54 protein-coding genes (1 of these 54 running past the window's edge) are annotated in these 56,690 nt (G+C 64.1%); 29 read left to right on the forward strand and 25 right to left on the reverse strand.

All coding sequences use genetic code 11. The annotated features are described in order from the left end of the window. Positions 1-151 precede the first annotated feature (151 nt). Genes AWB76_RS32500 through AWB76_RS32545 form a run of 10 tightly spaced genes read left to right on the forward strand, consistent with a single transcriptional unit; the run spans position 152 to position 9,342 of the window. Complete coding sequence (locus AWB76_RS32500) at positions 152-1,414, forward strand: molybdopterin-binding domain-containing protein (RefSeq protein ID WP_061164215.1); 1,263 nt, start codon at positions 152-154, stop codon at positions 1,412-1,414. Beyond that, the gene (locus tag AWB76_RS32505) at positions 1,411-3,105 is read left to right on the forward strand and encodes a formylmethanofuran dehydrogenase subunit A (RefSeq protein ID WP_061164216.1); all 1,695 of its coding nucleotides are present in this window, start codon (positions 1,411-1,413) and stop codon (positions 3,103-3,105) included. The genes AWB76_RS32500 and AWB76_RS32505 overlap by 4 nt, the downstream gene beginning before the upstream one ends. A 3-nt stretch (positions 3,106-3,108) precedes the next feature. Further along, positions 3,109-4,050 (forward strand): formylmethanofuran--tetrahydromethanopterin N-formyltransferase, encoded by a 942-nt coding sequence (fhcD, locus tag AWB76_RS32510; protein WP_061164217.1) that lies wholly within the window; start codon positions 3,109-3,111, stop codon positions 4,048-4,050. Continuing rightward, positions 4,047-4,868, forward strand: coding sequence for a formylmethanofuran dehydrogenase subunit C (locus AWB76_RS32515; RefSeq protein ID WP_061164218.1), 822 nt, complete (start codon positions 4,047-4,049; stop codon positions 4,866-4,868). The genes fhcD and AWB76_RS32515 overlap by 4 nt, the downstream gene beginning before the upstream one ends. Before the next feature lie 46 nt (positions 4,869-4,914). Beyond that, entirely contained in the window at positions 4,915-5,487 is a 573-nt protein-coding gene (locus AWB76_RS32520) for a cytochrome b (RefSeq protein WP_061164267.1), read from the forward strand. After that, positions 5,484-6,404, forward strand: a complete 921-nt coding sequence (pqqB, locus tag AWB76_RS32525; protein WP_061164219.1) for a pyrroloquinoline quinone biosynthesis protein PqqB — start codon at positions 5,484-5,486, stop codon at positions 6,402-6,404. Before AWB76_RS32520 ends, pqqB begins: the two co-directional genes overlap by 4 nt. Before the next feature lie 14 nt (positions 6,405-6,418). Next, complete coding sequence (pqqC, locus tag AWB76_RS32530) at positions 6,419-7,165, forward strand: pyrroloquinoline-quinone synthase PqqC (protein WP_061164268.1); 747 nt, start codon at positions 6,419-6,421, stop codon at positions 7,163-7,165. 5 nt (positions 7,166-7,170) lie between these two features. Beyond that, on the forward strand, positions 7,171-7,470 hold the full coding sequence (gene pqqD, locus AWB76_RS32535) for a pyrroloquinoline quinone biosynthesis peptide chaperone PqqD (RefSeq protein ID WP_061164269.1): 300 nt from the start codon (positions 7,171-7,173) through the stop codon (positions 7,468-7,470). A 4-nt stretch (positions 7,471-7,474) separates the two neighbouring features. Then, on the forward strand, positions 7,475-8,671 hold the full coding sequence (gene pqqE, locus AWB76_RS32540) for a pyrroloquinoline quinone biosynthesis protein PqqE (protein ID WP_061164271.1): 1,197 nt from the start codon (positions 7,475-7,477) through the stop codon (positions 8,669-8,671). Further along, positions 8,668-9,342, forward strand: a complete 675-nt coding sequence (locus AWB76_RS32545) for a response regulator (RefSeq protein WP_061164220.1) — start codon at positions 8,668-8,670, stop codon at positions 9,340-9,342. The genes pqqE and AWB76_RS32545 overlap by 4 nt, the downstream gene beginning before the upstream one ends. On the opposite strand, the gene AWB76_RS32550 is transcribed toward AWB76_RS32545, so the two are convergent. Then, positions 9,288-10,292: an ATP-binding protein gene (locus tag AWB76_RS32550; RefSeq protein WP_061164270.1), complete on the reverse strand. Its 1,005-nt coding sequence runs from the start codon at positions 10,290-10,292 to the stop codon at positions 9,288-9,290. The two genes, AWB76_RS32545 and AWB76_RS32550, sit on opposite strands and share 55 nt — an antisense overlap. Before the next feature lie 172 nt (positions 10,293-10,464). On the opposite strand from AWB76_RS32550, the gene AWB76_RS32555 reads away from it, so the two are divergent. Further along, a complete protein-coding gene (locus tag AWB76_RS32555) occupies positions 10,465-12,810 on the forward strand; it encodes a TonB-dependent receptor (RefSeq protein ID WP_374729963.1) in 2,346 nt (781 codons plus the stop codon). Positions 12,811-12,838: 28 nt separating this feature from the next. Here the strand turns inward: AWB76_RS32555 and AWB76_RS32560 are convergent, their stop codons facing one another. The 4 genes from AWB76_RS32560 to AWB76_RS32575 all read right to left on the reverse strand — a co-directional run bounded on the left by AWB76_RS32560 (position 12,839) and on the right by AWB76_RS32575 (position 18,049). Beyond that, a complete protein-coding gene (locus AWB76_RS32560) occupies positions 12,839-13,840 on the reverse strand; it encodes a glycosyltransferase family 2 protein (RefSeq protein WP_061164221.1) in 1,002 nt (333 codons plus the stop codon). Positions 13,841-14,028: 188 nt separating this feature from the next. Further along, a complete protein-coding gene (locus AWB76_RS32565; protein ID WP_061164222.1) occupies positions 14,029-15,099 on the reverse strand; it encodes a beta-propeller fold lactonase family protein in 1,071 nt (356 codons plus the stop codon). A 173-nt stretch (positions 15,100-15,272) separates the two neighbouring features. After that, entirely contained in the window at positions 15,273-15,800 is a 528-nt protein-coding gene (locus AWB76_RS32570; protein WP_244173540.1) for a DUF3280 domain-containing protein, read from the reverse strand. A 53-nt stretch (positions 15,801-15,853) separates the two neighbouring features. Continuing rightward, positions 15,854-18,049: a SulP family inorganic anion transporter gene (locus AWB76_RS32575; protein WP_096031384.1), complete on the reverse strand. Its 2,196-nt coding sequence runs from the start codon at positions 18,047-18,049 to the stop codon at positions 15,854-15,856. A 247-nt stretch (positions 18,050-18,296) separates the two neighbouring features. Here AWB76_RS32575 and AWB76_RS32580 point away from each other — a divergent pair, with 247 nt between their 5' ends. The 3 genes from AWB76_RS32580 (at position 18,297) to AWB76_RS32590 (ending at position 19,594) form a co-directional block, all read left to right on the forward strand. Next, on the forward strand, positions 18,297-18,620 hold the full coding sequence (locus AWB76_RS32580) for a hypothetical protein (RefSeq protein WP_061164224.1): 324 nt from the start codon (positions 18,297-18,299) through the stop codon (positions 18,618-18,620). Between the two features lie 11 nt (positions 18,621-18,631). Further along, positions 18,632-19,003: a VOC family protein gene (locus AWB76_RS32585; RefSeq protein WP_374729964.1), complete on the forward strand. Its 372-nt coding sequence runs from the start codon at positions 18,632-18,634 to the stop codon at positions 19,001-19,003. A 342-nt stretch (positions 19,004-19,345) separates the two neighbouring features. Further along, the gene (locus AWB76_RS32590; RefSeq protein ID WP_061164226.1) at positions 19,346-19,594 is read left to right on the forward strand and encodes a hypothetical protein; all 249 of its coding nucleotides are present in this window, start codon (positions 19,346-19,348) and stop codon (positions 19,592-19,594) included. A gap of 31 nt (positions 19,595-19,625) precedes the next feature. On the opposite strand, the gene AWB76_RS32595 is transcribed toward AWB76_RS32590, so the two are convergent. Continuing rightward, entirely contained in the window at positions 19,626-20,225 is a 600-nt protein-coding gene (locus AWB76_RS32595) for a J domain-containing protein (protein WP_061164227.1), read from the reverse strand. An 86-nt stretch (positions 20,226-20,311) separates the two neighbouring features. Further along, complete coding sequence (locus AWB76_RS32600; protein WP_061164228.1) at positions 20,312-20,632, reverse strand: hypothetical protein; 321 nt, start codon at positions 20,630-20,632, stop codon at positions 20,312-20,314. A gap of 84 nt (positions 20,633-20,716) precedes the next feature. Between AWB76_RS32600 and AWB76_RS32605 the strand changes: the two genes are divergently transcribed. The 3 genes from AWB76_RS32605 (at position 20,717) to AWB76_RS32615 (ending at position 23,499) form a co-directional block, all read left to right on the forward strand. After that, the gene (locus AWB76_RS32605) at positions 20,717-21,265 is read left to right on the forward strand and encodes a phosphonate degradation HD-domain oxygenase (RefSeq protein ID WP_061164229.1); all 549 of its coding nucleotides are present in this window, start codon (positions 20,717-20,719) and stop codon (positions 21,263-21,265) included. Between the two features lie 120 nt (positions 21,266-21,385). Next, positions 21,386-22,795, forward strand: a complete 1,410-nt coding sequence (locus tag AWB76_RS32610) for a DHA2 family efflux MFS transporter permease subunit (RefSeq protein ID WP_061164230.1) — start codon at positions 21,386-21,388, stop codon at positions 22,793-22,795. A 128-nt stretch (positions 22,796-22,923) separates the two neighbouring features. Continuing rightward, positions 22,924-23,499, forward strand: a complete 576-nt coding sequence (locus tag AWB76_RS32615) for a transglycosylase SLT domain-containing protein (RefSeq protein WP_061164231.1) — start codon at positions 22,924-22,926, stop codon at positions 23,497-23,499. 137 nt (positions 23,500-23,636) lie between these two features. On the opposite strand, the gene AWB76_RS32620 is transcribed toward AWB76_RS32615, so the two are convergent. Both AWB76_RS32620 and AWB76_RS32625 read right to left on the reverse strand, forming a co-directional pair. Continuing rightward, the gene (locus AWB76_RS32620) at positions 23,637-24,029 is read right to left on the reverse strand and encodes a hypothetical protein (protein ID WP_061164232.1); all 393 of its coding nucleotides are present in this window, start codon (positions 24,027-24,029) and stop codon (positions 23,637-23,639) included. 104 nt (positions 24,030-24,133) lie between these two features. Then, positions 24,134-24,463 (reverse strand): hypothetical protein, encoded by a 330-nt coding sequence (locus AWB76_RS32625; RefSeq protein ID WP_061164274.1) that lies wholly within the window; start codon positions 24,461-24,463, stop codon positions 24,134-24,136. Positions 24,464-24,642: 179 nt separating this feature from the next. Here AWB76_RS32625 and AWB76_RS32630 point away from each other — a divergent pair, with 179 nt between their 5' ends. Further along, positions 24,643-25,344: a hypothetical protein gene (locus tag AWB76_RS32630; RefSeq protein WP_244173542.1), complete on the forward strand. Its 702-nt coding sequence runs from the start codon at positions 24,643-24,645 to the stop codon at positions 25,342-25,344. Between the two features lie 209 nt (positions 25,345-25,553). Continuing rightward, the gene (locus AWB76_RS32635; protein WP_061164275.1) at positions 25,554-26,057 is read left to right on the forward strand and encodes an Mpo1 family 2-hydroxy fatty acid dioxygenase; all 504 of its coding nucleotides are present in this window, start codon (positions 25,554-25,556) and stop codon (positions 26,055-26,057) included. Here AWB76_RS32635 and rarD read toward each other — a convergent pair whose 3' ends face one another. Next, a complete protein-coding gene (rarD, locus tag AWB76_RS32640; protein WP_061164234.1) occupies positions 26,058-27,035 on the reverse strand; it encodes an EamA family transporter RarD in 978 nt (325 codons plus the stop codon). A 389-nt stretch (positions 27,036-27,424) separates the two neighbouring features. Here rarD and egtD point away from each other — a divergent pair, with 389 nt between their 5' ends. Then, entirely contained in the window at positions 27,425-28,393 is a 969-nt protein-coding gene (gene egtD, locus AWB76_RS32645) for an L-histidine N(alpha)-methyltransferase (RefSeq protein ID WP_061164235.1), read from the forward strand. On the opposite strand, the gene AWB76_RS32650 is transcribed toward egtD, so the two are convergent. From AWB76_RS32650 to AWB76_RS32670, 5 genes are read right to left on the reverse strand one after another with little or no spacing between them, the layout of a single operon-like run. After that, positions 28,390-28,686, reverse strand: a complete 297-nt coding sequence (locus AWB76_RS32650; RefSeq protein WP_061164276.1) for an acylphosphatase — start codon at positions 28,684-28,686, stop codon at positions 28,390-28,392. The genes egtD and AWB76_RS32650 overlap by 4 nt on opposite strands. Before the next feature lie 47 nt (positions 28,687-28,733). Next, positions 28,734-29,873 (reverse strand): hybrid sensor histidine kinase/response regulator, encoded by a 1,140-nt coding sequence (locus AWB76_RS32655; RefSeq protein ID WP_061164236.1) that lies wholly within the window; start codon positions 29,871-29,873, stop codon positions 28,734-28,736. A 22-nt stretch (positions 29,874-29,895) separates the two neighbouring features. Beyond that, on the reverse strand, positions 29,896-30,492 hold the full coding sequence (locus AWB76_RS32660; RefSeq protein ID WP_061164237.1) for a chemotaxis protein CheB: 597 nt from the start codon (positions 30,490-30,492) through the stop codon (positions 29,896-29,898). A 2-nt stretch (positions 30,493-30,494) separates the two neighbouring features. Further along, on the reverse strand, positions 30,495-31,331 hold the full coding sequence (locus AWB76_RS32665) for a CheR family methyltransferase (RefSeq protein WP_061164277.1): 837 nt from the start codon (positions 31,329-31,331) through the stop codon (positions 30,495-30,497). Positions 31,332-31,348: 17 nt separating this feature from the next. Then, entirely contained in the window at positions 31,349-34,477 is a 3,129-nt protein-coding gene (locus tag AWB76_RS32670) for a hybrid sensor histidine kinase/response regulator (RefSeq protein ID WP_061164238.1), read from the reverse strand. Positions 34,478-34,638: 161 nt separating this feature from the next. On the opposite strand from AWB76_RS32670, the gene hpnA reads away from it, so the two are divergent. From hpnA to AWB76_RS32685, 3 genes are all read left to right on the forward strand, one after another. Next, positions 34,639-35,649 carry a hopanoid-associated sugar epimerase gene (gene hpnA / locus AWB76_RS32675; protein ID WP_061164239.1) on the forward strand — a complete coding sequence of 337 codons (1,011 nt, stop codon included), beginning with the start codon at positions 34,639-34,641 and terminating at the stop codon, positions 35,647-35,649. Between the two features lie 244 nt (positions 35,650-35,893). Continuing rightward, positions 35,894-38,140, forward strand: a complete 2,247-nt coding sequence (locus AWB76_RS32680) for an NADP-dependent isocitrate dehydrogenase (RefSeq protein ID WP_061164278.1) — start codon at positions 35,894-35,896, stop codon at positions 38,138-38,140. Positions 38,141-38,338: 198 nt separating this feature from the next. Beyond that, positions 38,339-38,884 carry a hypothetical protein gene (locus AWB76_RS32685; protein WP_061164240.1) on the forward strand — a complete coding sequence of 182 codons (546 nt, stop codon included), beginning with the start codon at positions 38,339-38,341 and terminating at the stop codon, positions 38,882-38,884. A gap of 14 nt (positions 38,885-38,898) precedes the next feature. Here AWB76_RS32685 and AWB76_RS32690 read toward each other — a convergent pair whose 3' ends face one another. Further along, complete coding sequence (locus tag AWB76_RS32690) at positions 38,899-40,101, reverse strand: glycosyltransferase (protein WP_061164241.1); 1,203 nt, start codon at positions 40,099-40,101, stop codon at positions 38,899-38,901. A 434-nt stretch (positions 40,102-40,535) separates the two neighbouring features. Here AWB76_RS32690 and ispH point away from each other — a divergent pair, with 434 nt between their 5' ends. Together ispH and hpnH are read left to right on the forward strand one after the other, a co-directional pair. Beyond that, on the forward strand, positions 40,536-41,498 hold the full coding sequence (ispH, locus tag AWB76_RS32695; RefSeq protein WP_061164242.1) for a 4-hydroxy-3-methylbut-2-enyl diphosphate reductase: 963 nt from the start codon (positions 40,536-40,538) through the stop codon (positions 41,496-41,498). 13 nt (positions 41,499-41,511) lie between these two features. Beyond that, positions 41,512-42,666: an adenosyl-hopene transferase HpnH gene (hpnH, locus tag AWB76_RS32700; RefSeq protein WP_061164243.1), complete on the forward strand. Its 1,155-nt coding sequence runs from the start codon at positions 41,512-41,514 to the stop codon at positions 42,664-42,666. 68 nt (positions 42,667-42,734) lie between these two features. Here the strand turns inward: hpnH and AWB76_RS32705 are convergent, their stop codons facing one another. From AWB76_RS32705 to AWB76_RS32720, 4 genes are all read right to left on the reverse strand, one after another. Further along, on the reverse strand, positions 42,735-43,130 hold the full coding sequence (locus AWB76_RS32705; RefSeq protein ID WP_061164244.1) for a type II toxin-antitoxin system VapC family toxin: 396 nt from the start codon (positions 43,128-43,130) through the stop codon (positions 42,735-42,737). Further along, positions 43,127-43,366, reverse strand: coding sequence for a type II toxin-antitoxin system Phd/YefM family antitoxin (locus AWB76_RS32710; RefSeq protein WP_374729966.1), 240 nt, complete (start codon positions 43,364-43,366; stop codon positions 43,127-43,129). The genes AWB76_RS32705 and AWB76_RS32710 overlap by 4 nt, the downstream gene beginning before the upstream one ends. 142 nt (positions 43,367-43,508) lie before the next feature. Further along, complete coding sequence (locus AWB76_RS32715) at positions 43,509-43,703, reverse strand: YbdD/YjiX family protein (protein WP_061164245.1); 195 nt, start codon at positions 43,701-43,703, stop codon at positions 43,509-43,511. Positions 43,704-43,714: 11 nt separating this feature from the next. Continuing rightward, on the reverse strand, positions 43,715-45,799 hold the full coding sequence (locus AWB76_RS32720; RefSeq protein ID WP_061164246.1) for a carbon starvation CstA family protein: 2,085 nt from the start codon (positions 45,797-45,799) through the stop codon (positions 43,715-43,717). A gap of 157 nt (positions 45,800-45,956) precedes the next feature. Between AWB76_RS32720 and AWB76_RS32725 the strand changes: the two genes are divergently transcribed. Continuing rightward, positions 45,957-47,384 carry a cache domain-containing protein gene (locus AWB76_RS32725; protein ID WP_061164247.1) on the forward strand — a complete coding sequence of 476 codons (1,428 nt, stop codon included), beginning with the start codon at positions 45,957-45,959 and terminating at the stop codon, positions 47,382-47,384. Then, positions 47,374-48,012, forward strand: a complete 639-nt coding sequence (locus AWB76_RS32730; protein ID WP_061164248.1) for a response regulator — start codon at positions 47,374-47,376, stop codon at positions 48,010-48,012. The genes AWB76_RS32725 and AWB76_RS32730 overlap by 11 nt, the downstream gene beginning before the upstream one ends. A 30-nt stretch (positions 48,013-48,042) precedes the next feature. Here the strand turns inward: AWB76_RS32730 and AWB76_RS32735 are convergent, their stop codons facing one another. Further along, positions 48,043-48,660, reverse strand: coding sequence for an MlaC/ttg2D family ABC transporter substrate-binding protein (locus AWB76_RS32735; RefSeq protein ID WP_061164249.1), 618 nt, complete (start codon positions 48,658-48,660; stop codon positions 48,043-48,045). A gap of 268 nt (positions 48,661-48,928) precedes the next feature. Here AWB76_RS32735 and hpnN point away from each other — a divergent pair, with 268 nt between their 5' ends. Both hpnN and AWB76_RS32745 read left to right on the forward strand, forming a co-directional pair. After that, positions 48,929-51,589, forward strand: coding sequence for a hopanoid transporter HpnN (gene hpnN / locus AWB76_RS32740; protein WP_061164250.1), 2,661 nt, complete (start codon positions 48,929-48,931; stop codon positions 51,587-51,589). Further along, complete coding sequence (locus tag AWB76_RS32745) at positions 51,586-52,563, forward strand: MlaA family lipoprotein (RefSeq protein ID WP_061164251.1); 978 nt, start codon at positions 51,586-51,588, stop codon at positions 52,561-52,563. The genes hpnN and AWB76_RS32745 overlap by 4 nt, the downstream gene beginning before the upstream one ends. Before the next feature lie 51 nt (positions 52,564-52,614). On the opposite strand, the gene AWB76_RS32750 is transcribed toward AWB76_RS32745, so the two are convergent. The 4 genes from AWB76_RS32750 to hpnE all read right to left on the reverse strand — a co-directional run. After that, positions 52,615-53,088: an acyl-CoA thioesterase gene (locus AWB76_RS32750; protein WP_061164280.1), complete on the reverse strand. Its 474-nt coding sequence runs from the start codon at positions 53,086-53,088 to the stop codon at positions 52,615-52,617. A 126-nt stretch (positions 53,089-53,214) separates the two neighbouring features. Next, entirely contained in the window at positions 53,215-53,901 is a 687-nt protein-coding gene (locus tag AWB76_RS32755) for a phosphorylase (protein WP_061164252.1), read from the reverse strand. Continuing rightward, positions 53,898-55,877: a squalene--hopene cyclase gene (shc, locus tag AWB76_RS32760; RefSeq protein ID WP_061164253.1), complete on the reverse strand. Its 1,980-nt coding sequence runs from the start codon at positions 55,875-55,877 to the stop codon at positions 53,898-53,900. Before shc ends, AWB76_RS32755 begins: the two co-directional genes overlap by 4 nt. Beyond that, positions 55,877-56,690, reverse strand: partial view of a hydroxysqualene dehydroxylase HpnE gene (hpnE, locus tag AWB76_RS32765; protein ID WP_061164254.1) — the 3' portion only. Its footprint extends 461 nt past the window's final position; only the last 814 of its 1,275 coding nucleotides appear in the window; its start codon lies beyond the right edge, outside the window — the gene reads right to left on this strand; it ends in the stop codon at positions 55,877-55,879. The genes shc and hpnE overlap by 1 nt, the downstream gene beginning before the upstream one ends.

Below are 56,690 nucleotides of genomic sequence, written 5' to 3' on the forward strand. Positions count from 1 at the left end.
TGCTTTCTTTGGTTACTTTCTTTGCAGCAGCAAAGAAAGTGACTGCCGCCCCGCACAGGGGCAGTGCTTATAGACCAATACGAAACCGGGACCCAGCGACACAAAACCAGACCAAAGAAAACCGGCATAGACCTTGCTCCAAACGTCGACCATGCCCGCCCCTCCTACAAAAATCCCCCCCCAGGCCGCGCCACGAACGCCCTGGACCTGCCCCTTCTGCCCAATGCTATGCGACGACATCGCCCTCGCCCCGAGCGCCGATCAGCGCCTCGCAGCACCCCGCACCGCGTGCCCACGTCTGGAGCAGTCCCTTGCCCACTTCGGTCCGAACGATGCAAACCAGAAGCCCGCAATCGACGGGCAAATCACCGACGCAGACTCGGCGCTCTCGCAAGCCGCGGCCATCCTGTCGAACGCACGTCGGCCGCTCTTCGGGGGACTCGCGACCGACGTAGCCGGCGCACGCGCGCTCTATGAACTCGCCGCCCAGTGCGGGGCAATCCTCGATCACCTGCACGGCGACACACTCGCCGACAGCAACCGCGCGCTGCAAGATCGCGGCTCCTTCTTCACGACGCTCTCGGAAGTCCGCTCGCGCGCCGATCTCATCGTCGTGTTCGCGTGCGAGCCGTCGCGGCGTTATCCGCGCTTCTTCGAACGCATCGAAAGCGCAGGCCGCGACGCAAGCGTCCTATTCGTCGGATGTGACATCGACAAAGCGGCCAACACTCGCGCCGAAGCGATCCTGCCCAACGCCGATCCCTTCGATACCCTCGCGCTCTGGTCCGCGCTCGTCGAAGGCGGCCGGCCGATTCCGGCAGCCGAACTCGTCGCGCTCACAGAGCGCATCAAGGCCGCGAAATACACCGCGTTCATCTACGAACCCTCGACACTGCCGACGCAACACGCCGCACTCGCGATCGAAGCGCTGCAACGCATCGTCAAGGCGATCAACCGCACCGCGCGCGCAGGCACGCTCGCCCTGACCGGCGACGACGGCGCCGCGACCGTCAATCAGACCGTCACGTGGCTATCCGGCTTTCCGCTGCGCACGCGCGTCGCGTATGGCATGCCGCTCGATCACGATGCGCATCGCTATCGCACGGAAACGCTGCTGCGACGCGGCGAAATCGATGCGCTCCTCTGGGTGTCGAGCTTCGCGCCCGAACCGCTGCCCGCATCGCTTGATGAAAATGTGCCCGCAATCATCCTCGCCCATCCGGCGATGACCGTGGCCGCGCGCAAAGGCCCGACCGTGTTCATTCCGGTTGCGACGCCGGGCATCGACAGCGGCGGGCATCTGTTTCGCGTCGATACATCGGTGGTCGCGCAGCTCATCGCCGCGCGCGATTATGCGTTGCCCACGGTTGCATCGATCGCATCGCGGCTCGCGCAGGCGCGGAGGCCGTCATGAGTCTCACGCGCCTCAAAGGCGGCACGCTCTTCGATCCGGCGAACGGCGTCGACGGCGAGAAGCGCGACATCTATATCCGCGATGGCCGCATCGTCGCGGATGCTTCGAACGAAAGCATCGATCGAGACTTCGATGCGAACGGCATGATCGTGATGGCGGGCGGCATCGATCTGCATTCGCACATCGGCGGCGGCAAGACGAATCTGTCGCGGCTGCTGTTGCCCGAAGATCATCGCGACGATCCGCGCGCCGTGCCCGATCGTCCGGATGAAGGCCGCTACATGCGCCTGCCGTCGTGCGGCGTATGCGCGCCGGGCACGCTCGCGGCCGGCTATCGCTATGCGGAAATGGGCTACACGGCCGCGTTCGAGCCGGCGATGATCGCATCGAACGCACGCCACGCGCATCTGGAAATGGGTGACACGCCGATCATCGATCACGGCGCCTACGTGATGATGGGTAACGACGAGCTCTTCCTGCAGATGCTCGCCGCGAACGAGGACTTCGAACGTCTGCGCGATTACGTCGGCTGGACCATCGATTCGAGCAAGGCGCTCGGCGTGAAAGTCGTGAATCCGGGCGGCATCTCGGCGTTCAAGTTCAATCAGCGCTCGCTCGATGTCGATGAAAAACACGCGCACTACGGCATCACGCCGCGCGATGTATTGAAGACACTCACGCGCGCACTCACCGATCTGCGCGTGCCGCATCCGCTGCATGTCCACGCGAGCAATCTCGGCGTGCCGGGCAACATCGAATCGACGATCAGGACGATGGACACCGCCGAAGGCCTGCCCATTCATCTGACGCATATCCAGTTCCATAGCTACGGCACCGAAGGCCCGCGCAAGTTCTCGTCGGGCGCGCGCGCGATCGCCGAAGCGGTCAACGCGCGGCCCAACGTGACGATCGATGTCGGTCAGATCATCTTCGGCCAGACCGTCACCGCATCGGGCGACACGATGATGCAGTTCAGGAACGCACCGATGGCGCGGCCGCGCAAATGGGTGCTCGGCGATATCGAATGCGATGCGGGCTGCGGCGTCGTGCCGTTCAAGTATCGCGAAGAGAGCTTCGTGAATGCGCTGCAATGGATCATCGGGCTGGAAATCTTCTTGCTCGTCGACGATCCCTGGCGCGTGTCGATGACCACCGATCATCCGAACGGCGCGCCCTTCACGAGTTATCCGCATCTGATCCGCCTGCTGATGGACAAGTCCTTTCGCGACGAACAACTCGACAAGCTTCACGCCGATGCAAAAACCGCGAGCGCCCTCGGCGAGATCACGCGCGAGTTCTCGCTATACGACATCGCGATCATCACGCGCGCCGGTCCCGCGAAGCTGCTCGGTTTGAAGGATCGCGGCCATCTCGGCGCGGGCGCGGCGGCGGATATCGCCGCCTATCGCGACGATGCCGATCGCGAGCGCATGTTCACATCGCCTGCCTATGTGTTCAAGGACGGCGAGCTGATCGCGCGCGACGGCACGCTGCTCGCAACGCCCACTGGCGGCATTCATTACGTGCGCCCCGAGTACGACCGCGCGATCGAAAAGCGCGTGCGCGAATACACGCAGCAGCATCTCGCGACGCGCTTCGAGAACATCGCGATCGGCGACGACGAAATCTGCGCATGCTGCAACGGCGGACGGCTCCTGCCCGTCGCGTGCTTCGCGGCGAGCGGAGGTTGACGCATGCGCATCAACGACACGCAGATCGACGACACCTTCGCCGAAGCCTTCCCGATGAAGGCGACGCGCCTCGTCATAACCGCGCATTCATCGACGTGGGCGCGGCATGCGGCCAATTCGCTGACGGGCTTCGCGACGTCCGTCATCGATTGCGGCTGCGAGGCGGGCATCGAACGCGATCTGTCCGGCGATGAAACGCCTGACGGCAGACCCGGCGTCGCGGTGCTGATCTTCGCGATATCGTCGAAGGAACTCGCGAAGCAGATCGCGCGGCGCGTCGGCCAATGCGCGCTGACGTGCCCGACGACGGCAGTCTACGGCGGCATCGACCCCGCGAACACGCGCGCGCCGCTTTCCGACAATGCGCCGCTCGGTGCGGGTTTGCGCTTCTTCGGCGATGGCTATCAGATATCGAAAGTGCTCGACGGCACGCGTTACTGGCGCGTGCCCGTGATGGACGGCGAGTTCGTCTGCGAGGAATTCACGGCGACGGTGAAAGCGGTCGGCGGCGGCAATCTGCTCTTTCTCGCGCGCGATATCGACAGCGCGTTGCATGCCGCCGAATCCGCCGTCGCCGCGATGCACGCGTTGCCGAACGTCATCACGCCGTTTCCGGGCGGCGTCGTGCGCTCGGGATCGAAGATCGGATCGAAGTATGCGGGCGCGACGGCATCGACGAACGATGCCTTCTGCCCGACGCTCGTTGGCTTGTCGAAGAAGAGCGAGCTGACGCCGGATATTGCGTGCGTGCTGGAAATCGTGATCGACGGCTTGACCGATGCCGATGTCGGCGCCGCCATGACCGCGGGCATCGCCGCCGCGACGAAGATCGGCCGCGCGGGCGGCGTGCTGCGCATTTCCGCGGGCAATTACGGCGGCAAGCTCGGGCCGTATCACTTCAAGCTGCACGCATTGTCGAAGGACATCGACGGGAGCCGCGCATGAACGCGATCACGTTGCGCGTAAAAAATGCGCCGGGCTTTCGCATCGATGGGTCGAATTTACTGCCCGCCACGCTCGCCGCCGCGTCGCGCGCGGAATTGCCGCGCATCGTGCTGCAAGGCGCGGGCGAAACGTGCGCGCTCGGCGATCTCTTCGATATCGCGCTGGAGCAGACCGACATGCCCGCACTCACGATCGAGGGCGACGCGCCGTGGCTCGACCGCATCGGCGCGAACATGACCGAAGGCGCGCTCACGGTGCACGGCCACGCGGGCGATTACGCGGGCATAAAAATGTCGGGCGGCGAGTTGCACATACAAGGCGATGCAGGTGCTTTCGCCGCATGCGAGATGCAGGGCGGACGTCTCTCGATTCACGGCAATGCGGGCGATTTCGCCGCGGGCGCGCTGCCCGGCGACATGGAAGGCATGACAGGCGGCATGCTCGTGATTCACGGCAATGCGGGCGCGCGCCTCGCGGATCGCATGCGGCGCGGCACCGTGCTCGTCGCGGGCGATGCGGGCGATTTCGCCGCGTCGCGGCTCGTTGCGGGCTCGGTCTGCATCGGCGGGAAAGTGGGCGCACACTTGGGATACGGCATGCGGCGCGGCACGGTGTTGCTGATGAACGCGCCCGCGCGCCTGCCGCCGACTTTCACGGAAGGCGGTCACGGCTTCGACACGTTCTGGCTGCTCTTCACGCGCATGCTCGCGCGCGAGATCGCGCCCTTCTCGCAGTTGACGGGCGCGATGTTGCCGCGACGCTACGCCGGAGACCTCGCCGTGGACGGACGGGGGGAATTGCTGATCGCCAATTCGTAGCGGGGAGATGAACAATGGACCGTTTGCACTTCACGGGAGACACATGATGAGCACCGCGCGGACCTCCGCGACGTCACGCGACGGCCGTATCGATGCCGGGAGCGCGCGCTATGCCGGCCCGGTGATCGCGTTGCACTGGCTCATTGCGGTCGCGATCATCGCGATGCTGTGCATCGGCTTCTATATGGTCGGCCTGCCGCGCGGGCTGCCGTTCAAGTCGGACCTCGTCAATTTTCACAAGTCGCTTGGAATCACCGTTTTCCTGCTGGTGCTGCTCCGCATCCTGGCACGCCTGGCCTATGGCCGGCCGCCTTTGCCGCCGATGCGAACGTGGCAACGCGCCGCCGCGAGCATTACGCAGGCTCTTTTATACGTTGGCATGATCGGGATGCCGCTCACCGGTTATCTCGGTTCGTCGTTCAACAAGTTCGGCACGAAGTTCTGGGGCATCGCGCTGCCGCAATGGGGCTCGGACGACAAGCACCTGCGGCAGATCTTCTTCGGCATTCACGAGTATCTCGCGTGGATCATGGCCGCGCTGGTCATCCTGCATTTTCTCGGCGCGATGAAGCATCAACTGATCGATCGCGACGGTCTTCTGCGGAGGATGCTGCCTTGAAAATTCGTGTGCTCGGTTCATCGGCGGGCGGTGGCTTTCCGCAATGGAACTGCAACTGCCGCAATTGCGACGGCGTGCGGCGCGGCACGATTTCAGCGCGTGCGCGCACGCAATCGTCCATTGCTGTTACCGATAACGGCGAGGACTGGCTCCTCGTCAACGCATCGCCGGACATTCTTGCGCAGATCGCGGCGAATCCGGAATTGCAGCCCGCGCGCCGCGTGCGCGACACCGGCATCGCGGCTGTCGTGACGATGGATGCGCAGATCGATCACGTCACCGGGCTTCTGATGCTGCGCGAACGCGGCACGCCCTTGCCGCTCTATACCACCGACGCCGTGTGGCAGGACCTCTCGACGGGCTTTCCCCTCACGTCGATTCTTTCGCATTACTGTGGTGTCGAGCACAGGCGCATCGCGCTCGATGGCGCATCGTTTGCCGTGCCCGAGTTGCCGCGCGTGACGATCGACGCACTGCCGCTGTCGAGCAAGGCGCCGCCCTATTCGCCGCATCGCGATGCGCCGGAAACGGGCGATAACATCGGCCTCATGTTCACGAATGGCGCAACGGGCAAGCGCGCTTTCTATGCGCCAGGTCTGGGCGCGCTCGAACCGCATGTGCTCGATGCGATGCGCGAAGCGGACCTGTTGCTCGTCGACGGCACCGTATGGACCGACGATGAAATGATTCGCTTGGGCCTCACGAAGAAGACCGGCCGCGATATGGGCCATCTTGCGCAAAGCGGCGCGGGCGGCATGATCGACGTGCTCGATTCGATCGACCGCGCGGGCGTGCAAAAGGTGCTGATCCATATCAACAACACGAACCCGATCCTCATCGAGGATGGACCCGAAAGACGCATTCTGTCGGAGCACGGCATCGAAGTCGCGCACGACGGCATGACCTTCGAACTATGACCGGAGACCGTTCGATGTTCGATCCGATGCTCAACCCGACCACAGGCCCGATCTTCACGAAGGTGCAAGACGATGGCCCCGCGTGGACGCGCGATGAATTCGAAGCGCAGTTGCGCGCGAAGGGCACGGCGTATCACATCCATCATCCGTTCAACGTGAAGATGAACAGCGGCGGATGTTCGAAGGAACAGATACGCGGCTGGGTCGCGAACCGCTTCTACTATCAGATCAACATTCCGCTGAAAGATGCGGCGGTGATGTCGAATTGTCCGGATCGCGACACGCGCCGCCGCTGGGTGCTGCGCATTCTCGATCACGATGGTTATGGCGATCAACCGGGCGGCATCGAAGCATGGGCGCGTCTCGGCGATGCAGTCGGCCTCTCGCGCGACGAACTATGGTCGCTCGAACTCGTGACGCCGGGCGTGCGCTTCGCCGTCGATGCTTACGTGAACTTCGCGCGTCGTGCGCCGTGGCAGGAATCGGTGTGTTCGTCGCTGACGGAGATGTTCGCGCCGCAAATTCACAAGGACCGGCTCGCGACGTGGCCGGAGCACTACACGTGGATCGAACCTGAAGGGCTGTCCTATTTCCGCTCGCGCGTTTCGCTTGCACAGCGCGATGTCGAGCACGGGCTCGAAGTGACGCTCGCGCATTTCACGACGCGCAAGGAGCAGCAGCGCGCGCTCGATATTCTGCAATTCAAGCTCGATATCCTCTGGACGATGCTCGATTCCATCGAAAAGGCCTTTCCGCAATGAGCGATATGAATCCGACTCAACGCAAGCAGGAAGCCGTCGTTGCACCGGACGATTCCCTGCATCCGAAGCTGAAGCGCCTCTTTCGCCTGCAATGGGAACCGGCGCAGAACGCGCACGTGCTGCTCTATCCCGAGGGCATGGTGAAGCTCAATCAAAGCGCCGCGGAGATTCTTCTGCGCTGCGACGGCTCGCGCGATATCCCGGCGCTCGTCACCGATCTGGAGCAGGCGTTCAACGCGACCGGCCTCGGCGACGACGTGCGCGCGTTCGTCGCCGGTGCGCGTGCGCGAGGCTGGCTGGAATAGCGATATGACCGACTTGTCCGAACCGATCGCAAAGCCCGAGCACGAAGACGCACCAATTGCGCCGCCGTTGTGGCTGCTCGCGGAGCTGACGTATCGCTGTCCGCTGCATTGCGTGTTCTGCTACAACCCGGTGAACTACGCCGATCACACGCGCGAACTCGACACCGCTCAATGGATCGATGTACTGCGTCAGGCACGCGCGCTCGGCGCGGCGCAACTCGGCTTCTCCGGCGGCGAGCCGCTGCTGCGCGACGATCTCGAAACGCTCGTCGGCGAGGCGCGCAAGCTCGGCTTCTATACGAACCTCATCACGTCGGGCATCGGTCTGACGGAGAAGCGCATCAGCGCATTGCAGGACGCCGGGCTCGATCACATCCAGCTATCGTTTCAGGACTCGTCGCAGGAATTGAACGACTTTCTTTCCAGCACGAAGACGTTCGACTACAAGAAGCGCGTCGCGAGTCTCATCAAGGCGCATGGCTTTCCGATGGTGCTCAACTGCGTGCTGCATCGCTATAACCTGCCGCATATCGGACGCATCATCGATATGGCGCTCGCGATGGGCGCCGAGTATCTCGAACTCGCCAACACGCAGTACTACGGCTGGGCGCACACGAATCGCGCGCAACTCATGCCGACCAAGGAACAACTCGATGAAGCGGAAGCGGTCGTCGAGCGTTATCGCAACGAGATCGGCGACCGGTGCAAGATCTTCTTCGTCGTGCCGGATTACTACGAACGCAGACCGAAGCGCTGCATGAACGGCTGGGGCTCGGTGTTTCTCGGCATCGCGCCCGATGGCGCCGCGTTGCCGTGTCATACCGCGCGCTCGCTGCCGGGCCTCACGTTTCCGAACGTGACCGAGATGCCGCTCAGGGACATCTGGTACGAAAGCGATGCGTTCAATCGCTTTCGCGGCTTCGGCTGGATGAAGGAGCCGTGCCGCAGTTGCGACGAGAAAGCCATCGACATGGGCGGCTGCCGCTGCCAGGCGTATCTGTTGACGCAAGATCCCGCGAATGCCGATCCGGTGTGCGACAAGTCTCCGCATCACGAGCGCGTGATCGAAGTGGTGCGCGCGGCATCGGCGAGGCAGGAACCGCAGGAGCAACCCATCGTCTTTCGCAACGATGCGAACTCGAAACGCATCGCGGCAGAGGCTTCCGGTAGGGGTTCAAAAGAAGGGGAAGACACGCCATGACTGCCGACATCTCCGTGCTGCTCGTCGACGATCACGCCGTCGTGCGTGAAGGTTACAAGCGTCTGCTCGAACTGAGTCCCGACGTGAACGTCGCGGGCGAAGCGGCGAATGCGGCCGAGGCTTATCAGAAGTTTTGCGCGTTGCAGCCCGATGTCGTCGTGATGGATCTCGCGCTGCCGGGCGCAAGCGGCATCGAGGCGATGCGGCGCATGCTGGCGCGCGAGCCGCATGCGCACGTGCTGATCTTCAGCGTGCATGAAGAGGCGATCTTCGTGCGGCGCGCGCTCGATGCCGGCGCACGCGGCTACGTGACGAAGGCGAGCGCACCCGATGTGCTCGTCGAAGCGGTGCGTTCGGTCGCGCGGCGCGTGTCGTATCTGAGTCCGGACGTGTCGCAGGCGCTTGCGTTGCGTGCGAGCATTCAGGAAGGCCGCCAGTTATCCGCGCGCGAATTCGAAGTGCTGCGCCTGCTGGTGCAAGGCTATACGCTGCCGAGCATCGCGGAGAAACTGGGCCTGAGTCAGAAGACGGTCGCGAATCATCAATCGGTGATCCGGCAGAAGTTCGGCGCGGACAATGGCGTGCAGCTCGCGCAGATTGCGAACCGGCTGGGCCTTCACTTCGCGGATTTCGCTTCGTCGGCGGTCGCGGGCAACGGCAGCCCCGCCTGAGCCGGCACGCGCGCGCAGAACAGAAAGCCCGCGCCCGGCTCGCTCGCGATCTGAAACGCCCCGCCGAGCGCTTCGACGCGCTCGCGCATGCCGATCAAACCAAGCCCCTTGCGCGGCTTCGTGAGATCGACGCCCGGTCCGTCGTCGGCCATCGTCACGACGATTTCCTCCGGCGCACGCGCGAGAAAAATCTCCACGCGTGAATTGCGTGCGAACTTCGACACGTTCGTCAGCCCTTCCTGCACGAGCCGATAAAGCGTGATGTTGAGCGCATCGCTCAACGCATCGAAATCGCCGTCGACGGCGAGCGTGAACGTCGCATCGGGCAAGCGCTCGCGCCAGCCGTCGACGCAATGTTCGAGCGCGGTCGGCAAACCGAATTCATCGAGCCCGATGGGCCGCAGCTTGCGGATCATCCCGCCGATCTCGCGATACACATGCGTCGCGCTTTGCATTAGCGCAAGCGACAGCCGATGAATCTCCGCCTCGCGTTGCGCCGACAGATCGCGGATTCGCCCCGCATCGAGCGACATCGCGTTGAGGTATTGCCCGAGCTCGTCGTGCAGTTCGCGCGCGAGATGACGCCGCTCGGTTTCCTGCGCGGCGAGCGCCTGATTCGCGAGACGCCGGTTCTCCGCGAGCAGATGCTCGGCCTCTTCCTCCAGCGCGCGCCGCCTGCGCACTTCCGATTGCGCCTCGCGATAACGCCGCCACGCGAACCACGCGAAGCCGATCGCGAGCACGACGAGCGTCGGCGGCAGTTCATCGAGCTGAAAGCGCTCGGCGCTGCGCGTCAGGCGATACGCGTACTCGCTGAAATCGAAGCGCGCGAACAGCGCACCGGCGATCACCGTGATCGCGAACACGCAGGCGAGATCGCGCCACACCGGCGAGCGCGGGGTGCGACGGTCGGCGTCTTTCTCGCGAGAGGGCAAGGAGTCGGATGGCATCACGGAATGCATTCTACGCACGGCTTCATCGTCCGGTGCGCCGGGTGGAACGCGATTGGGAACGCTTCCCTGCGCGATCGGGAAAAGCTCCCGGTCCACGCGCTCATTCTTATGCGACGCTTTCATTGAAAGAAACATTCTCGACGCGTGGATCGAAAGATAAGAGGAGACGATGATGAAGAGCATGCCGCGCCTGCCCGCGCCCGCGCATCCGTTCAAACCCCGAGCAGGGATGCGGCTCGTCTTCGGCAGCGCATGCGCGAGCATCACCGTGGCGGCATGGGCGCAGACGCCGCCGGCGACGGACGCCGCGCAAGCGCCCGCGGCAGTCGCGCAGGCGAACACGCCGCCGAATGCGGAGCTGCCTTCGATCATCGTCGTCGGGACCACGCCGCTCGTCGGCGTCGGCACGCCGCTGGAGAAAGTGCCCGCGAACGTGCAGACGATCAAGGGCAGCGAGATCGAGGCGCAGCATTCGCCAACGGTCACGAACTACCTCGAGAAGAACGTCGTCAGCGTCGATACCAACGACGCGCAGGGCAACCCGTGGCAGACCGACATCAACTATCGCGGCTTCACGGCTTCGCCGCTGCTCGGCACGCCGCAGGGCTTGTCGGTGTTCATGGACGGCGTGCGCATCAACGAACCGTTCGGCGATGTCGTCAACTGGGATCTGATTCCGCAGTCCGCGATCCAGACGATGCAGATCATTCCCGGATCGAACCCGACGTTCGGCCTGAATACGCTCGGCGGCGCCGTCGCGGTGACGACGAAGAACGGCCGCAGCAATCCGGGCGGCAATGTCGATGTCGCCTTCGGCTCGTTCGGGCGCAAGTATGCGCAGATCGAGCAAGGCGGCGTGATCGGCGATCATCTCGACTATTACTTCACCGCGAACATCACGAACGACAACGGCTGGGCCGATCACAATTCGAGCCGCATCCGCCAGGCGTTCGGCAAGATCCGCTATACCGACGCCGACACGACGATCTCCGTTTCGATGGGCGGCGCGGACAACACGCTGAACGGCTCGCAGACGATTCCGCGCTCGTTCATGGACAACTTCCGGCAGGCCTACACGTTCCCGGACACGAACGAAAATCAGGTCGGCTATCTGACGATCAACGCCGAGCACTACATCACGCCGAACATCCAGTTGAGCGGCAACGTGTACTACCGCCACTATCGCAACAAGAACGTGAGTTCGAACGTCAACGACGATTTCGACCCGAACGGCGACGACGCCGACGAACTCACGCAAGCGTTCAACGATCAGTCGGTGATCGTGACGGACAGCTATGGCGCGAGTCTGCAACTCACGCTGCTCAACCGGCTTTTCGATCACGACAACCAGTTGATCATCGGCGCGGCGGGCGACTTCGCGAATTCGCACTTCACGCAGGCCGAGCAGCCGGCGGAATTCGAAGCGAATCGCGCGACCATCGGCACCGGGCCGTTCGCACCGACGACCGACGCGAAGACGCACAACTCGAATCTGGGCATCTACTTCGAGAACACGTTCTCGTTCAACGAGCAATGGTCGATGACACTCGCCGGCCGATACAACTGGGCGAAGGCGACCATCGGCGATGAGAGCGGCGTGCAGCCGCTGCTCGACGGGAATCACGCGTTTTCGCGCTTCAATCCGGCGGTAGGCTTCAACTGGAATCCGACGCCTTACTTCACCGCTTACGCGACGTACAACGAAGGCATGCGTTCACCGACGGCCATCGAGCTGGCTTGCGCGGACCCGAACGCGCCGTGCTCGCTGCCGAACGACTTCATCGCGGACCCGGATCTGAAGCCGGTGATCTCGAAGACGTTCGAAGTCGGCGCGCGCGGGCGTGTCGGCAGTCATACGCAGTGGAGCGCCGCCGCTTACAGCACGACGCTCGACAACGACATCCAGTTCGTCAGCGCGCAAGGCGCGGGCAGCACGCTCGGCTATTTCCAGAACGTCGGCAAGACGCGCCGGCAAGGCTTCGAACTCGCGGGCCGCACTCAATGGGGCCCGGTGGGCGTCGCGGCGAGCTACAGCTATGTGAACGCGACGTATCGATCGGCGTGGACGGAAAGCAGCGCAAGCAATTCGAGCGCCGACGCCGATGGCAACATCACCGTGCATTCGGGCGATCGCATTCCCGGCATTCCGGCGAACACGGTGAAGATGCGCATCGACTACAACCCGATCGCGAGCTGGAATATCGGCACGAATCTCACGTATCGCAGCAACATCTTCGCGCGGGGCGACGAGAACAATCAGGATGTGAACGGCAGCGTCGCGGGCTATTTCCTGATCGATCTCGACACGACCTACAACGTGACCAAGCAGTTGCAGGTCTACGCGACGGTGAAGAATCTGCTCAACAAGCGCTACGCGAATTTCGCGATTCTCGGCGAGAATTTCTTCGACGGGCCGAATCACACGTTCAACAACGGCGCGACCGTGAACGAGCAGTTCCTCGGCGTGGGCGCGCCACGCGGCGTGTGGGTGGGGATGCGGTATGCGTGGAAGTGAGGCGTGAGGCAGCGCGCAGCATGCGTGATCAACTCTGATACGACTTCCAGGGAATGCCGCGCGCGTTGATGCCGTCCCAGAGTGCGACGTTGCACAGATGGCGCTCTTCCTCGCTGCGCGCATGCTGCTTGTCCCTCAAGCCCATTCGATGACCTGTCAGACCAACGATCCCGCCTTCGAGCATCGCCGGGCTGGCGCCCCAGCGCAGATCGATGTCCGAGATGGCCACGCCCGCCGAGCGATACAGGGCGAGCACGTCGTCCATGCTCATGTTGGTATCGAACGGAACAGCGTGCAGCTTGCACAGGTTGACGACATCGTGTCCCGTCAGGCGCGGGTAGAACGCAGGAAGCATGCGCGTATAGAGCCGAACCTTCGCCTCATAAAGCTTCACGACCTTCAGATTCAACGACGTCATGCCCTGATGAATGCGATAGTGCGTAAGCACTTCCGGCAGATTCGCAAAGCGCGCGCCATGCAGCATGCAATCGAACCAGAATCCGAGATCATCGACGATGTCGAGATTCGGGTCATAGCGAATGCCATGCCGCTGCACGAAGTCGCGGCGGAACATCGTGCTCGGATTGGCGAGGTAGGCACTGCCGAGCACGAAGCGCGCCTTGATGTTCGCGTCGTCGAGCGGGAACGCGCTCGTGCTGGTGTCCTCGCCGAAATGCCTGATCTGCGTGCCGACGACCGTGATCTCCGGGTTCGCATCGAGAAACTCGCTCTGCTTGCGCAACCGGCCCGGTTCGGCGATATCGTCGTGGTCGATGCGCGCGATATATTCGCCGCTGCACAGATCGAACGCGCGGTTCGCGTTGCTCGCGCGCCCCTGATTGTGCTCGAGCGCGAAGATGCGAATTCGCGGGTCGTTCAGGCTGCGGACGAGTTCGAGCGTATTGTCGGTGCTGGCGTCGTCGAGAACGAGGATCTCGAACTCCGCGTCCTGGCGCAGCACCGAGTTCAACGTCTCGACAATGTACTGCTGCACGTTATAAGTCGGGATGACGACGGAGATCTTCGGCATGGCGTGGCGAGGAGGAGTTCGGACGCGCATTATCCGTGTGTCGGCGGCGCGACTTGTCAAACAAGGTACTCGCGCCGATCGTAGCAGCCATCCCCGCCGTGCCGCGTTGCGCCAGGTGCAATAACGCGGCGCGGAAAACGAAATGGCCGCGCGAGGCGGCCATGTCATGCATCGGCGTCACGCGTCTCTCAACGCCCGACGATCGACCCCGCGCTCGGCGGATACGTGACGATGCCCCACGCCAGCGGCAGATCGCCGATCTGCTTGACCTCCTTGTAGTCCGAGCCATCGAGCACGTAGACCGCGTTCGAGCGTCCGCAGGCGAGCAGCAGCTTCGAGCCGTCCGGCGTGAAGCTGAAGTGCCAGCAGCGCTGTCCGACGGGCACGTCCTGCATGTGCTCGTAGGTCGAGCCGTCGAACACCTGCAAGGTCTTGTCGCGCGATGCCGCGATCAGCAGGCGCTTGCCCGACGGATCGAACGAAACGCCGTACGGGCCCGTCTTCGTATCGACGGTCTTCACGGTCTTCATGCTGTTGCCATCGAGCACGACGAACTTGTTCGCGTTCTCCAGCGTGACGACGTATTGCTTACCATCGGGCGACGCCTTGATGCCGCGCGGACGCGAGCCCTTGTCGAGCTTCACGGTGCGCACCGGCTTGCCCGTGCCGACGCGATACACCGATACCGTGTCGTCGCCTTCATTGGTCACGAGGATCAGCTTGCCGTCCGGCGAAAATTCGACGCCCTCGGTCTCGTGCCCGCTCTTGACCGAATGCGTGACCTTCATCGTTTTCAGATCGACGATGGCGATCTCGGCGGGCGGCGAATTGGCGTCGTCGTCATCTTTCTCGGGCTGGCCCGGCTTCGGCGGACCGCCGCTTTCGCCCGGCTCGTAGGTCACATACGCATAGCCGCCGAACACGCGCACGAACTCCGGATTCTTGCCGATCTTCACGCGGCGCGTGACCTTGCCCGTCGACGTATCGATTTCCGAGAGATCGCTCGTCGCCTTGTTCGCCACGTAAAGACGCGTGCCGTCCTTGTTCAGCGACAGCCCGCGCGGGCCGTCCTTGCCGACATCCCAGGTCTTCGCGAGCGAGAGATTGTCGAGATCGATCACGCCGACGCCGGCGTTCTCGGTCGTCACATAGGCGGTCGGCGCGGCGGCATGCGCGACATTCGCCGTCAATGCAAAGGCGAGCGACGGCGCGATCACCGACGCGCAGGCAATGCGCGCCGCCTTGAATCTGACTTGCATGGTCGTCTCCAGCGGTTCCGATACCGATTATTCGAGTTCGTGGGCGCACGCGCGCGGCGCATCGCACGGCGCGCGTGCCTGCAGCCCCAACTTAGCCCAATCGGCGCGGCCGTGGCAACGGCATCGGCCGGGAGAAATTCCCGAATTCCGCTGATATTTCGCGTGACGCAACGCTAGCGTGTCGCGGACGCATCGCTCGCGAGCAGATCGACGAGCGCCTTTGCACCGCGCGTCCAGGAAAGATCGGTGTTGCCGCGTATGTCGACCGAACGTTGAAAGAGCATCGCGCCGCTGTTCGCGTCTTCCACGCGCAGGTTCATGTTGAGAATCAGATTGCTGATCTTCTGCACCCAGCACACGCCGACGCGCGACGCACCGAGCTCCTTCGCCACGCGCCGCTCGCAGCCGTTGCACGCGTTCATGTCCTGCGTGCTTTTCAGCGTCGCGATGAGATCGGCGGCCTGCGTGTTGTCCGCGACACGAAAGAGCGCGCGATTGCGCAGGTCGTCGCGCAATGCGCCGCTCACCATCGCGAGCCGCGCGGTCTGAATGCGGTCGATGTCGGCGTCGTTGTAGGCGGCGTTATCGTCGATGAGCGTGCAGTCGAGCATCGCAATCGACTGCGGCGCGCTCTGCGCGAGCACGTTCGCCATGCCGATCGCAAGCGCGAACGCGAGCATCGCGCGGACAATGTGTGTCATGTTGACGGCCTCGATGATGATCTTCCCCGCAAAAGCAGATCGCATGCCTGTTATCACGACGCCGCGCGCAACGCTTCATCGGCAATGGCGAGCCGCGAGGCCATCATCTTCACGACAAAGCGATGCCATTCCTGCGCGGTCAGCGGATCATCCAGCTCCAGCTTGCGCAATGCCGCGAGCGTCAGACGGCGCAGGCGCGCGGGTTCATCGGCGACGACATCGGCGCTGCGCGGCGCGTGCGTGTACACAGCCATCTCGCCGATGATCGTGCCCGGACCGAACGAGCGCAGCCGCACCGAGCGGCCATCGGGAAGCGGCAGCGACACGGTCACGCGCCCTTCTTCGACGATATAGAGCGCATCGCCCGCATCGCCGCGACGAAAGAGCGCCTCGCCCGCGCCGATATCGCATACATCGAGGAAATCGGCCAGCGCCTGCAGCGCGCGCGCCGTGAAATGTGGCGCGAGCATCGAGCGAAAATCGCCGGCCGGCGCGCGCGGTTCGCGCGTGTGCGTCGATGACGCGAGCTGCTGCGCTTCGATCCATTCGAGCCCCGCGTCGAGCGTCTCGAACTCGTGAATGCCGAGCGAGAGCGCGCCCGTGCGCCCGAGCAGCGCGCGCGAATTGCGTGGCAACGCGGTCAGCACGAGATCGGCGCCGATCGCCGCGCACGCCTGACGCAGCTTCACGAACGCGAGCGATACCGATGCGTCCATGCCGTTGGTCCATGCGAAATCGAGCACGACATAGCGCACCGGACGCGGACCGTGTGAACGTATGCGCTCGCGGATGCGCTGCAACATCGAGTTCGCCGAGCCGAAGAACAGAAAGCCTTGCAGGCAGACGCCGCAAATCTGATCGCCGCGATCGATCAGCAAGCGCGTTTCTTCCATGCTGCGTTCGACATTCGACGTGCGCGTGCGGCCGTCGAACTCCATGCGCACGCAGCCCGCGCGGCCATAGAGCAGCGCGAACGTGACGCACGCCGCGACCACGCCCGCGACGACGCCCGCGATCACGCCATAGAACGCGATGACGGCGAGAATCAGCGGCACGAGCAGATACTCGTGCCACGTCAGCTTCCGATACGCGCCGACGAGCCAGTCCATCATCAGACGCAGCCCCATGTAGATCTGCATGCCGACGAGCACCGGCACCGGAAAGAGCGAGACGAGATCGGGCGACGCGATCAGCAGAAAGAGACACGCGAGCGCGGCGAACACGCCTGCGGCGCGGCTCGTCGCGCCGGCGCGCGCGTTGAGCATCGAACGGTTATACGACTGATAGCCGACCATGCCGCCGAAAAGTCCGCTCGCGATGTTCGCGAGACCCGCCGCGCGCATTTCGCGATTGAGGTCGATGTCCTGCCCGGTCGCCGCGCCCATCGCGGTGGAATTCATGATGATCGTGATCGCCGACACCGACGTGACGATGAGCGTCTCCGGCAAATGCGCGACGATCGCGTGCCAGTCGATTTCGCCGCGCGCGAGCGACGACGGCAGATGCAGCTCGGGCAGATGCAGCGCGTGCGTCGGCACATGCTGAAGCAGGAGGCCCATGTCGCGCGCATCGTCGGGCGAGATGCCGGCAACGCGCAACAGCACATAGAAGAGCGCGATGCCGATGGCGAGCGTGATCGGCAACGCGGCCGCATGCCGCCAGGTGCGCGCGAGAATCGTCGCGAGCGCGCCGACGAAAAGCGCGGGCGCCCATGCGAGCCAGTGCAGTTGCGCGAGCTTCGGCAGCGTGTGCCAGTCGAGCGCAACGCCCGTCAGCACGCGAAACGCACCCGCGATCAACAGATAGCCGGTGCCCGCGAGAAAGCCGCCCATCACCGGATAGGGAAGGAATTGCAGCGAACGGCTGCGTTTCGATGAACCGATCGCGAAGAGAATGAGGCCCGTCACGAGCGAGCACAGCGCGATGGCGACGAGCACCGTCAGCAGAATGACCGTGGGCGTGCCGCCGTTCGCGCGCACGCTGCTCGCGACGCCCGCCGCGACGCCGACGAGAAACGCGGTCGCATTGCTGTCCGGCCCGCCGATGTTCATGCGCATCGAACTCGTCACCGCGATGACGAATGCGGTGACGATGCAGCTCACGAGCGCGGTGGGCACGCCGAGCTCGGCATAGCGCGCGAGATCGGCGCTGAAGATGAGCGTGCCGAGGCTCATTGCGTAGCACAGCATCATGAGCGTCGACACGGTGCCCGCGGTGATGTCGCCGACGAGCGCGGCCATGCGCGGCATCGCGCGCGCGAGGACAGTGCGATGTGTCGTGGCTGGCTTCACGGCGCCTCCCGAACCGGGAAAACGGCAGACGTATACGCGCGAACGCAAAGTCCGCCGGAAAGTATCCGCCGCGCGCGAAGACACTGTCAATTTCCGGCGCCACACATCGGCATTTCCTCCGACATGAACGCGCCTCGCGGTGGATTCATCGCGTCAACAGGAGTAACGTTGACTGGCGAGCGAACACGACACCAAGGAGGCGATCATGCCCGACGAACCCGCTCAATGGCACGCTTTCGACTACGAAGGTTTCGAAATCCACGTGCAGCCGCAACTCAAGGCGACGCCCGAGCACGCGCCGCCGGGCAAGGCGGAGCGCTACGTGTATATCGGCTATGTGTGCAGGCCGGGTGCGCACGCGGACACGCCGGGCGAAGCGGTGCACTTCCACGCCGACGGCGACGACGCCTACAAGAGCGCGCAGGACGCCGTCGACGATGCGCGGCATATCGGCAAGAGCATCGTCGATGGCACGCATCCGGATCTTTCGGTGCTGCCGCTCGTGTCGCATCAACATCATCCGGGATGACGCACGAACGCATGCAAGGATCGAACGACGACGCGCACGCCGAAAGCCTGAGCGCGATCACACTCGCGACGCACGACATGCCGCGCGCGGTGCGCTTTTACGAAGCGCTTGGTTTTCGTATCGTGCATGGCGGCGCGAACGACGCTTTTACATCGTTCGCGCTCGGCAGTTCATTTCTCAATCTCACCAGCGAGACGCATGGCCCGATTCAGTTCTGGGGCCGCGTCATCATCTACGTGTCCGATGTGGACGCGTTCTATCGGAAAGCGCTTGCGCAAGGGATCGAGCCGCAATTCACGCCGCGCGATGCACCCTGGAACGAGCGCTATTTCCATCTCACCGATCCCGATGGTCACGAGCTGAGCTTCGCGCGTCTGCTCTGATTCGCGCGGCGCAGGCACGAGGTTCGCTTAAACACCAGTGACGGGTAACGTACGCATCGGCCATTTGATATGACCGATCGCGCACATACCCTCGCATCGCGTTGCACGATGATGAGTTCAACGGCACAACGCCTCTTTCATGAAAGAGGAACGGCGAAAGGCGCGTCAAAGCTTGCTGTTGCTATTTCGCAAATACGGGCACGGCTCAGGATTTGAAGCGTAGAGTTCAAGTGCTTTGTCAAGAACGTGGTGCGTCGCGGCAGGGGTTTCACGGATAGGGCTTCAAACATCGGCGCGGTCGGCCGTTATCCCTAACATGAATGCCGCGTGCTGGAGACTGAAATGAAATGCGCGAATGAGCAGTCCCTTCGTTATCAAGTGGAAAAATGGCTCGCGCCGGGCAGCATGCCGGTCCATGTGAGACAGTTCAGCCGCACGCGTGCCGACAGACGCCGCTATGTGTGCGTCGAGGCGTTGCACGGCGCCGTGTCGCGCGCCCTGTTCTTTTTCCGTCACGACGACGGGCACTGGTGTGTCTATCCGCCCGCACCGAAACGAAGCAACATGCGCGGCGAAAGACTGGCGGCGTGAGGCGTTTTCAATTCCCCGTCGCGCTCCGCTTTCAGAAGCGCAGGTTATTGAGGAACTGAAACCACATCGCGCCGAGCGGATTCGCTGCATCGGCTGTCACGGGTTCTTTCTCTTCTTCCTTGCTCGCAACCGGCTCTTCTTCCCGCGCTTTTTTCTCTTTTTTCTCTTCTTCCCTGGCCTGGCGCGATTCATGCAGCGCGATTGCGCTGTCCGCGATCTGCCGCGCGCTCGACTCGTCACACTGCGCGCCGAGCAGCACGCCGAACACGACATCGCGATTATGTCCTTGCGACGCGAACCGCATCGCGAGCGATACGCGCTGAGCATAGAGCGCCTCGCGCGCCTCACGTTCCTTCGCTTCGCGTGCCTCGCGTTCGGCTTCTTCCTGACGCACCCGTTCTTCCCAGCGGCGCATCTCTTCGGTGTAGATGCGGTCGTATACCTCGCGTTGCGCGGGATCGGACAGGATGGCGTAGGCCTCCTTGATCTCCAGGAATTTGGCGCGGGCAGCGTCTTCGTTACCGACGTTGCGATCGGGATGGCAGCGCATCGCAGCCTTGCGATACGCGCGTTTGATTTCTTCTACCGTGGCGTGTTCTCCCACGCCGAGCGTTTCGTATAACGTTGCCATTTGCGTTGGGTGGATAGGATCGCCGGTCATCGTAACACGCAAAAAACGGGGTCCTTTCGCGCGATGCGGCGTTGCAACACGAGCGGCTAACGCTTGTCGATCAAGCGTACGGCCGTGCTTCCGAGCAGATCGAAGACGGCGCGCGCGGACTTCAGATAGCGCGCGATATGCAAGCGGATATTGATCACGCCTAGCACGAAGATCGCCAGCGTAATCAGCAGATAGTCGCGCCGCTCTTCTATGAAGTGATAACGCGTATGCAGCAGCACGAACACGATCCATACGAACGCTGGCGCGTGCAGCGTCCAGTGCCGTTGCGCGAAATGCCACGCGATGCGGCGTATATCGCGTCCCGAGGCGCGGTCGAGTCCGGCGAGTTCGGGGCGTCGGCTGAAAGAGAAAGGCATGGGATCGAGTCACTTTGCATTGCCATCGTCGCGTCACACAGCCTTGGGACAATCGCGCGTTTTCCGTTTTCAGCATACCTGACGATGGCGCTTTCACTCGACGACATTCAGCATCTCTTCGATAAGCACGGCGCGATCGCCTATAGCGGCGAGCCGGTCACTCAACTGCAGCATGCATTGCAAAGCGCGACGCTCGCCGAGCAGGCGGGCGCGAGCCGCGAACTGATTGTCGCGGCGCTGCTGCACGATCTCGGGCATCTGCTGAACATGCAGGGCGAGACGCCGAGCGAGCGCGGCATCGACGATCTGCATCAGTATTTCGCGCTGCCGTTCCTGCGTCCGCTCTTCCCGGATGCCGTGCTCGAACCGATTCGCCTGCATGTCGACGCCAAACGCTGCCTGTGCGCGATCGACGCGTCGTATCACGCGCGGCTGTCGGCGGATTCGGTGCGCAGCCTGACATTGCAGGGCGGCGTTTTCGACGATGAATCCGCGCGGGCGTTTCTCGCAAAGCCCTACGCGCGCGATGCGATCGCATTGCGCCGTTGGGACGATGAGGCGAAGGACGCGCAGCGCGCGACGCCTGCGCTGCCGCATTTCATGCAGATCGCGGCGGGCGTGGCGTTGGGTTGAACGTCGTCGCTTCATCGAAGAACGCACGTTCGCGTATCGCGCTAGACTGTGCGCCATGCGTCCATACCCACTCCAAAGCGCCTTGCAGCAAGCCTTCGGCGCGCATACGAGCGCCGCATCGTGAAAGGCGGCAATTTCCGCATCACCGCCGCCGTCGTCGCGAGCGCCCTCTTTATGCAAAATATGGATGGGACCATCGTCGCAACCGCCATCCCGACGATGGCCCGCGATCTCAACGTCGACGCCATCCATCTCTCCAGCGCGATCACCGCGTATCTCGTCGCGCTGACCGTCTTTATTCCCGCGAGCGGCTGGGTCGCCGACCGATTCGGCGCGCGCCGCGTATTCATGTGGGCGATCGCGACCTTCACGCTCGCGTCCGTCGCGTGCGCCGCCGCGATGAACCTCCCGCAATTGCTGGCCGCGCGCGTCGTGCAAGGTCTCGGCGGCGCGATGATGGTGCCCGTCGGCCGATTGATCCTGTTTCGCGGCGTCAAGCGCGAGGAGCTCCTGCAGGCGACGACCTGGCTCACGATGCCCGCGCTCGTCGGTCCCCTGCTCGGCCCGCCGCTCGGCGGCTTTCTCACCGATACGCTCACGTGGCGCAGCATCTTCTGGGTCAACGTACCGGTGGGCATCGCCGGGCTTTGGCTCACGTGGAAATTGCTGCCGCCGTCGCCGCCCGAGGACCGGACGCCGCCCGATCTGCCCGGCATGCTGCTGTCGGGCGCATCGCTCAGTCTGTTCATGATCGGCATCGAAAGCGCGGGGCGCGGCGTGCTGCCGGCCGGCGTGCCGTGGATCTGCGTCGCGGTCGGCCTGCTGCTCTTTCGCGCGACCGTGCTGCATTGCCGGCGCGCGCCGAATCCGGCCATCGACTTCTCGTTGCTGTCGATTCCCACGTTCCACGCCGCGACGGTCGCGGGCAGCCTCTTTCGCGCCGGCGCGGGCGCGCTGCCCTTTCTCGTGCCGCTCACGCTGCAAACCGGCTTCGGCTACAGCGCGACGGCGAGCGGTCTCGTCACGTTCGCTAGCGCGCTCGGTTCGTTCTGCATGCGTCCGATGACTGCGCTCGCGTTGCGGCGCTTCTCGGTGCGCACGGTGCTGTGCGCGGGCAGCGTCGTGTTCGCGGCCGTGCTGCTCGTCTGCTCGACGATGTCGCAAGCCTGGCCCGCCGCCGCGATCTTCCTGCTCTTGCTGGTCGGCGGACTCGGCCGCTCGCTCAGTTTCGCGACGATGGGCGCACTCGCCTTCGCCGATGTCCCCAAGGCGCGTCTCGCCGCCGCGACATCGTTTCAGGGCACCGCGCAACAGTTGATGAAGGCGGTCGGCGTGACCGTCGCGGCCGGCACGATTCAGGCGACGATGCTCGCTTCCGGCAACGCGCACACCGAGCGCTGGCAACTGGCGTGCGGTTTCATCGCCACGGCGCTGGTCGTGCTGGCCTCCCTGCCGATGTTCGCGCGCCTCTCGGCAGACGCCGGCGAAGGCATCTCGGCGCCAACGGCGAAACGGGTCGAGCGGACGTGATTCGGACCCGATTTCACGAGTAATTCGTGCCGATTTGCAAAATGAAACATCAGATTTAAGACAAGTCCATGATCCACAAGGATTTTCTATGTGGCTATAATGCGATTCCGCTTTGATCTCTTCATCCGATGCGTCGTGTTCTTGCCACCCTTGCTGCCTTTGCCGTCTCGTTGAGCGCCGCGCACACCGCGCTCGCGCAGGAACATCCGCTCGCCGCGAGCGACACGTTCGCGTTCTCGCCCGCTGCGGACGACCCGAAGGTCGAGCAGGCAAGTCACAAGATTTCGGACATGCTGATGCGCAAATTTGGCGTGGCGCGTGAGAAGGCGCAGACCATCGCCACGGCGGTCATGTCGTCGTCATCGAAATATTCGCTTCCTCCGGCGCTTTTGCTCGCCATCATTTCGATCGAATCGCGTTTTCGGGAAACGGCCAGAGGGCCGAACAACGCGACAGGTCTGATGCAGGTCGTCCCCTCGGCGCACAAGAAACTCGTGCGCAACGTGGATTTGACCGACCCGGAGGACAACATCGAAACGGGCTCGGCCATCCTGCATGGCTATGTGAAGTCCGCCCAAGGTGATTTCGACGCCGCGCTGAAGAGCTACGGCGGCTCGCGCGCCTACGCCGAAAAGGTCAGCTTGCGCGCGAAATCGTTCGAACCGGCGGCATCGGTCGATGCGGCGTCGGCGGGCGGCCAATAAGCTTCAATCTCGCGCCAGTCACGGCGCAGTTCCACACAGCATTTCCTTCCGATATCGCGCGCCGCCGCCAGGCGGATGCCGCATGCACGTCCCGATGACGTCGCGGCGATCGCACCCGCACGCGCGCTGGCTTCGCTTTAATACGCCTTCTGCGAGCCGCTGCTGTTCGACTTCATGCCGCCCGAATTCATGCCGCCCGAATTCATGTTGCCGTTGTTCGGCGCGCTGCGTTGGACGGTGCCCTGATCCTGGCCCATGCCGTTGGTCGCGTCGTTGCCCATGCCGCTCTTCGCGCCGGTGCCGGCCGAGCCATCCGATGAGCCGCCCATGCCGGTGCCGCCCATGCCGACGCCGCCGCCCTTGCCCGACGCAGCCGAGCCTGCACCCGATGAGCCATTGCCGCCCGCGCCCATAGAACCGCCTGCGGCTCCGCCACCGCCCGCACCGCCGCCGCCCGCTTGGGCGTAGACGCCGCCGGACAAGCCCAGCACCAGCGCGGAAATCACTAACTTCTTCGTAGTCGAGTTCATTGCAAGTCTCCCTAGAGTGCGTATCGGTCGCCGAATATGTGGAGCAACGACCGTGTTCGCATCAGCGCAAGGGGCGTGCCGCGCCTTTCAATCGCTCGTGCGGATCAGTAGCCGCACGGCACGTACGCGTTGCGGTAGTTGTCGTAGCAGTAGCCCGACGGCTGCGCGGGTTGCGCATAAACCGGCTGCGCGTAAGCCGGCTGCGCATACGCGGGCTGTTGATACACCGGTTGCGCGTAAGCCGGCTGCGCATTGGCGACCGATGTCACCAGCGCGCCGAGCACCGCACCGCCGATCAACGCGCCGACAATCGCGCCGCCATCGCCGCCGCCGTGACCGCCGTGTCCACGACCGCCGCCGTATCCATGCGCCGATGCCTGGCCAGCCGCCGTCAAACTTCCGATCATCAACAAGACAAGTGCTGCGCGTTTCATGAGCTTCTCCAATTCCCGTTTGGCCGGGTTCATGGAAATCATCTTAAGCAGACGGCTAAGAAATAAGTGCGTTAGTTGGTAACCGTGCATTTCAACGCTTACAAACGGAGCGTGCGATCGCTATCCCGGCGATTTTTATTTCGCATACCGAACTATCTAAAGTGCCGTTACAAATAGAATTGAATTCGCCAAACGGTAACAACATTTCAGACGTTGCCGGTAAAGAAAATGGCCTTACCGCAAAAACACAGCCGCTTTTACCGCACGCGGTTTCATTTGCTCGCCACTGGTTACCGTTTGTCACCAGAAGGACGTCAACTGCATCGACACACGCGGCGTTTTCATCGTCAGCGCGGCGCACTACGTGCCACGCGTCCTCGAATAAAAGATCAAGGGAGTTTCAAACCATGAAGAAGATCGTCGCTGCTCTCGCATCCGCCATGCTGGTCTCCACGGTATTCGCGCAAACCGCCACGACCGATGCCGGCAAAGCGCAACTGAAGGCAAACAACGAAAAGGCCGAAGCTCAGGCGAGCGCCAACAAGAAGAAGGCCGAAGCGCAGCATGACGCCGCGAAGGCGCAGGCATCGGCGAACGAGGACAAGGCATCGGCGCAAGCCGACGCCAACAAGGAAGCCGCGAAGGTAGCGCAGGCGACCACGCCGGAACAAGCTTCCGACGCTCGCGGTGATGCCGCCAAGGCACAGGCGAAAGCCAACAAGAAGAAGCACGCTGCGCAAAGCAAGGCCGACAAGAAAAAGCAGGACGCAGCGAAGGATGCCAACGTGGCGCAGGCGAAGGCCGACAAGGAAAAAGTCGAAGCACAAAACGACGCGAACAAGTCGGCCGCCGATGCGAAGATCGACGCGGCGAAGAAGTAAGGGAGGCTAGCGTCCTCGCATCGCGCACTGGGATTTGCCTATCAGGGAAACCCGTGCGTTCGATTCAGGCGAGCCCTCTTTAGGCTCGCCTTTTTTGTTTCCTTTAGTCCAACGATTCCATTCGTCGACTAAAGGAAATGCTCTACTTGCCGATTCCATCGCGCGGCTTATCATTCGTGAAAGACAAGAACACGAAGGAGACGCCCGCCATGCGCACGCTGACCGATCAGCTATCGCAATACGCCGAATATCATCGCGACAGGCGCAATATCGCGACGCACTTCGTCGGCATTCCGCTCATCGTGCTCGCGATCGCCGCTTTGCTGAGCCGTCCCGCGTGGCCCGTGTTATCCGGCGCGTTTCTGCTCACGCCCGCATGGGTTCTGTTCGCGCTCGCCACGCTCTATTACTTGTGGCTCGATGTGCCGCTCGGCATCGGCATGGGGATTGTATCTGCGTTGAGCGCCGCATTCGGGCAATGGACCGCGTCGCAGGCCACGCCGATATGGCTCGGGATCGGCATCGGCCTGTTCGTGATCGGCTGGGTATTTCAGTTCATCGGGCATGTGCGCTATGAGCATCGCAAGCCTGCATTCGTCGACGATATCATCGGCTTGCTGATCGGGCCGCTCTTCATTCTCGTCGAGCTTATGTTCGGGCTCGGTCTCATGCGCGATCTGCACGACGCCATCGAAACGCGCGCCGCGCGCTGATCAGTCCACGCGCTCGATTTCCTCCGCGACCGTTTCATGCTCGACGCTCGCGTGATGCTCGCTCGTCGGCAGCGTGTGTTTGCGCGAGCGCTCGCGCATCAGGAGGCGCGCGCTGTGCACGCCCGTCAGCACGACGGCGATCCAGATGGGCACATACGTGCCGAGCTGCCGCGCTGAGAACGGCTCGCCGAGCAGCAACACCGCGACGCCGACGAGCAACACCGGCTCCACATAACCGAGAATGCCGAAGAGCGCGAGCGGCAGATGACGGCTCGCGCGCAGATACGACGCGAGCGCGATCGTGCTCAGCGCGCCGAGTCCCGGCAGCAGCACGAGCCAGAGACGCGGCTCGCCGGCGACATCCGCGAACGAGCCGCGCGCGAACAGCATGAACACGGCGACGGGCGACATCAGCATGATCTCCACCGCGAACGACACGAGCGGGTCCGCATTGAGCCGTCGCCGCAACACGAAGTACGGCGGATAGCCGAGCATCACGACGAGCGTCGGCCACGCAAACGCGTGCGTGACGATCAACTCATGCGCAACGCCGACGGCCGCCGCCGCGACGCCCGCCCACTGGAAACCGTCGAGCCGCTCGCCGTAGTAGAAGCGTCCGAGCAGCACCATCGCGAGCGGCAGGAGGAAATAGCCGAGCGATACCTCCAGCGCGCGCCCGTGCAGCGGCGCCCACAAAAAGATCCACAACTGCACGCCGAGCAGCGCGGCGACGACGGCGAACATCAGCAGCAAGTGCGGCGTTTTGGCGAGCCTCGAAACGAGCGCGCATAATTGCGGCCAGCGCTTTCTCACCGCGACGAGCGCGAGCGCGCCCGGCAAGGTCCACACGATGCGCCACGCGAAGATGTCGAGCCCGTCGAGCGGCGCGAGCCATTTCGTATAGCCCGACATGAGCGCAAAAAGCGTGGAAGCGGCGACGGACAGCGCGATGCCGCGCGCGAGGTCATGCTGATTCATCGGGAAAGGCGCTGCGCGCTGTGGGTGAGTGCAAGCAGAATGAAACGTGAAGTGCGCATTCTAAACGCCGCGTGCGCATGCTTTTCAAAACGCGCTTCAATCAGGATAGCCGGGTGTGCCCGCTTTTTGCTTCTTTGATGCTTCGCATTTCGGCATGAACTCCGCCGCGTAATCGCTGTCATTCGCGCTGTCACTTGCCTTTGTCTTTTGCCGGTCACGATGATCGGCGACTCTTGTCGGTCCGGCGCTTGAACCGGTCCGGTCCCGTAAGTTCGAGCGGCGCACCGCGCGATCATCCGCCGCTCACGTCATTGCATCCGCAGCAACACGCGCCGTGCCTTCGATCCGACGATGGCACGCGAAGAAAACGCCGCATCGATGGAGACGTCATGACTCAACCCGCCTTGTCCCCCCGCTTCAACAACGCTTTCGCAGAAGCCGTGTACACAGGACTCAGCAAGCGTCCGCAGAAAGAATTGCCGTCGATGTATCTGTATGACGAAGTGGGCTCCGCGCTCTTCGAAGTGATCACCGCGCTGCCCGAATACGGCGTGACGCGCGCCGAAGAGCGCGTGCTGAAGGACCACGCGACGGATATCGTCGCGGCGATGCCGGGCGACATTCAGGTCGCGGAACTCGGCAGCGGCAGCGGCCGCAAGACGCGCCGCATTCTGGAAGCGCTGTGTAAAAAGCAGCCGACCGCGTACCATCCGATTGAAATTTCGCGCACCGCTTTGCAGTTGTGCCGGCGCGAATTGAGCGATATCGAGCGCGTGTCGATCGTCGGACACGAACGCGATTATCTCGCCGGGCTCTCCGAAGTCAGCGCCAAACGCAAGGACGGCGAAAGACTGCTCGTGCTGTTTCTCGGCAGCACCATCGGCAATTTCGCGCGGCTCGCGGCGACGAAGTTTCTGCGCTCGATTCGCGGCATGCTGCAACCCGGCGACGCGCTCCTGCTCGGCACCGATCTCATCAAGCCGCTGCCGGTGCTGATCGCCGCATACGACGATCCGATCGGCGTGACGGCCGCGTTCAATCTGAACATGCTCGCGCGGATCAATCGCGAACTGGGCGGCGACTTTCCGCTGGATGCCTTCGAGCACGTCGCGCGTTTCAATCCGGATGCGCGCAGCATCGAAATGCATTTGCGTGCGAAGCGCGCGCTTTCCGTACGCGTGCGCGGCGCGGATCTGCGCGTGGACTTCCGCGAGGGCGAGACGATCTGGACGGAAAGCAGCCACAAGTATGCCGCCGATGAAGTCGCGCCGATCGCCGCCGATGCGGGCTTCGAATGCACGCATCAGTGGCGCGACGAGGAATGGCAGTTCGCGGAGAGCCTGCTCGTCGCGCGTTAGTGCTGCTCGAAGCGCTCGTAACGTTTCTCGACGTGGCGCTCTTCGCTGTGAAAGTCGGTGACGCGGGCATGCGGGGGCCCGCGTCGCAGCCATTCGAGCATCAGATCGACCTGATTGGCCGCGCCCTGAACGATGACTTCGACCGAGCCGTCGTCGAGATTGGCGACCCAGCCGCGCACGCCCAGCGCATGCGCCTTTCGCACCGTGTGATGCCTGAAGCCGACGCCCTGCACGATGCCGCGCACGCGCACGTAATAGGTTTCGATTCTCGTATCCAGATCCGGGCCTGGCATTGCGCGCTCCTTTGCAGTGTTCATAGCCCGCATTGTAGACACGCGCGTCAGCTCAGGCGGAAAGGCTGCGCCATGTCGGCGCGTTCACCCGAGCGCGGATGCGGCACGCGCGGCAACGTGACTTCGAACACCGTGCCGGCTTCCGAGGTCGAGCGCACCTTGACGTCGCCGCCGTGCATCTGCGTGATCTCGCGCGTGATATAGAGCCCGAGCCCGAGGCCGCTCGATTCATGCTGAGGCCGCCCCGAGCGATACGGCGCGAAGATCGTCGGCAGGACGTCGGCGGGAATTTCGCCCGCGTTTTGCACCGTGATGCTCACGTGTTCCGCGTTGCCGTCGAGCCGCACCTGGATCGCCGAGCCTTCGAGACCGTGCTGCAGCGCGTTGCCGATGAGATTCGAGAACACTTGCGACAGCAGATCGCCGTCGCCTTGCAGGAGCGTGTCGCCCTGACGCAGCACGAAAATCCGCCCGCGGCCGACGCGCGCCTCGTATTCATCGACGATATTCTTCGCGAGCGTCATCAGCTCCACCGCGCGCGGCTGCAGCGTGACACGCCCGCCGCGCAGACGCGCGAGATTGAGCAACTGATCGACCATGCGCACCATGCGCATCCCGCTCGACTTGATGCGCGTGCCGATATTCGCGACGTTCTCGTCCTGCACGAAGCGCGCGAGATATTCCGCCGATGCGATCACCGCGCTCAAGGGCGTGCGCAGATCGTGGCCGAGCACGGCCATGAGCATTTCGTTCGCATCGAGCAGTTGCTGCACGGTCGCGAGTTGCGTCGCGAGCTGCTGCTTCTGCCGCTCCATCTGGATGAAGACATCGACTTTCGAATTGAGGATGCGCGAATCGAAAGGCTTGTAGAGAAAATCCACCGCGCCCGCTTCGTAGCCGCGGAACGTGCGGCTCGCGTCCTGCGCCGTCGCCGTGAGAAAGATGATCGGCACGTGCGCCGTGCGCGGACTGCCGCGCATCAGTTCGGCGAGTTCGAACCCGTCCATGCCGGGCATGTTGACGTCGAGGATCGCGAGCGCGACTTCGTGCTTGAGCAAGAGCTCGAGCGCGGCCGGTCCCGATTCGGCCTTCAGCACCGACAGATCCGGCCGCGCGAGCGACGCTTCGAGCGCGGTGATGTTGTTGCGAATGTCATCGACGATCAGCACGTGGATGGGTTGCGTCATCTGGTGACTCCTTGACTACTTTTCATGGCTGCCGTCCCATGCGCCGCGATAGCCGCAGCGCCATTTCGTCCAGCGTCAGTACTTCATGCACCGCGTCCTGCGCGATGGCCGCGAGCGGCATCGCCGGCGCGGTGGCCGTTTCCGGGTTCTGCGCCCAGCACAGGCCGCCCGCCTCGCGGATCGCGCGCGCGCCGCGGGAGCCGTCGTCGTTCGCGCCCGACAGCACGATGCCGAGCAGACGCTCGCCGTACGCATGCGCCGCCGATTCGAACAGCACGTCCACAGAGGGACGCGAGAAACGCACGGGCGGATCGACCGACAGCGCGATCGCGGGCGCCGCGCCGCCTTGCGCCTCGACGAGCATGTGATAGCCGGGCGGCGCGAAATACACGGTGCCGGGCACGATCAGATCCTTGTCGAAAGGCTCTTCGATGGCGAGCGCGCAACGCGACGCGAACAATCCCGGCAACAGGCTGGGCTGCCCTTGCCGCACATGCACGACGATCAGCACCGGCGGCTCGAAGTCCTTCGGCAGCGCGGGCAACAGATGATTGAGCGCCTCGACGCCGCCCGCCGATGCGCCGATCACGACTGCTCCGATGCGATCCGCGTCGAACATCGTCACACCTTCTGGTAAAGCCGCTCGCGCGAATTGAAGTCCGCGAAGCGGTCTGCGTAGGTGGAAAAGCGCAGGCTTTCCTTGCTGCCCAGACCGAGAAAGCCACGCCGCACGAGTGAATCGCTGAAGAGGCCGAGCGCGCGATCCTGCAACGCGCGATCGAAATAGATCAGCACGTTGCGGCACGACACCAGATGCGCTTCGAGAAACACGCTGTCGGTCGCGAGACTGTGATCCGCGAACACCACGCGCGACTTGAGCGTCTGCGAAAACTTCGCCGCGCCGTACGCCGCGTGATAGTAGTCCGAGAGCGACCGCTTTCCGCCCGCTGCCAGATAGTTCTGACTGAAGCTCGCCATGCGGTCCAGCGGATAGATGCCGCTCTCGGCCTGACGCAATGCTTCGGCGTTGATATCGGTCGCATAGAACACGGTGCGGTCCGCGAGCTTTTCCTCCGCGAACAGCACCGCGAGCGACCACAACTCCTCGCCGCTGCTGCATCCCGCGACCCAGACCTTGATCGACGGATACGTCTGCAGAATCGGCACGACCTGCTCGCGGATCGCGCGGAAATACTGCGGATCGCGGAACATCTCGCTCACCTGCACCGTGAGGTACTGAAAGAGCCGCGCGAACAGCGCCGGATCGCGCAGGATGCGCTCCTGCAGATGCGAGAGCGTCGGCAAGCCGAAATCGTTCACGGCCTGCGCGAGCCGCCGCCTCAGCGAACTCACGGAGTAATGCCGGAAGTCGTGCTGATAACGCAGATAAATCGCTTCCAGAATCAGCTTCAGTTCGATGTCGAACGTCGCTTCTTCGTCGTGACGGCTGTCGTTCATCTCAGAGTTCGGTCCGTTCATCGCTGACGCAGCCACACGCGGCACAGCGACACGAGCTTATCCACATCGATGGGTTTGGATATGTAGTCGTCCGCACCCGCTTCGAGACATTTCTGGCGATCGCTCGGCATCGCCTTCGCCGTCAGCGCGATGATCGGCAGACGCGCGTGCTCCGTGTGCCGGCGGATTTCGGTCATCGCGGTGAGGCCGTCCATCTCGGGCATCATGATGTCCATCAGCACGAGGTCGATATCGCTGCGGCGCGCGAGCGCTTCGAGCGCTTCGCGTCCGTTGCGCGCGATTTCGAGCGTGGCGCCGAGCGGCTCGATCACACGCGACAGCGCGAAGATGTTGCGCACGTCGTCTTCGGCGAGCAGGATCGTGCGGCCCTCGAACACGTCGTCGCGCTGGCGCGCCGCGCGCAGCATGCGCTGCTGCTCGGGCGGCAACGCGCTCTCGACGCTATGCAGGAACAGCGTCACTTCATCGAGAAGGCGCTCCGGCGACTTCGCTCCCTTGATGATGATCGATTTCGAATAGCGGCGCAGGCGCTGCTCTTCTTCCTGCGACAGCAGGCGCCCCGTATAAACGATGACCGGCGGCGATGCGTGCCCGCCACCCGTCGACACGCGTTCGAGCAGCTCGTAGCCGGAGCCGTCGGGCAGCGCGAGATCCATCACGACGCAATCGAACGGCACGCGCTGCATTTCCTCGATGGCCTCCGCGATCGATCCCGCCTCGACGATGCCGACCGTCTCGCTCGCGAGCAGCGCGTGGATGCTCTGGCGCAGCGCCGGATCGTCCTCGACGACGAGCACGCGGCGCGTGCCCTGCGCCGAGCGCGCTTCGAGCTTGCGGATCGCGTGAGCGAGCTCCTCGCGCGCGCCCGGTTTCAGCGTGTAGCCGATCGCGCCGAGATGCAGCGCGACATCGGCGTGATCAGTGGCGGAAACGATGTGGATCGGGATATGACGCGTGAGCGGATCGTGCTTGAGCCATTCGAGCACGGTGAGACCGGACTGATCCGGCAGGCCGATGTCGAGCAGAATGCCGTTCGGCTGCAACGAGCGCGCCAGTTCGACGCCCTGCGTGGCGGTCGCCGCGTGCACGCAGTCGAAGTCGAGTTCGTGCGCGAGATCGTAGAGGATGTGCGCGAACGGCTGATCGTCCTCGATGGCGAGAATCACGCGGTCCGGTCGCTTGCGGTCGGCGCGATCGTCGGGAATGGCGATCGGCTCGGGACTGACGACGGGCGATGGAACCGGCGGCACGTACGCGGGCGCGGGCGCGGACACCGCAACCGGCTGCGGCTGGCTGGCCTGCGCGATCGTGTCGAGCTTCGCCGTGACCGTGCCTTCGCGCGCCGCGATCGGCAACGTCACGGAAAACACGCTGCCCTGCCCGAGTTCGCTCGACACCGCAACCGAGCCGCCGAGCAGACGCGAAAACTCGCGCGAAATCGACAACCCGAGGCCGCTGCCGCCATATTTTCGGCTCGTGGTGCCGTCGGCTTGCTGGAACGCGCGGAAGATCATGTCCTGCTTTTCGCGCGCGATGCCGATGCCCGTGTCGCGGACATCGAAACGCAGCGCGTTGTCGCCTGCGCGCTCGACGGCGACCGTCACGCGGCCGCGCTCGGTGAACTTGAACGCGTTCGACAGCAGATTGCGCAGCACCTGCAACAGCCGCTGGCTGTCCGTGACGAAATACTGCGGCACGTTCTCGCCGTGCGCGGTGACGAATTCGACGCCCTTGCTCCCGGCCACCGGCGCGAACGACTGCTGCAGCGTCTGCAGGATCGAATCGACGGAAACGGGCGCGAACTGCACGTCCATCTGTCCGGCTTCGACCTTGGACAAATCGAGAATATCGTTGATGAGCGAAAGCAGGTCGCTGTTCGACGAATGGATCGTCGCGGCGTAACGCACCTGTTCATCGCTCAGATTGCCCGGCTTGTTGTCCTGCAAAAGCTTCGCGAGGATCAGCGAGCTGTTGAGCGGCGTGCGCAGTTCGTGCGACATGTTCGCGAGGAATTCCGACTTGTACTGGCTCGCGCGCTCCATTTCCAGCGCGTTCGCGGTCAATTCCTGCTGCGCCTGCAAAAGCTCGGCCTTCTGCCGCTCCAGATGCTGCGTGTGCTCTTCGAGCTGCACATTGGTCTGTTCGAGCTCGGCCTGCTGCTGTTCGAGCCGCGCCTGCGAATCCTGCAGCGCGCGGCCGCGCTCCTCCAGTTCCTCGTTCGACACGCGCAGTTCTTCCTGCTGCACCTGCAATTCCTCGCTCTGACGCTGCGTTTCTTCGAGCAGTTCAACGAGACGCGCACGATAACGCGACGAGCGCATCGCCATGCCGATCGGCTCCGACGCCATATCGAGCAGCGCGCGGGCATCGTCGAAATGGCCTTCGCGGCCGACGAAACCGAGCTCGATCGCGCCCGCGACCTCGCCATCGGCAAAGAGCGGCGCGATCACGACGCGCGACGCCGCCGCCGACCCGAGCGCCGAACCCGCCTTCAGATAATGCGACGCAGCGTCGCGCAATTCGAGCACGCGCCCTTCCTCGACCGCCTGACCGACGAGCCCTTCTCCGCGCGCGATCCGCGCAGGCGCGCTGCCGTCGTCGGGCAGCGCCCACGCCGCGACGCGCACGAGCGCATCGCCGTCGAGCGCGTAGACGACGCCGACTTTCGCGTTCACGTACGGAATGATCGAACGCAGGATGCTCACGCCGATCGAAGCCGGAGACTGCTCGCCGCGCAATTTGACGCCGAGTTGCACGATGCCCTGTTGCAGCCAGGTCGTGCGTTGTACGGCAAGCCGCGATTTGATATATAGATGCGCCACGGCCGCGAGCACGAGCAGGACGACGACGCCCATCGCGCGATTGATTTGCAGCACTTCGCGGGTCGTATTCGGATCGGCGGCGCCGAGTGCGTATCCTGCGATCATGAGGACGGCCGATACGACCGCCGTGACGAGCGGCACCGCGGGGCGATCGGCCCAGACGCAGAGCACGACGGGCAGCACGTAGAACACCCAGATCGCGACGCGCATCGGCGTGAGCGCGTCGATGCAGAACACGACGGCGAGCGCGATCGCGATGGCGAGGTAAATCCAGGTGCTCAGGTTTCGAGTGTCTTGGGGCATCGTTTACCGGTTGTGTTCATGTTTTGCGCGGGCCGTCGCCCGCAGCAGGCACGGACCTTAGCATGCGGCGCAGGGCCTTGCCACATAAGCCTTTGCAGCCGATCCGCGCGTGGCAGTTGTTACGAAATACCGCTGCATAAAGCATTTTCAACGAGGTAAGAATGACTGATTTTTCCGGCTCTCGCGTGCTCGTCACGGGCGCTACGGGGTTCGTCGGCTCCGCGGTCGCGCGGCTCGCCATCGAACGCGGTTTCGACGTGCGCGTGCTCGTGCGCAAGACCAGCCCGCGCAAGAATGTCGAATCGCTGAACGCGGAGATCGTCGTCGGCGACATGCGCGACGAAGCGTCGATGCGCGCCGCGCTCAAGGGCGTGCGCTTCCTGTTCCACGTCGCCGCCGACTACCGCATCTGGGCGCCGGACCCGAGCGAGATCGAGCGCGCGAACCTCGACGGCACCGAAGCGACGATGCGCGCGGCGCTGGCCGAAGGCGTCGAACGTATCGTGTATACCAGCAGCGTCGCGACGCTCAAGGTGACGAGTTCGGGCGCGATCGTCGACGAGACGAAGCCTTCGGATGCGCAGAGCACCATCGGCGCGTACAAGCGCAGCAAGGTGCTCGCCGAGCGCGCGGTCGAGCGGATGGTCGCGCAGAACGCGCTGCCCGCGGTGATCGTGAATCCGTCGACGCCGATCGGCCCGCGCGACGTGCGCCCGACGCCGACCGGGCGCATCATCGTCGAAGCGGCGACGGGCAAGATTCCGGCGTTTGTCGATACGGGCCTCAATCTGGTGCACGTCGACGACGTCGCGAACGGGCACTTTCTCGCGCTCGAACGCGGGAAGATCGGCGAACGGTATATCTTGGGCGGCGAGAACCTGCCCTTGCAGCAGATGCTCGCGGACATCGCCGGGTTCGTCGGGCGCAAGCCGCCGACCATCAGGCTGCCGCGCGGGCCGCTTTATCCCGTCGCCATCGGCGCGGAGCTGTTCGCGAAGTTCAGCGGCAAGGAGCCGATGGTGACCGTCGATGCACTGCGCATGTCGAAGAACAAGATGTATTTCACGTCGGCGAAGGCCGAGCGCGAGCTTGGGTACAGCGCGCGGCCGTACGCGCAGGGGTTGAAGGACGCGCTGGACTGGTTCCGGGCGAATGGTTATCTCGCTGGATGAAGCGCGAAATCATTGCGTGAAACGTTCCTGCCGCCGCAACGACCCTGCGACACGACAACTCTTGTATAAGACTTGAAAAAACTTAAGTCATTGATATAGCACGAAAAACGTCCGTTTTGGCCATGTTCGCAAGCCGAAATTCACACGCGCACCCCGCAAAATCAGGCAGAATAGCGGTTTGTTGCCGGAGGGGTGACGAGGCCGGCGGTTTTTTCCAACCTGTTTTCGGATGTCGAGACAAGCGATGAGTAATCAGCAACCCACCATCATCTACACCCTGACCGACGAAGCTCCGCTGCTCGCGACCAGCGCCTTTCTGCCGATCATCCGTACCTTCATCGCGCCGGCGGGCGTCAACGTCGAGACGAGCGACATCTCCGTCGCGGCCCGTATCCTCGGCGAATTCCCCGAATTCCTGACGGACGCGCAAAAAGTCCCGGACAACCTCGCGAAGCTCGGCGAACTCACGCAGGACCCCGACACCAACATCATCAAGCTGCCGAACATCAGCGCGTCGCTGCATCAGCTCACGAGCGCGATCAAGGAACTGCAAAGCAAGGGTTACAAGCTGCCCGACTATCCGGAAGAGCCGAAGAACGACGAAGAGAAGGCCATCCGCGCGCGCTACGGCAAGTGCCTCGGCTCGGCGGTGAACCCGGTTCTGCGCGAAGGCAATTCGGACCGCCGCGCGCCGCTCGCCGTGAAGAACTACGCGAAGAAGCATCCGCACAGCATGGGCGAGTGGAGCATGGCCTCGCGCACGCACGTCGCGCACATGAAGCACGGCGACTTCTATCACGGCGAAAAGTCCATCACGAACGACAAGGCGCGCGACGTTCGCATGGAACTCGTCACGAAGCGCGGCGAGACCATCGTGCTGAAGCCGAAGGTCTCGCTGCAGGCAGGCGAGATCGTCGACAGCATGTTCATGAGCAAGAAGGCGCTCGTCGAGTTCTACGAAGACCAGATGGAAGACGCGCACAAGACCGGCGTCATGCTGTCGCTGCACGTCAAGGCGACGATGATGAAGGTCTCGCACCCGATCGTCTTCGGCCACGCCGTGAAGGTGTTCTACAAGGACGCGTTCGCGAAGCACGCGAAGCTCTTCGAAGAGCTCGGCATCAACGTGAACAACGGTCTCGTCGATCTGTACACGAAGATCGAGACGCTGCCGGAATCGCAGCGCGATGAGGTCATCCGCGACATGCACGCGTGCCACGAGCATCGTCCGGCGCTCGCGATGGTGGATTCCGCCAAGGGCATCTCGAACCTGCACGCGCCGAACGACGTGATCGTCGACGCGTCCATGCCCGCGATGATCCGCGCCGGCGGCAAGATGTGGGGCGCAGACGGCCGTCCGCAAGACACGAAGTGCCTGATTCCGGAAAGCACGTTCGCGCGCATCTATCAGGAAATCATCAACTTCTGCAAGACCAACGGCGCGTTCGATCCGAAGACGATGGGCACGGTGCCCAACGTCGGCCTGATGGCGCAGAAGGCCGAAGAGTACGGCTCGCACGACAAGACCTTCGAGATCGCGGAAGACGGCACGGCGCGTATCGTCGACAATGCGACGGGCGAAGCCATCGAAGGGCTCACGCAGGACGTGGAGAAGGGCGATATCTGGCGCATGTGCCTCGTGAAGGATGCGCCGATCCGCGACTGGGTCAAGCTCGCCGTCACGCGCGTGAAGAACTCGGGCACGCCGGCCGTGTTCTGGCTCGACCCGTATCGTCCGCACGAAGCCGAACTCATCAAGAAGGTCGAGACGTACCTGAAGGATTACGACACCACGGGCCTCGACATCCAGATCATGTCGCAAGTGCGCGCGATGCGTTACACGCTCGAACGCGTGATCCGCGGCATGGACACGATTTCGGTCACCGGCAACATCCTGCGCGACTATCTCACCGACCTGTTCCCGATCATGGAACTCGGCACGAGCGCGAAGATGCTCTCCATCGTTCCGCTGATGGCGGGCGGCGGCCTGTATGAAACGGGCGCGGGCGGCTCGGCGCCGAAGCACGTGCAGCAGCTCGTGCAGGAAAACCATCTGCGCTGGGACTCGCTCGGCGAATTCCTCGCGCTGGCGGTGTCGCTCGAAGAGCTCGGCATCAAAAACGACAACGCGCGTGCAAAGCTCGTCGCGAAGGCGCTCGATTCGGCCACCGGCAAGCTGCTCGACAACAACAAGAGCCCGTCGCCGAAGACCGGTCAGCTCGACAATCGCGGCAGCCAGTTCTACCTCGCGATGTACTGGGCGCAGGAACTCGCATCACAGTCGGAAGACAAGGCGCTTGCCGAGCAGTTCGCGCCGCTCGCGAAGACGCTGGCCGAAAACGAGCAGAAGATCGTCGACGAACTCGCCGCCGTGCAGGGCAATGCGGCGGATATCGGCGGCTACTACAAGCCGGATGAGGCCAAGCTCGAAGCCGTGATGCGTCCGAGCAAGACGCTCAACGCCGCGCTCGATCAGGTGCGCGCGAAGTAAGGCCGCACGGGCGCGTCATGCGCGCCCCGACGAACCGGCATCTCTTCGGAGATGCCGGTTTTGTTTTTGGACCGACGAAAATCTGTCGTGTAATCCGCACGTTCGGTGCAATTGGTTACAACCTGTGCCGACCTCGCCAAATTCGAGCGGGTAGAATCGTTGCCTCGCCGCCCGCTTGCCTGACACAGACACACTCGCATGAATCTACAAGACCAGCTCGGCGCGCTGGAGTCGAGCCTCGATACGCTCCTTCAGACCGCTGCCGCATCTGCCCGCTCATCCGCCGCCGCTTCATCCGCCGAATCGATCGAAGCTGCATCGGCGCCCGCTTTGGTTTCGCCGGACGAACCGCCCGCATTGGGCGGCGCGCCGCATCCCGATGATTCCGCCGCGCCCGCCGAACCGCCCGGACTGAACGAGCCGCCGACGCTCGTCGTGTCGCGCCCGGACCGCGACGTGGTCGAAATGACGATCGCGGGCAAAACGGTGAAGTTGAGCCCGGAAGGGGTGGCGGAGCTGATCGAGCAGTTGTCGAACGTGCGCGCGTCGATGACGCCGGATCAGCCGGCGGGCATCCCGCCCGGTTGGCGCTTCGCCGCCACGAAGAATCCCGTCATGGCGACGCAGAAATACGCGAACGGCGACCGCCTGCTGGTGATGCGTCACGCCGGGCACGGCTGGGTGCCGTTCACGTTTTCGCCGAACATGGTCATCGAGCTGTATGCCATGTTGACGAAAAAGTAAGCGCGCGCGCTGCTTTACGAGCCTTCCTGAGTCGGCGCCTGCACGCGCGCCTTCCATTGCCCGCCCTTTCCGCTCCAGTAACGCACGGCCGAGCCGATCGTCGCGCTCACATAGAACAGGGCGACGAGCGGCAAAAGCGGCGCCCACAAGAGCGATCGACGGTAATAGCGCAGCATCGGACCATAGGCGATGCACATGACCGCCCACGCCGCACAGGCGGGCCACGCGCGCGCGCCGTACGCGAGCGCGAGCAGCGGCGGCGCCAGATAGATCACCGCCATGCCGAGCACGGTTCCGGCGAGCAGCAGCGGCGAATAACGCAATTGCGTGAAAGCCGTGCGGGCGATCATGTTCCAGACATCGCGCCAGCTGTCGTACGGACGCAGCGATTCGCTGCGCTCAGCGAGATCGAGGCGGATCGGACGCGCAACACTACGTCCCGCGCGGTGCTTGATGCGCGCGGCGAGACTGCAATCGTCGATCAGTTCCTGCCGGATCGATTCGATCCCGCCCGCCTCCACGAGCGCCGAGCGGCGCACGAGCATGCAGCCGCCCGCCGCGCCCGCGGTCTGCTTCTTGACGTCGTTGACCCACGCGAACGGATAGAGCTTCGCGAAAAAGAACACGAACGCGGGAATCAGCGCCTTCTCCCAAAGCGAATCGCAGCGCAGGCGGACCATCAGCGACACCAGATCGCGGTCTTCGAGAATCGTGCGCGCGACGAGTTGCGTCGCGGCATCGGCCGGATGGTGGATGTCGGCGTCCGTCAGAAGCAGGAATTCGGCGGGCAGGCCGAGCTTGTCGATCGCCTCGATGCCCTGCGACTGCGCCCACACCTTGCCCGACCAGCCCGGCGGCAACGGCTGCGCGGTCAGCACGGTCAGGCGCTCTTCGAGCCCGAGATCGCGCGCGGCGGCGAGCGCGACCTGGGCGGTGCCGTCGGTGCTGTGATCATCGACGACGATCACATGGAACGCGCCCGCATAGTCTTGCCTGAGCAGCGAGCCGACCGCCCGCCCGATGACATCGGCCTCGTTGCGCGCCGGCACGACGGCCACGAGCGCGGGCCATGCGCCGCGCCGCGCGATTTCGGCGGTGCCGACGGCGTGGATCGTCGTAGCGGAGAGCGCCGGCGCGGGTTCCGCGCGCCAGAAGCCGCCGCGGGCAACCAGCAGCACGATCCAGATCAAAAAAGACAGCCAGGCGATCAGTAGCATGGAATAAACGATTAATTTTTCGAGAAGACAGGGCGCACCCGCACGCGGGCGAGACAGGGCGTTGCGCGGAAAATACACGGACGGGACAGCGCGACGGGCTTGTCCAAAGGGCCAGCCAGCATGGCGGCGCGGGCGTCAGCCTTGACGCGCGCGGTCCGAGGCGACCGATAGTTTACTGGGTTCTGCAAATCGCCGTATTTGCACGCGCTGCGCCGTTTCGGTCATCGAAGCCGGCATTGAGCACCCAAAAAGGGAAAGCGTTAGAATACGCGGTCAACTTCGGCGCGCGGACCGACACAATCGTGTCTTTTTTCCGGTCTGCTTTCCCGGCGCTTTCCTGACGTTTTCGAGAACGTCGCGAGGCGGTCATCGGGAAGGCGAGAGCTTCGCGCCGGCTAACCCCGAAACCCGCGTCAGTCGGAGTTCGTTCGAATATGCGTATCATCCTTGCTCAACCCCGCGGCTTTTGTGCGGGTGTGGTCCGTGCGATCGAAATCGTCGATCGGGCCCTCGAACGGCATGGCTCACCGGTCTACGTGCGTCACGAGATCGTTCATAACCGTCATGTCGTCGACAACTTGCGCAGCAAGGGCGCACGGTTTGTCGAAGAACTCGATGAAGTGCCGCACGGCGCGGTCGCTATCTTTAGCGCGCACGGCGTCGCGCAGAGCGTCGAGCGAGATGCAGAGACGCGCGGCCTCGACGTGCTGGACGCAACTTGCCCGCTCGTCACGAAGGTTCATGTGCAGGGACGCCAGTATGTATCGCAGGGACGCACGCTGATTCTGATCGGCCACGCAGGCCATCCGGAAGTCGAAGGCACGATCGGGCAGATTCCCGGCGAAGTCGTGCTGGTGCAGAGCGAAGCCGAAGTCGAGACGATGACGCTCGCGCCCGACACGCCCGTCGCCTACGTCACGCAGACCACGCTTTCGGTCGATGACACACGCGGCATCATCGACGCCTTGCAGCGCCGCTTCACGGATATCGTCGGCCCGGACACGCGCGACATCTGTTACGCGACGCAAAACCGGCAGGCCGCCGTGCGCGAGCTGTCGCGTGAAGTGGACGTGCTGCTCGTGGTGGGCGCCACCAACAGTTCCAATTCGAATCGTCTGCGGGAGATCGGCGCCGAGAGCGGCGTACCGAGCTACCTCGTCGCGGACGGTTCGGAGATCAGGCCGGAATGGTTTGCCAATGTGCAGACGGTCGGCATCACGGCGGGCGCTTCGGCGCCCGAGGAAATGGTCAAACATGTGATCGATGCCCTGCGCGCCTTCGGACACGTCGAAGTCACGACGATGAACGGCCGCGAGGAAAAGGTCGAATTCAAACTCCCCGCGAAGCTCACTCAGCCGGTCGCCGCCGTTGCGGCAACCGCGGTTCGCGAAGAATAAGGAGAGGACGCAATTGTCTATCCCGATGCTCCAGAAGGCGCGCGTTGGCGCCTATATCTTCAAGCAGCACCTGACGGGCACCAAGCGTTACCCGCTCGCGCTGATGCTGGAACCGCTGTTTCGCTGCAATCTGGCCTGTAACGGCTGCGGCAAGATCGACTATCCGGATCCGATCCTGAACCAGCGCCTGTCGCTGCAGGAATGTCTCGAAGCCGTCGACGAGTGCGGCGCGCCGGTCGTGTCGATCGCGGGTGGCGAGCCGTTGCTGCACAAGGAAATGCCCCAGATCGTGAAGGCCATCATGGCGCGCAAGAAGTTCGTGTATCTCTGCACGAACGCGTTGCTCATGGAAAAGAAGATGGACGATTACGAGCCGAGCCCGTACTTCGTCTGGTCCGTGCACCTCGACGGCGACCGCGAAGCGCACGATCACTCGGTGTCGCAATCGGGTACGTACGACAAGGCTGTCGCGGCCATCAAGGAAGCGAAGCGCCGCGGCTTTCGCGTGAACATCAACTGCACGCTGTTCAACGACGCCGAACCGGAACGCGTCGCGAAGTTCTTCGATACGCTCGGTCCCATTGGCGTCGATGGCATCACGGTTTCGCCGGGTTATGCCTACGAGCGCGCGCCGGATCAGCAGCACTTCCTGAACCGCGAAAAGACCAAGAACCTGTTCCGCGAAATCTTCAAGCGCGGCAACAATGGCAAGAACTGGTCGTTCAGCCAGTCGACGCTGTTCCTCGACTTCCTCGCGGGCAACCAGACGTATCAATGCACGCCGTGGGGCAATCCGGCGCGCACGGTGTTCGGCTGGCAGAAGCCGTGCTATCTGGTCGGCGAAGGTTACGTGAAGACCTTCAAGGAACTGATGGAAACCACCGACTGGGACAAGTACGGCACGGGCAAGTATGAAAAGTGCGCGGACTGCATGGTCCACTGCGGCTTCGAGGCGACTGCCGTGATGGACACGGTGGCGCATCCGCTGAAGGCTGCGAAGATCGCGCTGTCGGGCCCGCGCACGACCGGCGCGTTCGCGAAAGATCTGCCGATCGACAAGCAACGCCCGGCCGAGTACGTGTTCTCGAAGCACGTGGAGATCAAGCTCGAAGAGATTGGCCGCGCGCAGAAGAACAAGGGCGCGAAGACGGCGGCTGCGGTGAATTGAGGCGCGTTTTTTGGCGGTAGAAATGTGAAAGGCGGATGGCTCGGGTCATCCGCCTTTTTTGTTTTCGACTACCAGATCGTTTTGACGTGCTTGTAGCTTCGAATCTGACGGTCTTTCGTCACTAGCGGAGCGAATAACGAGCGCGCCGTCGCGACGATCATGCGGTCCGCGGGGTCACTATGGAACTCGCCGGGCAGATCGCCCGACGCAAGTGCAATATGGCGGTCGATGGGCACGAAACGTACGCCTTTAATTCGGCTGATTCTGTCGAACCAGCCGCTGACATCCATGGCCAGCCGGAGTCGGCCCTTCTTGATGAGAAGCATGACCTCCCACGCGGTCATCGTCGAGACGACGATTTCGCCTTCTTCCTCCACTTCCCGATCTATCGCGGCACGCGCTGGCTTGCTCAACCCTTTTCCGTCGACCCACCAAAGAAGCGTGTGAGTATCCAGCACGATCATGGAAGCATCTCCCAATCCTCCAGGCCTACTGGTTCGAGAGGGTCTTCATAGAACAACACGCTTCCTCGTAACTCTTCCAGCGGCGTAAGCGATGAGCTTTCATATCTCCGCACTTCCAGCACCGGTTTTCCATGGTCTGTCACGATCATACGTTCTCCTGTCGATTCCACGAGACGGAAGTATTCCAGCGCCTTCGCCTTGAACTCCGATTTCGAAACTCGCTTGACAGTCATGATATCGCCCATAGTCACATTCAGGTAGTCATTTTATCCTCGTCCGATTGGAATAGGCAAAACGGACATTCCTCATCCGCCAACAAAAAAACGCGACGGCTCCCACCGTCGCGTTTCTCATCACCCGCCGCCAGTCAGCATCGACTCAACAGCATTTCCCCGCTCCCGACCCATACCGCGCCTCCTGCCGCTCGCGGAAAAACTCCGCGTAGCTCATCGCCGGCTTGTCGGGATGCGTCGTCTGAATGTGCGTGACGTACGCGTCGTAATCAGGCATGCCGACCATCAGGCGCATCGCCTGGCCGAGATACCGCCCTGCCTGTCGAAGATCGGTGAACATCGCTCGACTCCTTAGTGGCCCGCACGCACCGCGGTGGACGCGCCGGAAGGCATCGCTTCGAACGGCGTCTCGCGCACCGTCGGCTTCGCCTCGCGACGCGCGCGCAGCACCGCCAGCACGCCGTACACCGCAATGCTCAACACGACGAAGATGAACAGGCCGGCGAGCGCCGCATCGACGTAATCGTTGAAGATGATCCGCTGCATCTCCGCGAGCGACTTCGCCGGGGCCAACACCTTGCCCGAATCGTAGGCGTCCTTCAGCTTGCCCGCGTGCGCGAGGAAGCCGACCTTCGGACTCGCGTCGAAGATTTTCTGCCAGCCGGCCGTCAACGTGCAGATGAGCAGCCACGCGGTCGGCACGAGCGTGACCCACGCGTAGCGCTCGCGCTTCATCTTGAACAGGACGACGGTGCCGAGCATCAGCGCGATGCCCGCGAGCATCTGGTTCGAGATGCCGAAGAGCGGCCACAGCGTGTTGATGCCGCCGAACGGATCGACCACGCCCTGATACAGGAAGTAGCCCCACGCGGCGACGCACAGCCCCGTCGCGATGAGATTGGCCGGCAGCGATTCCGTGCGGCGCAGCGCCGGATGGAACGTGCCGAGCAAGTCCTGCAGCATGAAGCGGCCGGCGCGCGTGCCCGCATCGACGGCGGTCAGGATGAAAAGCGCCTCGAACAGAATGGCGAAGTGATACCAGAACGCCATCATCGCCGGGCCGCCGACGACCTGATGAAGAATGTGCGCCATGCCGACCGCGAGCGTCGGCGCGCCGCCGGCACGCGCGACGATGGTCGTTTCGCCGACCGCCTTCGCCGTCGACGTCAGCATCTCGGGCGTCAGCACGAAGCCCCAGCTCGAGACGGTCTGCGCGACCGCTTCCGGCGTCGAGCCGAGCAGCGCGGCCGGGCTGTTCATCGCGAAGTACACGCCCGGCTCGATCACGCAGGCGGCGACGAGCGCCATCATCGCGACGAACGATTCCATCAGCATCGCGCCATAACCGATGAAGCGCATGTTGACTTCGTTGTCGATCATCTTGGGCGTCGTGCCCGACGAGATCAGCGCGTGGAAGCCCGACACCGCGCCGCACGCGATCGTGATGAAGAGGAACGGGAACAGGTTGCCCGACCACACCGGCCCGCTGCCGTCGACGAACTTCGTGAACGCCGGCATCTTCAGCTCGGGCGCGACGATCAGAATGCCGATCGCGAGGCCGAGGATCGTGCCGATCTTGAGGAACGTCGACAGATAATCGCGCGGCGCGAGCAGCAGCCACACCGGCAGCACCGACGCGACAAAACCGTAGCCGATCAGAATCCACACGAGCTGCACGCCGGTGAACGTGAAGAACGGCGCGAGCGTCGGCGATGCGGCGACCTGCCCGCCGTAGACGATCGCGGCCATCAGCCCGATAAAGCCGATGATCGACACCTCGCCGATGCGCCCCGGACGGATGTAGCGCGTATAGACGCCCATGAAGAGCGCGATCGGAATCGTCGCGGCGACCGTGAACGTGCCCCACGGCGAATTCGTCAGCGCCTTCACGACGATCAGCGCGAGCACCGCGAGAATGATCACCATGATGAGGAACGCGCCGAAGAGCGCGATCACGCCGGGCACGGTGCCCAGTTCCATCTTGATGAGATCGCCGAGCGAGCGGCCGTCGCGGCGCGTCGAGATGAACAGGACGACGAAGTCCTGCACCGCGCCCGCGAACACCACGCCGCCGAGAATCCACAGCATGCCGGGCGTGTAGCCCATCTGCGCCGCCAGCACCGGGCCGACGAGCGGACCCGCGCCCGCGATCGCCGCGAAGTGATGGCCGAACAGCACGAACTTGTTGGTCGGCACGTAATCGAGGCCATCGTTATGACGAACGGCAGGCGTCATGCGCAGGCCGTCGAGTTGCAGCACTTTCGTCGCGATGAAGCGCGAATAGAAGCGGTAAGCGATGAGATAAACGCAGACCGCCGCAATGACGATCCATAGTGCGCTGATCCGCTCGCCGTGCGCGAGCGCGATGGTGCCGAATGCGAACGCGCCCAATAGCGCGAGCGCGATCCAGACCAGGAATCCGGAAGCCCGATTCATGGCGTCTCCTTAGTTATTGACCCGTGCGGGCCGATGATCGCGCCGTGATAGCGCATTGGGCGGTAGTATTCGCTTTCGCCCGCGCGCTTACAAGCGCATAACTACGTATGCGCGCTACGTGGCTTCACGTAGCGGAAAACCCTGTATCGATGGTTCGATGAGTCTCAAGGCCAAGATCTTCCTCCTCGCGATCGTGCCGTTCGCGCTGGCGATCGGCGGGATCGGCTACGGCGTGCGCCAGCAGGCGCAGTCGCTTGCCGAAGCGCAGCACGATACGACGCAGGCCGCGTACATGTCGAGCAAGGAAATCGAGCTGCGGCATTACGTCGAGATCGCGAAAAGCGCCATCGCGCCCTACTACGACGCCCCCGCCGGCGATCCGCGCAGCGACGACGAACGCCGCCGCCTCGCGCTCGACGCGCTGCAACGGCTCGACTTCGGCCAGGACGGCTACTTTTTCGTCTACACGATGCACGGCCTGTCGCTCATGCACCCGCGCCAGCCGGATCTCGTCGGCCGCGATCTCTGGCTGATGCGCGATCCGAACGGCGCGCTGACCATCCAGGAACTGATCCAGCAGGCGTCCAAAGGCGGCGGCTACGTGCGCTACGTCTGGCGGCGGCCGTCCACCGGCTTGCTCGCGCCGAAGCTCGGCTATGTCGTGCCGCTCGAACGCTGGGGCTGGATGATGGGCACGGGCATCTATCTGGAAGACGTCAACGCGACGCTCGCGCGCATCGATGGGCAGGCGGCCGCGAACATCGAACGCACGCTCATGTGGATCGGCGCGATTGCGCTCGCGGCGCTCGCCATCATCGCGATGTGCGGCGCGGTGCTCAACATCAGCGAGCATCGCAGCGCGGACGCGAAGCTGAAGCGCCTCGCGCGGCAAGTCGTGGATTCGCAGGAACAGGAACGCGCGCGGCTGTCGCGCGAGCTGCACGACGGCATCAGCCAGATGCTCGTCTCGGTGAAGCTGCTGCTCGAATCGGCGCTCGCGCGTTTCGAACGCGGCGCGGCGCGCGAGCCGACCGCGGAGGCCGCGCTCGCGACGAGCCTCGGACGTCTTTCCGGCACGCTGCGCGAAGTGCGCCGCATCTCGCATGCGCTGCGTCCCGCGATGCTCGACGATCTCGGCCTCGCCGCCGCGCTCGAACAACTCGCGCGCGAATTCGACGGGCAGGACGGCATCGACGTGCGCTTCGAATCGATGGCCGATGGCAAGCCTTGTGCGCCGCAGCGCGCGACGCTGCCCGATCCCGTCAACACCGTGCTCTTTCGCATCGCGCAGGAAGCGCTGACCAACATCGCGCGGCACGCGCAGGCGTCGCGCGCGGCGCTCACGCTCGATATTTCGACGCACGCCGTCACCCTCGACATCACCGACAACGGCCGCGGCTTCGACGCGCACGACGCGTTCTCCGATCCGGCGAGCGGCATCGGACTGCGCAACATGCGCGAGCGGCTCGACACGCTCGGCGGCACGCTCGCAATCAGCTCGCAGCCCGGCCTCACGTCAGTCGCGGCGAGCGTGCCCTTGCCGCTCGCCGCCCCGAATCTTCAAGGACATACCCATGAGCGCTGAAACCGCCCGCATCATTCTCGTGGACGACCATCCGCTCGTGCGCGACGGCTTGCGCGCGCGCCTCGACTCCGTGCCGCATCTCGCCGTGATCGGCGAGGCCGGCAGCGCAAAGGAAGCGCTCGCGCTCGCCGCCGACGAATCGAACCCGCCCGATCTCGCGCTGATGGACGTCGGCATGGCCGGCATGAGCGGCATCGAATTGGCCGCGCTCTTTCACGAGCGGCATCCGGGCATCCGCGTGCTGATGTTGTCGATGCACGACAACGTGGAATACGTCAAGCAGGCGGTGCGCGCGGGCGCGAGCGGCTACGTGCTGAAGGATTCGCCCTCCGCCGAGATCATTCAGGCGATCGGCGCGGTGCTCGCCGGCAAGACGTTCTTCAGCGCCGGGCTCGCGGCGCGCATGATCCAGGCACAGTCGATGCAGACGCCGCTCGAACGCCTGACGCCGCGCGAGCTGGACATTCTGGATGCGCTCGCCGAAGGCTTATCGAGCAAGCAGATTGCGCAGCAGCACGGGCTGTCGGTGCGCACGGTGGAAACGCATCGGCAGAATATGAAGCGCAAACTGGACATTGACGGACAGGCCGAGCTAATCAAGTTCGCGGTGGAGCACCGCCGCACCTGAAGCCCGGCCCGGCCGGAAGACGCGAGAACGTCAGCCCGCCGAACGGGCGTTGTGCTCGGACAGGAACTTGATGAGACCGTCGACGCCGCCCTTTTGCAACTGACCGGCGAATTGTTGCTGATAGACCTGGATGAGCCATGCGCCCATCATATCGATGTCGTAGATTTTCCAGCCCTGCGGGGTTTTCTCCAGGCGATAGCGCACCGGATTGTCGCCGCCCGTGGACACGACGTGCGATTCGACGACGGCGTCCTTCGCGCTGGCGTCGATGCTCGGCGCATCGAACTTGAACTTCACGTCCTGATCGCGCAATTGCGCCAGCGACGCCGCGTACGTGCGAACGAGCAAGGTCTGGAACTGGTCGTAAAGCTGCTTCTGCTGATCGGGCGTGGCGCTCGCCCACGCCTTGCCGACCGCGATGCGCGTCGTGCGCTGGAAGTCGGTGGCGGGCAGGAAGCGCGTTTCGACGAGCTGCGTGATCTTCGCCATGTCGCCGCCGCGCGCCTGCGGATCGGCTTTCATCGCGTTGACCGTGCCTTCGACGGCATTCTTGACGACGGCATCGGGACTCGTTTGTGCGAGTGCCTCGCCTGCAAAGGACATCGAGGCGAGGAAAAAAGCAAGGCAAATGGACAGATAGCGTTTCATGGCACCCGTTCTCTGATCAGGTTTGGTGGCGCGGGTTGTGCGAGTTGTGCGGCCTTCGGACCTTACTGCAACGGTCAGACGGCTGCGGGTCAGTATACCGACACCGCAGCGCCGCAACAGTTCAAGCAGGGCGCGTCCGGTGCGCCCGGTATACTTGCGCGGCACCTCGCGCCGTTTCATGGAAATGATCCGGAATCCGGCGGTCGGCATCATGCAATTCGCGCGTTCGCACGCGCCAAAATAACAGGGCACCCCAGGTAGCGTCTTCATGCTGACGTCCAACATTACTCGCTTCGTCACCCTCGCCATCCGCCGGCCGGCGTGGATTATCGCCGTTTCGCTCCTGCTCGGCGTGCTGTCCACGATTTATGTCGTCCATCACTTCAAAATCAGCACCGACGTCAGCCAGCTCATCGAGGCCGAGCCGGAGTGGGCGGCGCGCAGCAAGGCGATCGACGAGGCGTTTCCGCAGCGCGGCGCAACGCTGCTGATCGTCGTCGAGGCGCCCGGCCAGGAATTCGCCGATGCCGCCGCGAACGAACTCGCCGCCGCGCTCGCGAAGGAGCCGGAGCGCTTCAAGTCGGTGTCGCAACCCGCGGGCGGCGCGTTCTTCGAGCACAACGGATTGCTTTATCTGCCGGCGGACAAGGTCGCGCAGACCACGAAGCAACTCGCGCAGGCGCGCCCGCTCATCAACACGCTCGCGCACGATCCGACGCTCACCGGCCTCGCGCAGACGCTCAACACGACGCTCAATCTGCCGCTGACGCTCGGACAGGTCAATCTCGGCCAGATGGCGGGTCTGCTCGGCAAGAGCGCCGCCGTGCTCGACCGCGTGCTGGCGAATCAGCCGGCCGCGTTCTCGTGGCGCGGCCTCGCGGATTCGTCGCCAAACGACGCACCCGGCCGCGCGTTCATCACGGTGCTGCCGGAGCTCGACTTCAATGCGCTGAAGGCGGCGGCGGGCACGTCGGAAGAGATTCGCGCGAAGGCCGCGCAGCTCGGCATCGACAAAAAGTATGGCGCGACGCTGCATCTGACCGGCGCGCAACCGCTCGCCGACGAGGAGTTCGCCTCCGTGCAGGACGGCGCCGTGCTCAACGGCGTGCTGACTTTCCTCGTCGTGCTGATGATTCTGTGGGTCGCGCTGCGCTCCAAGCGCATGATCTTCGCGGTGTTCGTCACGCTCTTCGTCGGGCTCGCGATCACCGCGGCGCTCGGCCTCATGATGGTCCACGCGCTCAACATGATCTCGGTTGCGTTCATGGTGCTGTTCGTCGGACTCGGCGTGGACTTCGGCATTCAGTTCGGCGTGAAGTATCGCGAGGAGCGCTACAAGCACAAGCGGCTCGACGTGTCGCTCGCGGAAACCGCGCGCCACGTCGCGGTGCCGCTCACGCTCGCCGCCGCCGCGACCGCCGCGAGCTTCTTCTCGTTCCTGCCGACCGCGTATCGCGGCGTGTCGGAACTGGGGCTGATCGCGGGCGTCGGCATGTTCGTCGCGTATGCCACCAACATGACGCTGCTGCCCGCGCTCATCAAGGTGTTCGCGCCACCGGGCGAAGCGCACTCGCCGGGCTTTCCGGTGCTCGCGCCCGTCGACGAATTTCTCGACAAACATCGCAAGCCGGTGCTGATCGGCACGCTCGTCGTCGTGATCGGCGCGCTGCCGCTGCTCTTCAATCTGCGTTTCGACTTCAATCCGCTGCATCTGAAAGACCCGCACACCGAGTCGATGGCGACACTCATCTCGCTTCAGGACTCGCCCGAAGGCGCGGTGAACGACGTCGCCGTGCTCGCGCCCTCGCTCGCCGATGCGGACGCGATTGCCGCGAAGCTGCGCAAGCTGCCGGAAGTCGGCAGCGCGACGACGCTCTCGTCGCTCATCCCCGCCGATCAGCCGCAGAAGCTCGAACTCATCAAGGTTGCTGCCGATCAACTGTTGCCCGCGCTCGATCAGCAGACGGCCGCGCCCGTGACGGATGCGGTGCGTGTCGCGGCGTTGAAGCGCGTGTCGAGCCAGTTGTCGCTCGCCGCCGACGAGCATCCCGGCCCCGGCGACAAGGAAGCGAAGCACCTGTCCGAAACGCTCGCCAAGCTGGCGCAGGCCGACGCCGCCACGCGCGACCGCGCCGAGCAAGCGATGGCCGAGCCGCTGCGTCTCGCGCTCGCGCATCTGCGCGCGCTCCTCACGCCTGAGCAGATCACGCGCGACACGCTGCCGCAGCAGATGAGCGCGTCGTTCGTGACGCCGAAGGGCCAGGCGCTCGTCGACATCGCACCGAAAATCCCGCCGGGCGTCGATCCCAACGACGACGCGCTGCTCGCCCGTTTCGCCGATGCCGTGCAGAAAGCCGAGCCCGATGCGATCGGCGGGCCGATCTCGGTGCGCCATTCGGCGGAAACCATCATCAAGGCGTTCGAGCAGGCGGCGCTCTACTCGCTGATCGCGATCGCGGTGCTGCTCTGGATCGCGCTCCGCCGTTTCGGCGATGTTCTGCGAACTTTGGTACCGTTGCTCGTTTCCGCGATCGTCACGCTGGAGTTGTGCGTCGTGTTCCGGATGCCGCTCAACTTCGCGAACATCATCGCGTTGCCGCTGATGCTGGGCGTCGGCGTCGCGTTCAAGATCTATTTCGTGATGGCGTGGCGGTCCGGCCAGACGCGGCTGCTACAGTCCAGCCTCACGCATGCCGTTATGTTCAGTGCGGCCACGACCGCGACGGCGTTCGGCAGCCTCTGGTTTTCCCATCATCCGGGCACGTCCAGCATGGGGCGGCTGCTGGCGCTGTCGCTCTTTTGCACGCTGATCGGCGCGGTGGTGTTCCAGCCGGTGCTGATGGGCAAGCCGCGCAGGGTGCGCGCGGCGGCGCGAGCGAAGCTCAGGGCGGCGCAACGCCATGACAACCTAAGAGGAATTGAAGAATGAAGTCGGGATCGACGGCTTTGACCGCTCGTGCTGTGCGTAAATTGGGCTTGAGTCTCGCGATGGCGGGCGCGCTCGCGATGGCGGGCTGCGCGACCGGCCCGGATCGCAATCCGAAGGATCCGCTCGAGCCGATGAACCGCAAGATCTTCACGTTCAACGACACGGTCGATACCTACGTCGCGAAGCCGATCGCGCAGTTTTACGTCGATTACACGCCGAGCCCGTTCCGCACGGCGGTCAGCAATTTCTTCTCGAATCTCGGCGACTTCTCCAACTTCGCGAACAACTTGCTGCAGCTGAAGATCACCGATGCGACGCAGGATCTGATGCGTATCGCGATGAACTCGCTGTTCGGCATCGGCGGTTTGATCGATATCGCATCGCCGGCGGGTTTGCCGAAGCATCATCAAGACTTCGGTTTGACGCTCGGGCACTACGGGATGCCGTCGGGACCATATCTGGTGCTGCCGCTGCTCGGCCCGAGCTCGTTCCGCGATTCGACGACGTGGCTCGTCGACTGGCGCGTGAATCCGTTGAGATACTCGGAACCGGAGATTCTCTGGCCGCTCTTCGGCCTGAACTTCGTGAGCGCGCGCGCGGATCTGATCGGCGCAACGGATCTGCTGTCGGCGGCGGCGCTCGACAAATACGCGTTCGTGCGCGACGCGTATACGCAGCGCCGGCAGTATCTGTTGACGGGCGGCGGCGCCAGCACGCTGCCCGATTATGGCGATGAGGGCGCGAGCGCTCCGGAAGGTGCGAGCGCGCCGGGCGAGACGGGCGGCGGCAGTCAGGAGCAAGGCCTGCCAACTTATGTCGATCCGGGCGCGGCGGCATCGCCTGCCGGTGGCGTCGGCGGAAAGTCGCCCGCGCCGCAGGAAAATGCCCCGAAGGGCGAGCCGTCGCCGAGTTCGAGCAAGGGGCAAGGCTTGCCGCAGTATGAGGATCCAGGCGCGCAGCCGGCGGGGAAGTGAGCGGGGTGAAGCCTGGAAAGGAAACGGGCGCTCGAGGCGCCCGTTTTGCGTTTAGTGTGCAGCTTCTTCCGCCACTTCCTCCATCAGATCATCGCCGGACACTTTCGGTGCTTCCACCGCACCCTGATCGCGGCGATAAGCCTCGAAGAGTTCATCGGCATACCGGATCTGCGTGCGGCCGTGCGGCGCAGGCTCGCCCTGCTCGTTCAGATTCACGAACACCATCTTCTCGACGGTCAGAATGCTCTTTCGCGTGATCTTGTTGCGCACTTCGGCGCGCAGCGTGATCGACGTACGGCCAAACTGCGTCGCCGTGATGCCCAGTTCGATGATGTCGCCCTGACGCGCCGAACTCACGAAGTTGATCTCGGACATGAACTTGGTGACGACGCGCTGATTGCCCAGTTGCGAGATCGCGTAGATCGCGGCTTCCTCGTCGATCCAGCGCAGCAGACTGCCGCCGAACAGCGAGCCGTTCGGGTTCAGATCTTCGGGCTTGACCCATTTGCGGGTATGGAAATTCATGTGCGTTACCTCACTTTCGTTGCCGCGCACGTCGTGGACGAAAAGGAGGACGTGCGCTTGATTAGGGTTTTCCCTGATTATACCGACATGAGGGTTAACCCGCAGAAAGCAAGGGGACGCAAAAGCTCAGGCCAGCACCAGCGCCTGCGCCCTTTCCAGCGCATGCCGCGCCTGCACGAGGCTCGCGCGGGCACCGCGCGCGTCGGATGCGAGCCGCAAGAGTCCGCCCAGTTGCGACGGGTCGCGCATCAGTTCGCGCAGAATCGGACCGATGGCCGTCGTGCCGTCGTCGCGCAAACCGGCGGTCGCGGCCGGCGGCAAGGTCCGCCACGCCGGATCGACGACTGCGCGGCACACCGCGAACGGCAAACCGCGCGCCGTCGCGATCGCCCCGGCGATATGCGATTCCATATCGACGGCCAGCGCGCCCGTCGACGAATGCAGCGAGCGCTTTTCCGCCTCGCTCTTGACCGGCGCGGCGACGCCCGCCATCTTGCCGCGCCGCGTGACACGCGCGAGCGGCGTGCCCGCGAAGGCATCGGCGATGCGCGCGGACCATGCCGCATCGGTGTGCAATTCGCCGAACGGACCGCACACGCTTTCGGCGACGATCAACGCGCCCGGCTCCAGATCCGGCGCGAGCCCGCCCGCCGTGCCGAAGCTGATGATGCCCGAGCAGCCCCGCGCGAGCGCATCGGAGAGCGCGCGTTCGAGCCAGTCGGCGCGCGCCGCGAAAACGACATCGACGCCGCGTCCGCGCACGATCTTCGCCTCGAACGCCATGCCGGTCACGGCGACGACGGGCGCGTTCACATCGCCGCCGTCACGCGCGTGAGACCTTCGCGCGTCAGATTGCGATAGCGCGCGAGCGCCCACAGCGGGAAGAACTTGCGATATCCGTGATAACGCAGATAAAACACGCGGGGGAAACCGGTCGCGGTGAAGCGCGTTTCGTCCCAGAGGCCGTCCTTGTTTTGCGTTCGCAACAGATAGTCGACGCCGCGCGCGACCGCCGGATGCTCGACGAGCCCCGCCGCCATCAGCCCCATCAGCGCCCATGCCGTCTGCGACGACGTGCTCGGCGCCTGTTCGTATCCGCGATAGTCGAGCTTGTAGCTTTCGCCGTCTTCGCCCCAGCCGCCGTCGTTGTTCTGGATGCCGATGAGCCAGTCCGCCGCGCGCGTCATGCGCGGGTCCGTCGGCGCGACGCCGGCCGCGTTCAACGCGCACATCGCCGACCAGGTGCCGTAGATGAAGTTCATGCCCCAGCGCCCGTACCAGCTTCCGTCGCGTTCCTGATCGCGCACGATGTATTCGAACGCGCGCCGCGCCGGTTCGCTGGTCAGCGATGTCTCGCCGAGCTGCGCGAGCATCGACAGACAACGCGCGGAAACGTCGACGGTCGGCGGATCGAGCAGCGCGCCGTGGTCCGAGAACGGGATGTTGTTCAGGTAGAACTGCGTGTTTTCCGGCTCGAACGCGCCCCAGCCGCCGTCGCTGCTCTGCATGCCGACGACCCATTCGCGCGCCCGCGCGATCGGCTCACCGTAGAACGCCGTGCCGTTTTCGCGATCGGCGCGTTCCATCGCCATGGCGACGACCGCCGTGTCGTCGACATCGGGATAATGCGGGTTCGCGAACTGGAACGCCCAGCCGCCGGGCCGCACGTCCGGACGGCGCGAAATCCAGTCGCCGCGCACGTCGAGAATTTGCAGCGGCACCAGCCAGTCGAGGCCGCGCTTGACCGCTGCGCGCGCCTTCGGCATGCCGGTTTCGAGCAGCGCGTGCGCCGCGAGCGACGTATCCCACACCGGCGAGAGGCACGGCTGGCAATACGCTTCGCCGTCGTCGGCTTCGTCGATGACGAGCAGCTTGTCGAGCGACTTGCGCGCGATCGCGCGATTCGGATGCTCGGGCGGATAGCCGAGCACGTCGTACATCATGACCGAGTTGGCCATCGCCGGGAAAATCGCGCCGAGGCCGTCCTCGCCGTTCAGACGCTCGTCGACGAAGCGCACGGCTTCATCGATCGCACGTTCGCGGCCGGCCGCGGGCAGCAGCGGATCGGCGACGCGCAGGATCGAATCGACGACACGGAAAAACGCGAACCAGCCGCGGCTCTGATGCCCCGAGCGCGACGGCATGCCGGTGTTGACCGGCGGATTCGTGAACACTTCGTCGATGCGCACGCCGCGCGGATTGCGGGCGCGCGGGCGTTTCGCGTTGAGCACGAGCATCGGCACGATCACCGTGCGCGCCCAGTACGACACCTTCGACAAGTGGAACGGGAACCACATCGGCAGGCGCATGATCTCGACGGGCATCATCGGCACGGCGCGCCACGAGACGACACCGAAAAGCGCGAGCAGGATGCGCGTGAACACGTTCACCTTTTCCGCGCCGCCGGCGGCGAGAATCGCGGCGCGGGCGCGCTCCATATGCGGGGCGTCGGGCGAATCGCCGATCATCTTCAGCGCGAAATACGCCTTCACGGTCGCGGAGACGTCCATCGCGCCGTCGGAGAAAAGCGGCCAGCCGCCGTCGTCGCGTTGAATGCGGCGCAGATAGCGGCCGATCTTCGCTTCCAGCTTGTCGTCAGCGGTTTCGCCAAGGTAGTGGACGAGCAGCACGTATTCCGCCGGGATCGTGGCGTCCGCTTCGAGTTCATAGAGCCAGTAGCCGTCCGGATGTTGCTCCGCGAGCAGCGCATCGGTGGCGTGGTTGACGGCGGCATCGAGCGAGGCGCCCGAAACCTGCGCGCCCACGGCCGACAGGGATAAATCGTTCATCAGCGTTCCATCGATGGGTTCAACAGCGCGTCCGCGGCCTTCTGGCCGGAGCGGATCGCGCCTTCGATCGTCGCGGGCAGGCCGGTCGCCGTCCAGTCGCCCGCGAGCGTGAAATTGCGCCAGCGTGTGCGCGTGGCGGCCCGCAGGCCTTCCTGCGCCGGCACGGCGGCAAACGTCGCGTGTTCTTCGACGACGACCTGCCACGGCGGCGGCGGCGCGGCGGGCATGCGCAGCGCCTTCGCGGCTTCCCGCCACGCTGCCTGCGCGAGGGCTTCGTGCGGCGTCGCGAGCCAGCGGTCCGCGCTCGCGAGCGTCACCGAAATGCGTCCGTCGGCGGCGAACATCCAGTCCGACGTGCCGTTGACGAGCCATGTCATCGGCTGGAAGCCTTCGGGCACGTCGACGGCAAAGTGCACCGTGACGATCGCGCGCGACGCATCCGGCGCACTCAAATCTGGCACCAGACGGCGGGCCGCATCGGGCGGCACGGCGAGCACGACGCCATCGCCCGGCGCGAGCGCAAGCGGCTCCGCGCCTTCGAAAGCCAGCGAGCTTACACGCTCCGCCGAATCCGTGCCGGACAAGCCGATGCCGGTCACGCGCGAGCCGAGCCGGATCTCCGCGCCGCCGTACTGCAAAAGCCGCAGCGCGGGCTCGACGAACGCGTGCGACAGCCCGCTTCTCGCGATGAGCGGACGGCACGCCTGGCCGCCCTGCGCGACGGTTTCGCGCAGCAGACCCGCCGCGAGCGCCGCGCTCGCCCCGGACGGATCGGCGTTGAGCATGCCGCGCAGCAGCGGGCGCACGAGCAGA

Source organism: Caballeronia temeraria (genome assembly GCF_001544795.2).
Lineage (GTDB): Bacteria > Pseudomonadota > Gammaproteobacteria > Burkholderiales > Burkholderiaceae > Caballeronia > Caballeronia temeraria.

Excerpts from the sequence above, each read along its gene's own strand:
- AWB76_RS32725 (WP_061164247.1), top strand. The coding sequence starts at position 45,957 with ATGAGTCTCAAGGCCAAGATCTTCCTCCTCGCGATCGTGCCGTTCGCG.
- AWB76_RS32705 (WP_061164244.1), bottom strand. The coding sequence starts at position 43,130 with ATGATCGTGCTGGATACTCACACGCTTCTTTGGTGGGTCGACGGAAAA.
- rarD (WP_061164234.1), bottom strand. The coding sequence starts at position 27,035 with ATGAATCAGCATGACCTCGCGCGCGGCATCGCGCTGTCCGTCGCCGCT.
- AWB76_RS32585 (WP_374729964.1), top strand. The coding sequence starts at position 18,632 with ATGCAAGGATCGAACGACGACGCGCACGCCGAAAGCCTGAGCGCGATC.
- AWB76_RS32600 (WP_061164228.1), bottom strand. The coding sequence starts at position 20,632 with ATGCCTTTCTCTTTCAGCCGACGCCCCGAACTCGCCGGACTCGACCGC.
- AWB76_RS32685 (WP_061164240.1), top strand. The coding sequence starts at position 38,339 with ATGAATCTACAAGACCAGCTCGGCGCGCTGGAGTCGAGCCTCGATACG.
- pqqC (WP_061164268.1), top strand. The coding sequence starts at position 6,419 with ATGTTCGATCCGATGCTCAACCCGACCACAGGCCCGATCTTCACGAAG.
- AWB76_RS32660 (WP_061164237.1), bottom strand. The coding sequence starts at position 30,492 with ATGTTCGACGCGGATCGCATCGGAGCAGTCGTGATCGGCGCATCGGCG.
- egtD (WP_061164235.1), top strand. The coding sequence starts at position 27,425 with ATGACTCAACCCGCCTTGTCCCCCCGCTTCAACAACGCTTTCGCAGAA.
- AWB76_RS32605 (WP_061164229.1), top strand. The coding sequence starts at position 20,717 with ATGGCGCTTTCACTCGACGACATTCAGCATCTCTTCGATAAGCACGGC.
- pqqE (WP_061164271.1), top strand. The coding sequence starts at position 7,475 with ATGACCGACTTGTCCGAACCGATCGCAAAGCCCGAGCACGAAGACGCA.
- AWB76_RS32665 (WP_061164277.1), bottom strand. The coding sequence starts at position 31,331 with ATGAACGACAGCCGTCACGACGAAGAAGCGACGTTCGACATCGAACTG.
- AWB76_RS32565 (WP_061164222.1), bottom strand. The coding sequence starts at position 15,099 with ATGCAAGTCAGATTCAAGGCGGCGCGCATTGCCTGCGCGTCGGTGATC.
- AWB76_RS32735 (WP_061164249.1), bottom strand. The coding sequence starts at position 48,660 with ATGAAACGCTATCTGTCCATTTGCCTTGCTTTTTTCCTCGCCTCGATG.
- AWB76_RS32620 (WP_061164232.1), bottom strand. The coding sequence starts at position 24,029 with ATGAACTCGACTACGAAGAAGTTAGTGATTTCCGCGCTGGTGCTGGGC.
- AWB76_RS32680 (WP_061164278.1), top strand. The coding sequence starts at position 35,894 with ATGAGTAATCAGCAACCCACCATCATCTACACCCTGACCGACGAAGCT.
- AWB76_RS32625 (WP_061164274.1), bottom strand. The coding sequence starts at position 24,463 with ATGAAACGCGCAGCACTTGTCTTGTTGATGATCGGAAGTTTGACGGCG.
- AWB76_RS32570 (WP_244173540.1), bottom strand. The coding sequence starts at position 15,800 with ATGACACACATTGTCCGCGCGATGCTCGCGTTCGCGCTTGCGATCGGC.
- AWB76_RS32690 (WP_061164241.1), bottom strand. The coding sequence starts at position 40,101 with ATGCTACTGATCGCCTGGCTGTCTTTTTTGATCTGGATCGTGCTGCTG.
- AWB76_RS32730 (WP_061164248.1), top strand. The coding sequence starts at position 47,374 with ATGAGCGCTGAAACCGCCCGCATCATTCTCGTGGACGACCATCCGCTC.
- AWB76_RS32515 (WP_061164218.1), top strand. The coding sequence starts at position 4,047 with ATGAACGCGATCACGTTGCGCGTAAAAAATGCGCCGGGCTTTCGCATC.
- AWB76_RS32635 (WP_061164275.1), top strand. The coding sequence starts at position 25,554 with ATGCGCACGCTGACCGATCAGCTATCGCAATACGCCGAATATCATCGC.
- AWB76_RS32650 (WP_061164276.1), bottom strand. The coding sequence starts at position 28,686 with ATGCCAGGCCCGGATCTGGATACGAGAATCGAAACCTATTACGTGCGC.
- AWB76_RS32750 (WP_061164280.1), bottom strand. The coding sequence starts at position 53,088 with ATGAATTTCCATACCCGCAAATGGGTCAAGCCCGAAGATCTGAACCCG.
- shc (WP_061164253.1), bottom strand. The coding sequence starts at position 55,877 with ATGAACGATTTATCCCTGTCGGCCGTGGGCGCGCAGGTTTCGGGCGCC.
- AWB76_RS32500 (WP_061164215.1), top strand. The coding sequence starts at position 152 with ATGCCCGCCCCTCCTACAAAAATCCCCCCCCAGGCCGCGCCACGAACG.
- AWB76_RS32745 (WP_061164251.1), top strand. The coding sequence starts at position 51,586 with ATGAAGTCGGGATCGACGGCTTTGACCGCTCGTGCTGTGCGTAAATTG.
- AWB76_RS32555 (WP_374729963.1), top strand. The coding sequence starts at position 10,465 with ATGATGAAGAGCATGCCGCGCCTGCCCGCGCCCGCGCATCCGTTCAAA.
- hpnN (WP_061164250.1), top strand. The coding sequence starts at position 48,929 with ATGCTGACGTCCAACATTACTCGCTTCGTCACCCTCGCCATCCGCCGG.
- AWB76_RS32560 (WP_061164221.1), bottom strand. The coding sequence starts at position 13,840 with ATGCCGAAGATCTCCGTCGTCATCCCGACTTATAACGTGCAGCAGTAC.
- hpnA (WP_061164239.1), top strand. The coding sequence starts at position 34,639 with ATGACTGATTTTTCCGGCTCTCGCGTGCTCGTCACGGGCGCTACGGGG.
- ispH (WP_061164242.1), top strand. The coding sequence starts at position 40,536 with ATGCGTATCATCCTTGCTCAACCCCGCGGCTTTTGTGCGGGTGTGGTC.
- AWB76_RS32715 (WP_061164245.1), bottom strand. The coding sequence starts at position 43,703 with ATGTTCACCGATCTTCGACAGGCAGGGCGGTATCTCGGCCAGGCGATG.
- AWB76_RS32670 (WP_061164238.1), bottom strand. The coding sequence starts at position 34,477 with ATGCCCCAAGACACTCGAAACCTGAGCACCTGGATTTACCTCGCCATC.
- fhcD (WP_061164217.1), top strand. The coding sequence starts at position 3,109 with ATGCGCATCAACGACACGCAGATCGACGACACCTTCGCCGAAGCCTTC.
- AWB76_RS32590 (WP_061164226.1), top strand. The coding sequence starts at position 19,346 with ATGAAATGCGCGAATGAGCAGTCCCTTCGTTATCAAGTGGAAAAATGG.
- AWB76_RS32545 (WP_061164220.1), top strand. The coding sequence starts at position 8,668 with ATGACTGCCGACATCTCCGTGCTGCTCGTCGACGATCACGCCGTCGTG.
- AWB76_RS32615 (WP_061164231.1), top strand. The coding sequence starts at position 22,924 with ATGCGTCGTGTTCTTGCCACCCTTGCTGCCTTTGCCGTCTCGTTGAGC.
- AWB76_RS32720 (WP_061164246.1), bottom strand. The coding sequence starts at position 45,799 with ATGAATCGGGCTTCCGGATTCCTGGTCTGGATCGCGCTCGCGCTATTG.
- pqqD (WP_061164269.1), top strand. The coding sequence starts at position 7,171 with ATGAATCCGACTCAACGCAAGCAGGAAGCCGTCGTTGCACCGGACGAT.
- AWB76_RS32550 (WP_061164270.1), bottom strand. The coding sequence starts at position 10,292 with ATGCCATCCGACTCCTTGCCCTCTCGCGAGAAAGACGCCGACCGTCGC.
- AWB76_RS32655 (WP_061164236.1), bottom strand. The coding sequence starts at position 29,873 with ATGACGCAACCCATCCACGTGCTGATCGTCGATGACATTCGCAACAAC.
- AWB76_RS32520 (WP_061164267.1), top strand. The coding sequence starts at position 4,915 with ATGAGCACCGCGCGGACCTCCGCGACGTCACGCGACGGCCGTATCGAT.
- AWB76_RS32580 (WP_061164224.1), top strand. The coding sequence starts at position 18,297 with ATGCCCGACGAACCCGCTCAATGGCACGCTTTCGACTACGAAGGTTTC.
- AWB76_RS32575 (WP_096031384.1), bottom strand. The coding sequence starts at position 18,049 with ATGCCGCGCATGGCCGCGCTCGTCGGCGACATCACCGCGGGCACCGTG.
- AWB76_RS32505 (WP_061164216.1), top strand. The coding sequence starts at position 1,411 with ATGAGTCTCACGCGCCTCAAAGGCGGCACGCTCTTCGATCCGGCGAAC.
- AWB76_RS32595 (WP_061164227.1), bottom strand. The coding sequence starts at position 20,225 with ATGGCAACGTTATACGAAACGCTCGGCGTGGGAGAACACGCCACGGTA.